The sequence below is a fragment of the Anaerostipes faecalis genome (assembly GCF_018982945.1).
Classification (GTDB): domain Bacteria; phylum Bacillota; class Clostridia; order Lachnospirales; family Lachnospiraceae; genus Anaerostipes; species Anaerostipes faecalis.
Genome location: NZ_JABRXE010000002.1, coordinates 1 through 57,671 on the forward strand (window position 1 = coordinate 1; position 57,671 = coordinate 57,671).

At 36.6% G+C, this 57,671-nt stretch carries 46 protein-coding genes, 1 rRNA gene, 1 pseudogene and 1 other annotated feature (1 of these 49 running past the window's edge); of the genes and pseudogenes, 11 read left to right on the top strand and 37 right to left on the bottom strand.

The annotated features are described in order from the left end of the window. Positions 1-215: ribosomal RNA gene (locus KTB61_RS03010) — 16S ribosomal RNA — on the bottom strand; the annotation flags it as partial. Between the two features lie 608 nt (positions 216-823). Here KTB61_RS03010 and KTB61_RS03015 point away from each other — a divergent pair. The 5 genes and pseudogenes from KTB61_RS03015 (at position 824) to KTB61_RS03035 (ending at position 5,075) form a co-directional block, all read left to right on the top strand. Further along, a complete protein-coding gene (locus tag KTB61_RS03015; RefSeq protein WP_075758352.1) occupies positions 824-1,303 on the top strand; it encodes an S-ribosylhomocysteine lyase in 480 nt (159 codons plus the stop codon). A 48-nt stretch (positions 1,304-1,351) separates the two neighbouring features. Then, the gene (locus tag KTB61_RS03020) at positions 1,352-1,552 is read left to right on the top strand and encodes a hypothetical protein (RefSeq protein WP_216696768.1); all 201 of its coding nucleotides are present in this window, start codon (positions 1,352-1,354) and stop codon (positions 1,550-1,552) included. 121 nt (positions 1,553-1,673) lie between these two features. After that, positions 1,674-2,942, top strand: a complete 1,269-nt coding sequence (locus KTB61_RS03025) for an ArsB/NhaD family transporter (RefSeq protein WP_075758350.1) — start codon at positions 1,674-1,676, stop codon at positions 2,940-2,942. Positions 2,943-2,974: 32 nt separating this feature from the next. Continuing rightward, a complete protein-coding gene (locus KTB61_RS03030; protein WP_075758349.1) occupies positions 2,975-3,442 on the top strand; it encodes a hypothetical protein in 468 nt (155 codons plus the stop codon). Between the two features lie 273 nt (positions 3,443-3,715). Continuing rightward, positions 3,716-5,075: pseudogene (locus KTB61_RS03035) on the top strand (MATE family efflux transporter). Between the two features lie 30 nt (positions 5,076-5,105). Here the strand turns inward: KTB61_RS03035 and KTB61_RS03040 are convergent. The 4 genes from KTB61_RS03040 to ylxM form a co-directional block, all read right to left on the bottom strand. Next, entirely contained in the window at positions 5,106-5,333 is a 228-nt protein-coding gene (locus KTB61_RS03040; RefSeq protein WP_075758347.1) for a KH domain-containing protein, read from the bottom strand. 15 nt (positions 5,334-5,348) lie between these two features. After that, positions 5,349-5,594, bottom strand: a complete 246-nt coding sequence (gene rpsP / locus KTB61_RS03045) for a 30S ribosomal protein S16 (RefSeq protein WP_075758346.1) — start codon at positions 5,592-5,594, stop codon at positions 5,349-5,351. 71 nt (positions 5,595-5,665) lie between these two features. Next, positions 5,666-7,006: a signal recognition particle protein gene (gene ffh / locus KTB61_RS03050; RefSeq protein WP_075758345.1), complete on the bottom strand. Its 1,341-nt coding sequence runs from the start codon at positions 7,004-7,006 to the stop codon at positions 5,666-5,668. A 13-nt stretch (positions 7,007-7,019) separates the two neighbouring features. Continuing rightward, positions 7,020-7,373, bottom strand: a complete 354-nt coding sequence (gene ylxM, locus KTB61_RS03055) for a YlxM family DNA-binding protein (protein ID WP_075758344.1) — start codon at positions 7,371-7,373, stop codon at positions 7,020-7,022. A gap of 173 nt (positions 7,374-7,546) precedes the next feature. On the opposite strand from ylxM, the gene KTB61_RS03060 reads away from it, so the two are divergent. The 3 genes from KTB61_RS03060 to KTB61_RS03070 all read left to right on the top strand — a co-directional run bounded on the left by KTB61_RS03060 (position 7,547) and on the right by KTB61_RS03070 (position 11,467). After that, a complete protein-coding gene (locus KTB61_RS03060; RefSeq protein ID WP_075758343.1) occupies positions 7,547-9,169 on the top strand; it encodes an ABC-F family ATP-binding cassette domain-containing protein in 1,623 nt (540 codons plus the stop codon). 150 nt (positions 9,170-9,319) lie between these two features. Continuing rightward, entirely contained in the window at positions 9,320-10,819 is a 1,500-nt protein-coding gene (locus tag KTB61_RS03065; protein ID WP_075758342.1) for an ABC transporter permease, read from the top strand. A gap of 9 nt (positions 10,820-10,828) precedes the next feature. Then, complete coding sequence (locus tag KTB61_RS03070) at positions 10,829-11,467, top strand: ABC transporter ATP-binding protein (RefSeq protein WP_075758341.1); 639 nt, start codon at positions 10,829-10,831, stop codon at positions 11,465-11,467. A gap of 218 nt (positions 11,468-11,685) precedes the next feature. On the opposite strand, the gene KTB61_RS03075 is transcribed toward KTB61_RS03070, so the two are convergent. The 18 genes from KTB61_RS03075 to queA form a co-directional block, all read right to left on the bottom strand. Next, positions 11,686-12,279, bottom strand: coding sequence for a zinc dependent phospholipase C family protein (locus tag KTB61_RS03075; RefSeq protein WP_216696769.1), 594 nt, complete (start codon positions 12,277-12,279; stop codon positions 11,686-11,688). A 101-nt stretch (positions 12,280-12,380) separates the two neighbouring features. After that, entirely contained in the window at positions 12,381-12,986 is a 606-nt protein-coding gene (locus KTB61_RS03080; protein ID WP_216696770.1) for a regulatory protein RecX, read from the bottom strand. Next, positions 12,986-14,023: a recombinase RecA gene (recA, locus tag KTB61_RS03085; RefSeq protein WP_075760462.1), complete on the bottom strand. Its 1,038-nt coding sequence runs from the start codon at positions 14,021-14,023 to the stop codon at positions 12,986-12,988. Before recA ends, KTB61_RS03080 begins: the two co-directional genes overlap by 1 nt. Before the next feature lie 120 nt (positions 14,024-14,143). Further along, on the bottom strand, positions 14,144-15,388 hold the full coding sequence (locus tag KTB61_RS03090) for a competence/damage-inducible protein A (protein ID WP_075760461.1): 1,245 nt from the start codon (positions 15,386-15,388) through the stop codon (positions 14,144-14,146). A 5-nt stretch (positions 15,389-15,393) separates the two neighbouring features. Beyond that, entirely contained in the window at positions 15,394-15,936 is a 543-nt protein-coding gene (pgsA, locus tag KTB61_RS03095; protein ID WP_075760460.1) for a CDP-diacylglycerol--glycerol-3-phosphate 3-phosphatidyltransferase, read from the bottom strand. Beyond that, positions 15,920-17,257, bottom strand: a complete 1,338-nt coding sequence (gene rimO / locus KTB61_RS03100; RefSeq protein ID WP_216696771.1) for a 30S ribosomal protein S12 methylthiotransferase RimO — start codon at positions 17,255-17,257, stop codon at positions 15,920-15,922. Before rimO ends, pgsA begins: the two co-directional genes overlap by 17 nt. Position 17,258: 1 nt before the next feature. Continuing rightward, the gene (gene folD / locus KTB61_RS03105) at positions 17,259-18,107 is read right to left on the bottom strand and encodes a bifunctional methylenetetrahydrofolate dehydrogenase/methenyltetrahydrofolate cyclohydrolase FolD (RefSeq protein ID WP_075760458.1); all 849 of its coding nucleotides are present in this window, start codon (positions 18,105-18,107) and stop codon (positions 17,259-17,261) included. A 13-nt stretch (positions 18,108-18,120) separates the two neighbouring features. Further along, positions 18,121-19,791, bottom strand: a complete 1,671-nt coding sequence (locus KTB61_RS03110) for a formate--tetrahydrofolate ligase (protein ID WP_075760457.1) — start codon at positions 19,789-19,791, stop codon at positions 18,121-18,123. Positions 19,792-19,803: 12 nt separating this feature from the next. Beyond that, positions 19,804-22,164, bottom strand: coding sequence for an FtsK/SpoIIIE family DNA translocase (locus tag KTB61_RS03115; protein ID WP_075760456.1), 2,361 nt, complete (start codon positions 22,162-22,164; stop codon positions 19,804-19,806). A 199-nt stretch (positions 22,165-22,363) separates the two neighbouring features. After that, entirely contained in the window at positions 22,364-23,251 is an 888-nt protein-coding gene (locus KTB61_RS03120) for a C40 family peptidase (protein WP_216696772.1), read from the bottom strand. 263 nt (positions 23,252-23,514) lie between these two features. Then, a complete protein-coding gene (locus KTB61_RS03125; protein WP_216696773.1) occupies positions 23,515-25,002 on the bottom strand; it encodes a 4Fe-4S dicluster domain-containing protein in 1,488 nt (495 codons plus the stop codon). Between the two features lie 136 nt (positions 25,003-25,138). Next, positions 25,139-25,786, bottom strand: coding sequence for a ClpP family protease (locus tag KTB61_RS03130; RefSeq protein ID WP_330638183.1), 648 nt, complete (start codon positions 25,784-25,786; stop codon positions 25,139-25,141). 99 nt (positions 25,787-25,885) lie between these two features. Continuing rightward, positions 25,886-29,344, bottom strand: coding sequence for a pyruvate carboxylase (locus KTB61_RS03135; protein WP_216696775.1), 3,459 nt, complete (start codon positions 29,342-29,344; stop codon positions 25,886-25,888). A 221-nt stretch (positions 29,345-29,565) separates the two neighbouring features. Continuing rightward, a complete protein-coding gene (locus KTB61_RS03140; protein ID WP_075760451.1) occupies positions 29,566-31,464 on the bottom strand; it encodes a bifunctional 4-hydroxy-3-methylbut-2-enyl diphosphate reductase/30S ribosomal protein S1 in 1,899 nt (632 codons plus the stop codon). A 10-nt stretch (positions 31,465-31,474) separates the two neighbouring features. Continuing rightward, positions 31,475-32,137, bottom strand: a complete 663-nt coding sequence (gene cmk, locus KTB61_RS03145) for a (d)CMP kinase (protein ID WP_216696776.1) — start codon at positions 32,135-32,137, stop codon at positions 31,475-31,477. Positions 32,138-32,149: 12 nt separating this feature from the next. After that, on the bottom strand, positions 32,150-33,370 hold the full coding sequence (locus tag KTB61_RS03150) for a BaiN/RdsA family NAD(P)/FAD-dependent oxidoreductase (protein ID WP_216696777.1): 1,221 nt from the start codon (positions 33,368-33,370) through the stop codon (positions 32,150-32,152). A 14-nt stretch (positions 33,371-33,384) separates the two neighbouring features. Further along, positions 33,385-34,371 (bottom strand): aldo/keto reductase, encoded by a 987-nt coding sequence (locus KTB61_RS03155; protein ID WP_075760448.1) that lies wholly within the window; start codon positions 34,369-34,371, stop codon positions 33,385-33,387. Between the two features lie 35 nt (positions 34,372-34,406). After that, a complete protein-coding gene (queA, locus tag KTB61_RS03160; RefSeq protein ID WP_075760447.1) occupies positions 34,407-35,432 on the bottom strand; it encodes a tRNA preQ1(34) S-adenosylmethionine ribosyltransferase-isomerase QueA in 1,026 nt (341 codons plus the stop codon). Between the two features lie 184 nt (positions 35,433-35,616). Here queA and KTB61_RS03165 point away from each other — a divergent pair, with 184 nt between their 5' ends. Further along, on the top strand, positions 35,617-36,795 hold the full coding sequence (locus KTB61_RS03165) for a M20 family metallopeptidase (RefSeq protein WP_216696778.1): 1,179 nt from the start codon (positions 35,617-35,619) through the stop codon (positions 36,793-36,795). A 61-nt stretch (positions 36,796-36,856) separates the two neighbouring features. Here KTB61_RS03165 and KTB61_RS03170 read toward each other — a convergent pair whose 3' ends face one another. The 12 genes from KTB61_RS03170 to licT all read right to left on the bottom strand — a co-directional run bounded on the left by KTB61_RS03170 (position 36,857) and on the right by licT (position 52,907). Then, positions 36,857-38,533 carry an aryl-sulfate sulfotransferase gene (locus KTB61_RS03170; protein WP_216696779.1) on the bottom strand — a complete coding sequence of 559 codons (1,677 nt, stop codon included), beginning with the start codon at positions 38,531-38,533 and terminating at the stop codon, positions 36,857-36,859. Positions 38,534-38,643: 110 nt separating this feature from the next. Further along, positions 38,644-40,326 (bottom strand): aryl-sulfate sulfotransferase, encoded by a 1,683-nt coding sequence (locus KTB61_RS03175; RefSeq protein WP_216696780.1) that lies wholly within the window; start codon positions 40,324-40,326, stop codon positions 38,644-38,646. Positions 40,327-40,518: 192 nt separating this feature from the next. Then, entirely contained in the window at positions 40,519-42,939 is a 2,421-nt protein-coding gene (gene pheT / locus KTB61_RS03180) for a phenylalanine--tRNA ligase subunit beta (protein ID WP_075760444.1), read from the bottom strand. An 18-nt stretch (positions 42,940-42,957) separates the two neighbouring features. Then, positions 42,958-43,977, bottom strand: a complete 1,020-nt coding sequence (gene pheS, locus KTB61_RS03185; protein WP_075760443.1) for a phenylalanine--tRNA ligase subunit alpha — start codon at positions 43,975-43,977, stop codon at positions 42,958-42,960. Positions 43,978-44,278: 301 nt separating this feature from the next. Beyond that, positions 44,279-44,478 (bottom strand) — a binding site (T-box leader). Positions 44,479-44,511: 33 nt separating this feature from the next. Next, entirely contained in the window at positions 44,512-45,444 is a 933-nt protein-coding gene (locus tag KTB61_RS03190; protein WP_216696781.1) for a DMT family transporter, read from the bottom strand. An 87-nt stretch (positions 45,445-45,531) separates the two neighbouring features. Beyond that, positions 45,532-47,640: a PTS transporter subunit IIABC gene (locus tag KTB61_RS03195; protein WP_216696782.1), complete on the bottom strand. Its 2,109-nt coding sequence runs from the start codon at positions 47,638-47,640 to the stop codon at positions 45,532-45,534. Positions 47,641-47,650: 10 nt separating this feature from the next. Beyond that, complete coding sequence (locus tag KTB61_RS03200; RefSeq protein ID WP_075760440.1) at positions 47,651-48,586, bottom strand: type I phosphomannose isomerase catalytic subunit; 936 nt, start codon at positions 48,584-48,586, stop codon at positions 47,651-47,653. 14 nt (positions 48,587-48,600) lie between these two features. After that, entirely contained in the window at positions 48,601-48,987 is a 387-nt protein-coding gene (locus KTB61_RS03205) for a DUF956 family protein (protein WP_075760611.1), read from the bottom strand. Positions 48,988-49,106: 119 nt separating this feature from the next. Continuing rightward, positions 49,107-50,018, bottom strand: coding sequence for a PTS system mannose/fructose/sorbose family transporter subunit IID (locus KTB61_RS03210; RefSeq protein WP_075760439.1), 912 nt, complete (start codon positions 50,016-50,018; stop codon positions 49,107-49,109). A 20-nt stretch (positions 50,019-50,038) separates the two neighbouring features. Beyond that, the gene (locus KTB61_RS03215) at positions 50,039-50,839 is read right to left on the bottom strand and encodes a PTS mannose/fructose/sorbose transporter subunit IIC (protein ID WP_216696783.1); all 801 of its coding nucleotides are present in this window, start codon (positions 50,837-50,839) and stop codon (positions 50,039-50,041) included. 30 nt (positions 50,840-50,869) lie between these two features. After that, complete coding sequence (locus KTB61_RS03220) at positions 50,870-51,853, bottom strand: PTS sugar transporter subunit IIB (RefSeq protein ID WP_216696784.1); 984 nt, start codon at positions 51,851-51,853, stop codon at positions 50,870-50,872. A gap of 223 nt (positions 51,854-52,076) precedes the next feature. Further along, positions 52,077-52,907: a BglG family transcription antiterminator LicT gene (gene licT / locus KTB61_RS03225; RefSeq protein WP_075760436.1), complete on the bottom strand. Its 831-nt coding sequence runs from the start codon at positions 52,905-52,907 to the stop codon at positions 52,077-52,079. Positions 52,908-53,232: 325 nt separating this feature from the next. Here licT and KTB61_RS03230 point away from each other — a divergent pair, with 325 nt between their 5' ends. Then, a complete protein-coding gene (locus KTB61_RS03230; protein WP_216696785.1) occupies positions 53,233-54,066 on the top strand; it encodes a YihY/virulence factor BrkB family protein in 834 nt (277 codons plus the stop codon). Positions 54,067-54,094: 28 nt separating this feature from the next. Here KTB61_RS03230 and KTB61_RS03235 read toward each other — a convergent pair whose 3' ends face one another. Beyond that, on the bottom strand, positions 54,095-55,315 hold the full coding sequence (locus KTB61_RS03235; protein WP_216696786.1) for a 6-phosphofructokinase: 1,221 nt from the start codon (positions 55,313-55,315) through the stop codon (positions 54,095-54,097). A 210-nt stretch (positions 55,316-55,525) separates the two neighbouring features. On the opposite strand from KTB61_RS03235, the gene KTB61_RS03240 reads away from it, so the two are divergent. After that, positions 55,526-57,295: an aminopeptidase P family protein gene (locus tag KTB61_RS03240; protein WP_216696787.1), complete on the top strand. Its 1,770-nt coding sequence runs from the start codon at positions 55,526-55,528 to the stop codon at positions 57,293-57,295. On the opposite strand, the gene KTB61_RS03245 is transcribed toward KTB61_RS03240, so the two are convergent. Then, on the bottom strand, positions 57,275-57,671 hold the end of the coding sequence (locus KTB61_RS03245; RefSeq protein ID WP_216696788.1) for an AEC family transporter. Its footprint extends 527 nt past the window's final position; only the last 397 of its 924 coding nucleotides appear in the window; its start codon lies beyond the right edge, outside the window; the stop codon is at positions 57,275-57,277. The genes KTB61_RS03240 and KTB61_RS03245 overlap by 21 nt on opposite strands.

Consider the following 57,671-nt stretch of genomic DNA (forward strand, 5'->3'; position numbering starts at 1 on the left):
ACCATGCGGTACCGTGGTCTTATGCGGTATTAGCAGTCATTTCTAACTGTTATCCCCCTGTATAAGGCAGGTTACCCACGCGTTACTCACCCGTCCGCCACTCAGTCACAAGAAACGTCATCCCGAAGGAATCTGTCTCAAGTGCTTCGTTCGACTTGCATGTGTTAAGCACGCCGCCAGCGTTCATCCTGAGCCAGGATCAAACTCTCATGTTATAGTTTGTATCCAAGTCCAAGAAGCACTAGCTTCTTTATCCTTGTCATTACTGTTCTGTTTAAGAACGTTCGTCTGGTTTTTTCAAAAACCATCCCAGAAAAAATTCATTAGAATTTTCAAGGTTGTCTTATTGTTCAGTTGTCAATGTTCTTTTCTGTCGTTTTTTTGCGACAGCTTTTATATTTTATCATCTCTCATTTCTTTTGTCAAGAACTTTTTTTATTTTTTTAGATGATTTTTTGTAACGTTCTGATTAATCACTGTCAGCAACTTTTACATCATATCAGTTTTATTTCATTCTGTCAAGAACTTTTTAAACTTTTTGATGTTGTTCTGATCAATCTCTGTCAGCAACTTTTACATCATACCAGTTTTATTCTTATTTGTCAATACTTTTTTATATTTAAATACAGAATATAAAATCCAATATTCATAATCGTTGGTGCTGTTTCATCAGCAACATTGAATATATTATCACTTCTTTTATATTATGTCAATATCTTTTTTTCATTTTTTTATTTCTTCTAAGGTTTTTTTTATTCTATTTAATTTTATCTATTTTCAATGTATAATATATGGAAAACATTTATGAAAGGAACTCTTTTATATGGAAAAGATAGCAAGTTTTACAATCAATCATTTATCATTATTACCAGGAGTGTATGTTTCTAGACAGGACTTCATTGGTTCTGAAGTTTTAACAACTTTTGATTTAAGAATGACTGCACCAAATCGAGAACCTGTAATGAATACAGCTGAAATGCATGCCATTGAGCATCTTGCTGCAACATTTCTTCGTAACCATTCTGACTGGAAAGAAAAAGTCGTTTATTTTGGTCCAATGGGTTGCCGAACAGGTTTTTATCTTATTATAGCCGATAATCTTACATCAAATGAAATTCTTCCTCTTATAATAAGTACATTTGAATTTATCCGCGACTTTGAAGGAGATATTCCTGGAGCTTCTGCCAGAGATTGCGGCAACTATCTTGATATGAATCTTCCAATGGCAAAATATCTGGCAAACAGATATCTGGAACAAGCACTCTACACTGCCGATGAAAATAATCTGAATTATCCCGCTTAAATATGTTCATAATATAAAAGTACCAATTATATAAGGAGGCTTTTATTTATGAAAACTCAAAATCAAGTTTATCAGAAAGTAGCTGAAGAATGTAGTGAATATTGTCCTTGTGGATGTGATCATTCTGTCAAAAACGTCAGCACTGGAGACGATACAAAATCAGCAAGCTGTTTAAACTGTAAGCATTTTTCAACTTCTGAAGAGCACTGTCGGTTAGATTTATACGACAAGATTGTTACAAATTTATAAGTTTTTTATTTTTTAAAGGAGCTTTTTAGGCTCCTTTTTTTATTTCTTAACGAAAAAATAACTTGCTTTTCAAAATAAAAGGACTATGATATTATATGAAATTTTAAAGGAGGATAACAACATGTCACTACAACAAATTTTAGCAATTGTGATTTTTCTTTTCACGATGGCCGCAATCATCACAGGTAAAATACATAACACTGTGGCTGCAATCACAGGTGCCGCTTTACTAGTTCTAACTCATGTTCTTTCTATTGAAGACTGTGTAGCAGCAGTAGATATTGAAACTATCTGCATTTTAGTCGGAATGATGTTGCTGGTAGCAGTAATTAAAAATTCCGGCATTTTTGAATACATAGCCATCAAGGCCGCAAAATTATCAAAAGGAAGGCCATGGCCTATTATGGTAACTTTCATTCTTATCACCGCTTTATTGTCTGGAATGCTGGATAACGTTACTACAGTATTGCTTGTCGGTCCAATGACCCTTGCTATTACAAACATCTTAAAAGTGGATCCGGTCCCGTATATCATCACTCAAATAATGGCATCAAATATCGGTGGAACTGCAACATTAATTGGTGACCCGCCAAATATTATGATTGGTAGTGCTGCCCATCTGAGTTTTCTTGACTTTATTTTGAACACCGGATTTGCTGTAATCTTTGTACTAATTATTTCTTTTTTATGTTTCTACTTTATATATGGAAAGAATCTTCTTGTTACAGACGAAGCAATAAAAAAAGTTATGTTATTGGATGAAACAAAAGCTATCAAAGACAAGAAATTAATGCATGAAAGTGTTATTATAATATTAATTGTAGCTTTATGCTTTATTTTCCATGACCAGCTGGGAATGCAGTCATGTACGATTGCTATCGCTGCAGCCTGTATCATGCTTTTGATTGGAAAACAGGAACCAGAAGAAATAATTGCCAGCGTAGAATGGCCAACAATTCTTTTCTTTATCGGACTTTTCATTGTTGTCGGAGGTCTTAAAAAAGTTGGCGTCATTACAATTCTTGCGAACGGCTTGATTTCCATCACCGGAGGAAATGTTATCATAACGATGCTGGTTGTCCTTTGGGTATCTGCTATCGTTTCTTCTTTCTTAGATAACATACCTTTTGTTGCAACACTGATACCGATGATTATCACAATGCAATCAAAAGGTATTGATGTAACTCCAATTTGGTGGGCATTATCCCTTGGTGCATGTTTAGGCGGAAACGGTACCTTAATCGGAGCATCTGCCAATGTAGTTTTATCTGGAATCAGCAAAAATCACGGATATCCAATTACTTTTGGACAATATTTTAAAATCGGATTTCCAATGATGCTTTTATCTGTTGCCATTTGCTCTGTTTTTCTGCTGATTCGTTTTGCATAAAGCCAAATTTATTTTGAAAGGGGATTATTTAAATGAATAAAAACACAATTACCGGTGATTATATCAACATCAATCTTCGTCAGCTTGGTGCCACATCCATTAAAGAATTCAACAGTATTATGCATATAGCGGAATTTGATCTGGGTGACGGACTGATTGTTTCTTATGTATTTAATATTACACGTCACAACAAATATTTTCTTCAACGAGTGCAGCCATATGCAATGATTCATGGAAAATTCGCCAGTGATCAGGAAATCATTGACTTTATAACAGAAGATTTAAAAAGATTTGAAAACGCTAAAAAGAGTCATAATTTCGATACTTTCCTTATTATCTCTCACTTAGGACATCATGTAACAGAAAATATTGAAAAGCTATTCCTGAATTATAATGTTGACCCTGATAAAATGGATAAAATCCAGGAAGAGATGGAAGATTCCCTGCGTCATATTATTTCTTTATATGATGAATCCACAAAACTGGATCTTCCTGATTAACTTGGATGAGTAACCTGTAGTATCTTTTGATCTTACAGATTTCATTATGATTACAGCTTGACAAAAAAATCAAATCGCTATATCATGAAACAATAAAACCGTCTCTTTAGTAGACGATTGTGGATTTTTAGTAATGTTTACTTTTCGCCACGCAGTTATCTATTGGATAATTGCGTGGTTTTTTTATTACATAGGAAATTCCTCATGATTGAGGGATACAGGGAGTTGATAGTGGACTTGTCCGCTTTATTTCATTAGAAAAGGTGTAGCAAAATGGAACAAACTTTTATGAAAACAAAACCAATTTTACCATTGATTTTATCAATGTCTCTACCAATGGTGCTGTCAATGATGGTAACTTCACTTTATAATATCGTTGACAGTTTCTTCGTAGCTCAGATCAATGAAAATGCTATGACTGCATTATCATTAATATTTCCAATTCAGAACTTTATAAACGCAATTACAATAGGTTTTTCTATTGGTATCAATTCCACTATTTCATACTTTTTGGGCGCTCAAAAAAATACAGCAGCTAATATTGCCGCAACACAAGGGTTGGTGCTTAATGCAATACACGGGACCATATTGACTATTGGGTGTATTACAATAACCCCTGTCTTTTTAAGAATGTTTACTACCGAAACACAAGTAATAGATTTAGGATTAAAATACTCTCAAATTGCATTTAGTTTTTCTATCATTATTGCATTATCAATGTCTTTCGAGAAAATTTTTCAATCTGTTGGAAAAATGCTCATTACAATGCTCAGTATGCTATGTGGATGTATAACAAATATTATTTTAGATCCAATTTTGATTTTTGGATTAGGACCATTTCCAGAAATGGGAATAGAGGGTGCGGCATATGCCACCGGAATTGGGCAAACACTTAGTCTTTTGATGTATATTTTGATTTATGCTATAAATCCAATTCATGTACATATAGCCCCAAAATATATTGTATTTTCAAAAACAATGTGTACAAAATTATATTCCATAGGTATTCCTGCAGTATTAAATTTAGCTTTGCCATCACTATTGATTTCTGCATTAAATATAATCCTTTCTGCCTATTCTCAAATGTATGTGGTCGTTTTAGGTGTTTACTATAAATTGCAGACATTCCTATATCTGCCTTCCAATGGAATAGTGCAAGGAATACGACCTTTAATCGGATTTAACTTTGGTGCCCGGGAACATAATCGTGTTAAGAACATTTATAAAATCAGCCTTATATTAACAGCTATAATTATGGTTTTTGGAACAGTTTTATGCTGGTCTGTCCCAACACAACTAATCAGTCTATTTTCTTCAAACGAAGAAACTATTTATGCCGGAAGTGTTGCCTTGCGTATTATCAGCATCGGATTCGTAGTTTCTTCAATATCAGTTATATCCTCAGGTGCATTAGAGGGATTAAGTATGGGGGGGTGCCTCGTTAATTATATCTTTGCTTCGATATACTGTTTTAACAATACCAACAGCATTTGTTTTAAGTAATATTTTTGGTGCTGTTGGAGTATGGCATGCTTTCTGGATCTCCGAATTGATTACAGCCATTATTGCATATTACATATATTTTAACAAAACTGCAGTATATAAAAACGCAAAAAAGAAAGCCCATAAGTGACGTATTTCCGCCATTTATGAGCTTTTTCTTTTATTTGATATCAACGACAATTTTCTTGTCACCTTTGTCAACCGAAGCCTTTACAACAGTGCGAATTGCTTTTGCAATTCTTCCCTGCTTACCAATAACCTTCCCCATGTCACCTTCGGCAACATGAAGTTCCAGAACAACAGAATCTGCTGTTTCTTTCTCTGTTACAACTACTTTGTCCGGCTGATCAACGAGGGCTTTTGCAATCACTTCTAATAAATGTTTCATGCGTTTGCCTCCTAACTATTTTTCGATCCCTGCAGCTTTCAGTAATTTAGCTACTGTTTCTGTTGGCTGAGCACCATTAGATAACCATTTTTTTGCTGCATCTTCATCAAATTTAATTACGCTAGGATCCTGATTTGGATCGTAAGTACCGATTTCTTCGATGAATTTTCCATCTCTAGGAGATCTTGAATCTGCAACAACAACTCTATAAAAAGGAGCCTTTTTCTGTCCCATTCTCTTTAATCTCATTTTTACTGCCATTTCTCTTTCACCTCCGTTAAAAATTTTATCATTTATAATTTATCTATAACGCCAAGCGTTATTATCAAGGTTTAAAAAGGTAATCGGAAACCACCTTTTCTACCACCTTTACCACCTAACAATCCAGACATCTGTTTCATCATCTGCTTCTGGTTCTGAACCTGTTTACATAAACGGTTAACTTCAGCAATAGGAACTCCAGCACCTGCTGCAATTCTTTTCTTTCTTGAAGCATTGATCAGCTTTGGATTTGCTCTTTCTTCCTTTGTCATAGAATAGATGATTGCGGCTGTTTTATCCATCATACCATCATCGATATCCAATCCCTGCAGTTTTCCACTCATACCAGGAATCATAGATAACATACTGGATAATCCACCCATTTTTTTCATCTGATCCATCTGATCAAGAAAATCATTAAAATCAAAAGAAGCTTTGCGCATCTTTTCCTGCATTTTCATTGCCTGTTCCTGATCAATTGCAGACTCTGCCTTCTCGATTAATGACAGAACATCTCCCATTCCGAGGATTCTGCTTGTCATACGGTCCGGATAGAATTTCTGAAGATCTTCCAGCTTTTCTCCCATACCAACATACAATATCGGTTTTCCTGTCACAGCACGAATGGATAACGCTGCTCCACCTCTGGTATCACCATCCAGTTTCGTAACAATAATACCATCGATTTCAACTTTATCGTTAAATTCTTTAGCAACATTTACTGCATCCTGTCCGGTCATAGCATCTACAACCAGGATACTCTGATGCACATCTACATTTTGTTTGATAGCAACCAGTTCAGACATCATATCCTCATCGATATGAAGACGACCTGCTGTATCCAGAATCACAATATTATTGCCATTCTTCTGAGCATGTTCAACAGATGCTTTTGCAATGTCTACAGGACTTTGTTTATCACCCATAGTAAACACAGGAACTCCAACTTTCTCACCATTTATCTGCAGCTGTTTAATAGCAGCAGGACGATATACGTCACAGGCAACCAGTAAAGGCCTTTTACCTTTCTTTTTATACTGTCCTGCAAGCTTTGCACAGGTTGTTGTTTTACCTGCTCCCTGCAGACCTGCCATAAGAATAATCGTAATTTCATTTCCCGGCTTAAGAGAAATCTCTGTCATGGTAGAACCCATTAGAGTTTCCATCTCTTCTTTTACAATTTTAATAACCATCTGTCCTGGATTCAATCCGTTCAGCACATCCTGCCCAACAGCTCTCTCCTGTACAGATTTGATAAAGGTCTTTACAACTTTGAAGTTAACATCGGCTTCCAGTAAAGCTCTTTTTACTTCCTTCATAGCCATCTTAACATCATCTTCTGTCAAACGGCCTTTGCTTCTTAAATTTTTAAATACACTCTGAAGTTTCTCAGATAAACTTTCAAATGCCATAGATACACCTCATCTATAAATCTTCCAAAATCTTATTGGAAACAAACTCAATCTGCCTGATATCTTCCTTCATCTGCTCCTTATCTTCGTCAAGAAGCCTTTTAGATAAAGAATGAATCTCCTTTACTTTGTCCTTAGTAGTTAAAAACTTCTGTACCAGATGCAGTCTTTCTTCATAATCTTCCAAAATCCTGTTACATCTGCGAATCATATCATAAGCCGCCTGTCTGGTAATCCCATAATCGGCTGCAATCTCACTAGGAGTCATATCATTTTCAACATGTTCTCCATAGACCTCTTTCTGATGTTCCGTCAGTAATTCACCATAAAAATCATATAATAAATTCTGTTCAACAATTCGCTCCATCTAATACTCCTGTAAAGCATTTTTCCTTTACCATGTGTTAGTTTACCCAATCATGCCGGCTTTGTCAAGTATTTTTACTTGCACAATCAATTTTTTACTTGAAAAACATTCAATTTTCTGTAAAATGAAGAAGAGTGACTCGATTATTATAGAAGAAACAGAAAGGTGATACTATGATACAGGCAAATAATGTAACACTGCGTTTAGGTAAGCGTGCTTTGTTTGAAGATGTAAATATTAAGTTTACCGAAGGAAACTGTTATGGACTGATTGGGGCCAATGGAGCTGGGAAGTCTACATTTTTAAAAATTCTCTCCGGAGAAATTGAACCTTCCAAAGGTGACGTATCCATTACTTCTGGACAACGTCTTTCCGTTTTAAAACAGGACCATTATCAATATGATGACCATCTGGTACTGGATACTGTTATGATGGGTAACCAGCGTCTATATGAAATTATGAAAGAAAAAGAAGCCCTCTATGCAAAAGAAGATTTCACTGACGAAGACGGAATCCGTGCCAGTGAATTAGAGGGTGAATTTGCAGACATGAACGGATGGGAAGCAGAATCAGATGCTGCAACCTTGTTAAACGGACTAGGAATTCCAAACGAACTCCATTATATGAAAATGGCCGACTTAAATGGTTCTCAAAAAGTCAAGGTTTTACTTGCCCAGGCTCTTTTTGGAAATCCTGATATTCTGCTTTTAGACGAACCTACCAACCATTTGGATCTAGATGCGATTTACTGGCTTGAGGAATTCCTGATCAACTTTGATAACACCGTTATCGTTGTTTCCCATGACCGTTATTTCTTAAATAAGGTATGTACACATATTGCAGATATTGATTATGCAAAAATTCAGTTATTCTCCGGAAACTACGATTTCTGGTATGAATCCAGCCAGCTTCTGACAAAACAAATGAAAGAAGCTAATAAGAAGAAAGAAGAAAAAATCAAAGAACTCCAGGACTTTATTGCAAGATTTAGTGCTAATGCATCCAAATCAAAGCAGGCAACTTCACGTAAAAAAGCTTTAGACAAAATTCAGCTTGATGAATTAAAACCTTCCAGCAGAAAATATCCATATATTAACTTTAAGCCAAATCGTGAAATCGGAAATGATGCATTACTGGTTGAAAATCTTTCCAAGACCATTGACGGAGTAAAAGTTCTTGATAATATTTCCTTCCTTATGAAACCAACAGATAAAATTGCTTTTGTTGGGCCAAATACACAGGCCACAACAACTTTATTTAAAATTCTTGCCGGGGAAATGGAACCAGACGAAGGAACATATAAGTGGGGAGTTACAACAACCCAGTCCTATTTCCCAAAAGACAATACCAAAGACTTCAGTGATGATTTATCTATTGTAGAATGGCTGACACAATATTCTGAAGACAAAGATGCAACTTTTGTCCGTGGCTTCTTAGGTCGTATGCTGTTTTCCGGCGAAGATGCACTGAAAAATGTAAAAGTTTTATCCGGTGGTGAAAAAGTTCGCTGCATGCTGTCTAAATTAATGATCAGTGGTGCCAATATTCTTCTTTTAGATGAACCAACCAATCATCTGGATATGGAATCAATTACCGCATTAAATGAAGCTTTGAAAGACTTCAGTGGAGCTTTATTATTCACATCTCAGGATCATCAGTTTGTTCAGACCACAGCAAACCGTATTATGGAAATTACCAGCAATGGTTTAATCGACAGAGAAGGTACTTATGATGAATATCTGGAAAATGATGCTGATGCAAGAAAACGTCAAATCGTAGAAATCAATGAAGAATAATCTCAAAATTAATTCTCATGGTATATCGCAAGATATATCATGAGTTTTTTTTTATCACAATTTACTCATTTTTTCTTCACAAAATATACACAGACTCTCATGTATTCTATATGAGAAACCAATAATATCATAATTCAATAAGGAGGACCTATGTATTTACTTAAAAACGCTTGGAAAAATGTCATACGCTCCAAGGGCAGAAATTTATTAATCGGTCTGATTGTTCTTATCATTTCAGTATCTGCCTGTATATCACTTTCTATCCGAGAAGCTGCAGAAAATGCAAAAAAAGATGGTTTGAAAAATACAGAAATTACCGGCCAAATTGCAGTAGACCGTCAATCATTAATGGAAGATATGAACCAATCTGGTGCTGATAGGTCAGAAATGAAAGAAAAAATGTCACAAATGCAAAGCTTATCTGTGAGTCAGTTGAAAAAATATGCTGAATCAGATGCTGTTAAGAACTTCTATTATACTATGACAACATCACTAAATGGCAACAATATCGATGAAGTTAGTACAGAAGAGACTTCTACAGATTCATCCACTGCTTCTTCCCAGTCTGGCCCTGGTGGAAATGATCGTAAAATGGAAAATCAGGGAGCCTTTTCTCTCATCGGATACAGCAGTGAAGATGCCATGACCAACTTTGTCAACGGCACCTGTAAAATCACAGATGGTTCTATTTTCACCGAAAATACCTCTGAAAATGTCTGCATTATCAGCGATGAGCTTGCCACTTATAATTCTCTGAAGGTCGGCAGTTCTATAAAATTAGAAAGCCCAACAGATGATTCTGCAACTATTACTTTAAAGATAGTTGGAATCTACCACAACAGCAGTTCCACTTCAGGAGAAAATGGTGTCATGAATCGCTTCAATGCCGGAGCCGATCCTGCCAACCAGATTTACACCAGTTATAAAGCTCTCAACTTTATGGTAAAAAATATTGATTCCATTATGACTCAGACAAGTGGAACTTATGTTTTTGCTGATCTTGATAGTTATGAAACTTTCCAGAAAGATGTAAAAAAAATGGGGCTTGATGACACTTATACTGTAACATCACAAGATGTAAACAACTATGAACAAAGTCTTATTCCGTTGGAAAACTTAAGTAAATTTGCATCCTACTTTTTCATAATTGTATTAATTATCGGTGCTGTAATTCTGGCAGTCATTAATATATTTAATATTCGTGAACGTAAATATGAAATTGGCGTACTGACCGCCATCGGCATGAAAAAGTGGAAAGTATGTACACAATTTGTTTCAGAATTATTCTTTGTTACTATCTTTTCTATGGTCATTGGACTGGGCATAGGAAGTGCTGCTTCTGTACCAATTTCCAACCAGTTACTGGCTTCCCAAATTGAAAATCAGCAGGAGCAGATAGAAAATCAGGAAAATAATTTTGGGCGAGGCAATACACAGCAATCATCTGACAAAACGTCAAACACTCAGGGAAAAGGCGGATTTATGAACCAAACGGTAAACTATGTTTCTGATATTTCTGCCACAGTTAATATGACTGTAATGATGCAACTGTTGGCTGTGGGAATCATACTTACAATCTTATCCAGTTTAACTGCTGTGATTTTTATTGTACGATATGAACCATTAAAGATTTTAACCAACCGAAGTTAGGAGGCTTGCATGAAAATTTTAACATTAAACGATATTTCCTATTCTTATGAAGGAAATACAAAAAAAGTTTTTGAACATTTATCTTACGAATTCAATGAAGGTAACATATATGCAATTGTCGGTCGTTCCGGAGCAGGTAAAACAACTCTGCTTTCTCTCTTATCCGGTTTGGAAACACCTACAGAAGGAACTATTCTTTTTAAGGAAAAAGACATTCGACAGATTGACCGATATCTCTACCGAAGTAAATATGTAGGAATTATCTTTCAAAGTTTTAATCTGCTTTCTCATTTAACTGCTTTGGAAAATGTTATTCTTTCTATGGATGTTTCTGGAATAAAATACCCTGATAAAAAAGCAAAAGCAATGGAACTTCTTGCCAAAGTAGGGTTAAATGAAGATGAAGCCAAGAGACGTGTCTTAAAATTATCCGGTGGACAGCAGCAAAGAGTCGCTATTGCCAGAGCACTTTCCTATGAACCAGAAGTAATCCTTGCCGATGAACCTACCGGTAATCTAGACCAGGAAACTGAAAACGAGATTATGAAAATTTTTAAAAACCTGGCATCTGAAGGAAAATGTATTATTATAGTAACCCATTCTCAGGAAGTAGCCCAACAGGCAGATGAAATAAAAGAATTAATATAAAATATAATAAAAAGCGGACAAGTCCGCTATCAACTCCCTGTATCCTTCAATCATGAGGGATTTGCTCCGCTTTGCATGCCGATGTGCAGCAGTTTTGACTGCTTTCCTTTGCACATCGTGCATATCTGCGCGGAGCGTTTTTTATTACATAGGAAATTTAAAAGAATTTCCTATGTAATAAAAAAAGCATTTGGTTCTTAAGCCAAATGCTTTACTTTTTATATATATTGAATATTTACTGTAACAGGAGAAAATACTCGGCTTACCATATTCAGAACACTTTTTACTACCGTTGTACAAGCATGTACAATATAGCGGATATCCTCCTGTACTGTATGCGCCAGCTTCATATAACAATTATGAATACTGGAAATATATGAAGACAACTCTTCAACTGAGTCATATGCTACTACATGATTTTTCACATCCTGTGCTTCTTCTGTAGCAAGAAATGCTTTTAATTCATGTTTTAAATCTCTTTCATAATAACAATGATCTTTTACATTTCCTTTATAGTGATCATTGTGAGGAAAAGTAAAATAATCGGCAATATAGTGAATAATCACACCAAGTTTTGCACAGTGACGCATATCCATACCGTTCTCCGGATTATAGTTGGAAACAAACTTTGATAACTGCTTCTCAATATCGCCATATGTGATACTAAATTTATGGGGTGTGGTTATAAAAGAAGGTCTGCAGTCCGGCCAGATACTTCCCACATAAAATGGAAATTTATAATCAAATACATCTCCCAGCTCCAATGAATCCATAATCTGTCCTGCTAACGAAATATGTGATTTCTTTCTCATATAAAAATATACTCCTTATAAAATATAAGCTGATTAATTATTGGTTCACACCCTACAAAACCGATTATATATAGTTTTCTGATTATATGCAAGAAAAAAATTTATTGTTTATATTTTTTTAATAATTGGAGAATGGAATTGGAAGAATATCCTTTTCTTGCAAAATATGTATAATTTTTCTGAAAATTCTCCATTGTTATAGGACCTTTCTGTCGAATTCTCTTTTGTATCTGCTCTTCTAACACACTTTCCTCATCATATTCATATTCATACTCATCCCACACCCGATCAATTAAATCTGAAGCTACTCCCTTTTTTACCAGTTCCTGTCGAATCTGTATACGACTTTTAGTCTGGGATCTATACTCCATAAACCGACGAACATACTCTTTATCATTGACATATCCATAGGATTCTGCATAAATAATTGCTTCTTCAGCTATAAATTCAGGAAATTCCAATCGAAGCAGTCGCTCCTTCAACTCTTTTCTGGTTCTGTCTTTATATTTTAGCAAAGATAAAACCTTTAATTTTGCACGATGCAGTAACATTCCATTCAATTCCTGAAAATCTTCCTGAAGAATCTCCTGCTGTTCTGTTACGCCCAATTTTCTAATTTCACTAAGATAAAGCAGGCAGTACCTTTCTTCATCAAAAAAGATTCTGACCTGCTTTTTTCCTACTTGTTCAAGTTTGGTTATAACCATTACTGTTCAGCCTTTTCTTCTGTTTCTGTTTGTGGTTCTTCTTCGATCAATCCATAATGCACCCGGATTCCATGTTCCACAACATCCGCAATCTCTGGATGCTCTTCCAGATACTTTTTAGCATTCTCACGTCCCTGACCAATTTTTTCACCATTATAGGCATACCATGCACCGCTTTTATGGATAATATCCGCACCGGCAGCAAGATCAAGTAAATCTCCGTATTTACTGATTCCCTTTCCAAACATAATATCAAACTCCGCCTGCTTAAATGGAGGTGCCACTTTATTCTTTACAACTTTAATTCTTGTGCGGTTTCCAATCATCTCTCCTGCCTGTTTCAATGTTTCTATTCTTCGAACATCCAGGCGAATGGAAGAATAGAATTTTAACGCACGTCCACCAGTTGTAGTCTCCGGATTACCAAACATAACTCCTACTTTCTCACGAAGCTGATTAATAAAAATAACCGTACAATTGGACTTACTTATAACACCGGTCAGCTTACGAAGCGCCTGAGACATCAGTCTTGCCTGCAGTCCCACATGGGAATCTCCCATATCTCCATCAATCTCGGCTTTTGGTACCAAAGCGGCAACAGAATCCACAATAATAATATCCACTGCACCGGAACGAACCATAGTTTCAGTAATCTCCAATCCCTGCTCACCTGTATCCGGCTGAGAAATATAAAGATTATCTATATCTACACCAATATTCTTTGCATATACAGGATCCAGAGCATGCTCAGCATCAATAAATCCTGCAATTCCGCCTCTCTTCTGTACCTCTGCCACCATATGAAGAGCAACTGTAGTCTTACCACTGGATTCAGGACCATATACTTCAATAATACGTCCCTTAGGAATTCCTCCAACACCAAGTGCAATATCTAGACTAATGGATCCGGTAGGTGTTACCTCAATGGTACGATCTGCCTGATATTCTCCAAGCTTCATAATAGATCCTTTGCCATAGTCTTTCTCAATTTTCACTAATGCGGCATCCAGGGCCTTCAATTTCTCGTCCTGTTTCATAATATGTTCTCCTTTATTTCAATATGATACTTATCTTCTATCTTCCCAATTTCTTATGGCATTTAGTATATCATAAAGGGGTAAAGAAAACAAGTGTTCGTGCGAATATTTGTTCGCTCTCTATTTTTCTTCTAACATTCCCAGACGCACCATTGTCATAGCACGGCTTACAGATACTTCTCTCACTTTTTGACGATTTCCTTTTAGCTGATATTTATTGACTTTCGTTTTCCCATTAATGCAAACACCTATATACACCAGTCCCGGTTTTTTCTCTGGTGTCTCTCCTCCAGGACCTGCCAGACCTGTAATTCCTACACCTACATTGGCACTGGCCTTTCGTGCCACTCCTTCCGCCATTTCCCTTGCTGTCTCTTCTGATACTGCTCCATAGTTCATTAATGTCTCTTCTTTAACACCAAGATATTTCATTTTCGCTTCGTTGGAATAAGTGATAAAACTTTCATTTACTACATTAGAAGCACCAGGAACATTGACCAAACGTGACATAAACATACCCGCTGTACAGGATTCTGCTGCCGAAATGGTATATCCTTTCTGATCCAGCATTTCCACCAGAACATCTTCCAAAGTCCTGTCCCCTTCTATTGTATAAATTTTATTTCCAAATCTGTTTCTAAGTTCCGCTACCATAGGTTTTACAAGTTCTTTTCCTTCTTCCATAGTATCTGCTTTCGCAGTTACTCTAAGATGAACTTCTCCCAGCTTTGCATATGGAGCAACAGTAGGATTACTCTGTTGTTCAATCAAATCCAGAATCTCTGTTTCTACAGCGCTTTCTCCCATACAGTCGATTTTAATTACTTTAGAATATAAAATCCCAGGCTGCATTTCCTGCAAAACAGGTTCTACCTGACGATGAAACATTGGAAGCAGTTCACTTGGAGGTCCCGGCAATAAAATCACTTTTTTACCGTCTGACGCATGAATTACCATTCCTGGTGCAGTTCCATTATCATTATATAAAACTGTACAATTTTCTGGTACCATAGCCTGCTTTAAATTATTTTCTGTCATTTTTCTCTTAGTAGATGTAAAATACTCCTTTAATCGCTTTAATGCTTCCTGATCTTCTATTAATTTCTGACCACAGACTTTTGCTGCAATTTCTTTGGTTAAATCATCCTTTGTCGGTCCTAATCCTCCTGATAAGATCAGTATATCTGATCTTTCCAGCCCCTGTTTTATAACAGATTCTAACCTTTCCGGGTTATCGCCTACTGTTGTTTCAAAAAAAACGCTTATGCCTAAAGCGGCTAAGCGTTCTGATAAGTAGGCAGCATTTGTATTTACGATGTTTCCCAGTAGGATTTCAGTTCCTACGCAAATAATTTCTGCTGTCATTTGATTTATTTCCCTTCTGCTAATACTTCTTTATTTTTTGCTAAATAGTCAATGAGAGAAATGATTGTTAATGCTACTGCAATAACAATTAAAATATTCTCAATCATAACTGCTGTTTTAGTTCCCAGATCAATAATAAGCATAATAATCATGAACATCTGGAAATTGGTCTTAAATTTCCCCCAATAGCTTGCTGCAATTACAACACCATTATCAGATGCCACCAGACGAAAACCACTGATGATAAATTCTCTTGCAATAATGATAATTGCCACCAATGAAGATAAACGATCCATACCAACCAGTGCGATCATTGCAGAGCAGACAAGAAGTTTATCTGCCAGAGGATCCATAAACTTCCCAAAATTTGATACAAGATTATATTTTCTTGCAATATAGCCATCAAGAAAATCTGTAAGACTTGCAATGATAAATATTGCTACAGCAATCCATTTTCCATTTTCCCCAGCCACATCTGTCATAAGAAAGACTAAAAAGACTGGTATCATAAGTACTCTTAATATTGTTAGCTTATTTGGTAAATTCATACTCTACTTCTCCTATTACATCATATTCTTTTCCCTGAGTAATTCTAACATATACAAAATCTCCTGTCATCAGTTCTTCTGGAGAATTTATAAAAACACATCCATCTACCTTTGGTGCATCCATGTAAGAACGTCCAACATATATATCATCATCATACAGATAACCCTCTACCATTACCCGGATGACTTTTCCAACCAGTTTTTGGGCATTTTCAAATGAGATCTCCTGCTGTAGCATCATAATCTCATCTCGTCTCTGTTCTTTTACTTCTTCGTCAATCTGATCTTCAAATTCAGCTGCCAGCGTATCTTCTTCAGGTGAGTAAGTAAAAACACCAAGGCGCTCAAATCTGCATTCTTCCACAAATTTCATCAGTCCATGATGATCTTCCTGGGTTTCTCCAGGAAAACCGGTAATCAATGTGGTTCTGATCGCAATATCCGGAATCTCTTTCCGAAGTTTTCCAATAACCTCTATCAGATCTTCTCTGGAAGTTCTTCTTCCCATTCGCTGCAAAATTCTATTCTCGCTATGCTGGATTGGCATGTCAATATAATGGCAAATCTTTTCTTCTGTTTTCATCACTTCTATCAGCTCATCTGTAATTTCTTCCGGATAGCAATACAATAATCGAATCCATTCAATGCCTTCAATTTCACATAATTTGCGAAGCAGGAGCGGAAGCTGCTTCTCTCCTGTCAGATCTTTACCATAAAGCGTTGTTTCCTGGGCAACCAGAACCAGTTCCTTCACACCATCTTCTGCAAGTCTACCCGCTTCTTCCAAAAGTTCTTTCATTGGAACACTTCGAAAATGACCTCTGATTTTGGGAATAATACAATAGCTGCATCTTTTGTCACAACCTTCAGCAATTTTTAAATATGCCATATGATTTCCTGTTGTGACAACTCTATCGGTATCTGAGTTATCTGGAAGATAGTCAATACTCTCATAATGCTCATATACTTTTCCTGCCAATGCATTATTGACTGCTTCTACAATGGAATCATAGCTTGTGGTACCAAGAACCGCATCAATCTCTGGAATTTCTTTCAGGATTTCATCTTTATAACGTTCAGCAAGACACCCAGCCACTACCAGAGCCTTTAAGTTCTGCTCTTTATATTGTGCCATTTCCAAAATGGTATTAATACTTTCTTCTTTCGCATCATGAATAAAACAGCACGTATTGATGACAATAACATCCGCCTGAGTCTCATCATCCGTAAGAGTATATCCGTTTTTGGTCAAAAGCCCCAGCATAACTTCACTATCAACCAGATTTTTGTCACATCCCAGTGAAATAAATAATATTTTCATCTTATTCTCCAAACAGTTTTTTAGACTCTACACAGTTTTTCATCAACATAGCAATAGTCATTGGACCAACTCCACCTGGTACTGGTGTAATTGCTGATGTTTTTGGCGCTACTTTTTCATAATCCACATCACCGCATAATTTATTATTTTCATTGCGATGAATTCCAACATCAATAACTACTGCGCCTTCCTTAACATAGGAATCATCAATAAACTTTGGCTTTCCGATTGCAACCACAAGAATATCTGCTCTCTTACATACCTCTTTTAAATCCTTTGTTCTGGAATGACAGACAGTTACTGTTCCATTTTCACGTAAAAGAAGCATTGCCATAGGTTTTCCAACAATATTACTTCTTCCAACAACAACACATTCTTTTCCTTCTATTTCCACTCCAGAACGTTTCAGTAACTGAATTACTCCTGCCGGCGTACATGGCAGAAATCCATCTTCTCCAATTACCATGTTTCCTACACTAACCGGATGGAATCCATCCACATCTTTCTTTGGATCAATAGCTAAAAGAATTTCATCTTCATCCATATGTGCTGGTAAAGGCAGCTGCACGAGAATCCCATTTATCTTAGGATCTTTATTGCATTTATCAACAATTGCAAGCAGTTCTTCCTGAGTTGTTTCCTCAGGAAGTTCGTAACTTACAGATTCAATCCCTGTATAAGCGCAGGCACGTTTTTTATTTCTTACATAAACACTGGAAGCAGGATCTGCCCCAACCTGTATAACAGCAAGAGCAATATCCTTTCCTTCTTTTTTTAATTCTGCTACTTCAGCTTTTACTTCATCTTTAATCTCAGCTGAAATCTTTTTTCCGTCAATTATCTGTGTCATCTTATTCCACCTTCTAAAATAATCCTGTAATTACACCATCTTCATTTACGTCAATTCCTTCTGCTGCTGGTTTCTTTGGAAGACCTGGCATTGTCATGATATCCCCTGTTAATGCAACCAGGAATCCTGCTCCTGCATTTACATAGATTTCACGAATTGTAATATCAAATCCTTCAGGACGACCCAGTTTCTTTGGATCATCAGACAGAGAATACTGATTCTTTGCCATACAGATTGGAAGATTTCCATATCCAAGTTCTGTTAAAGTTTTCTTCTGTCTTGCTGCTGCAGGTGCGTAAACAACACCATCTGCACCATATATTTTAGTCGCAATAGTTTCAATTTTTTCTTCAATTGTTGAATCATAATCATATAACTGATGATAATTGCTTTCTTTTGTATCCAATGTACGAAGAACCGCCTTTGCAAGATTAATTCCACCTTTTCCACCATCAGCCCATACCTGTGATAATGCAAAATCACAATCTCTTTCTTCACAGAAATTCTTAATAAAGTTTAATTCAGCTTCTGTATCTGTAACAAACTGATTCAGTGTTACAACAACCGGCACACCAAACTGCTTGAGATTTTCAATATGCTTTTCAAGATTTACAATACCTTTGCTCAAAGCATCAATGTTTTCTGTTGCCAGTTCATCCTTCGCAACTCCTCCGTTATATTTTAATGCACGTACTGTAGCTACCAGAACAACCGCATCCGGATGAAGTCCTGCCATTGGACATTTAATATCCAGGAATTTTTCTGCACCAAGATCTGCACCAAATCCAGCTTCTGTAATGGTAATATCTGATAATTTTAATGCAAGTTTTGTAGCCTGAACACTATTACATCCATGAGCAATATTAGCAAACGGTCCACCATGAACAAATGCAGGTGTATGTTCCAGTGTCTGAATCATATTTGGCTTTAAAGCATCTTTTAATAATGCTGCCATAGCACCTACTGCATTTAATTCTTTTGCTGTTACCGGTTTATTATCTCTAGTATAGGCAACAATGATTTTCCCTAAACGTTCTTTTAAATCTTCCATATCATTTGCAAGACAAAGAATTGCCATGATTTCAGAGGCAACTGTAATGATAAAATGGTCTTCTCGCACAACACCATCTACCTTACGTCCCAATCCTACAACTATATTTCGAAGAGCTCTGTCATTCATATCCAGGCATCTTTTCCATACAACATTACGTGTATCAATATCCAGCTGATTACCCTGCTGAATATGGTTATCGATCATTGCTGCCAGAAGATTATTGGCAGATGTAATTGCATGAAAATCTCCTGTAAAATGAAGATTCAGATCTTCCATTGGAACAACCTGTGCATATCCACCTCCGGCTGCTCCACCTTTAATTCCAAAACATGGTCCTAAAGATGGTTCACGCAATGCACAAATAGTTTTCTTTCCCAACTGGTTTAATGCCTGTGCAAGACCAACACTTGTTGTTGTTTTCCCTTCTCCTGCAGGAGTTGGATTAATAGCTGTTACAAGAACCAGTTTACCATCCTCGTTATTTTTTACTTCATCCATAAAACCTGAAGAGAATTTTGCTTTATATTTACCATACAATTCCAAATCATCCTCTTTGATTCCAATTGATGCTGCAACCTCTTTGATTGGTTTTAATTCTGCTTCCTGCGCAATTTGAATATCTGTTTTCATAATGTATCCTTTCTATAAATATTCTTCTTTGTATTGTTCAAATTCTTCTGCACTCATTAATACTTTTCGTGGTTTGGTACCCTCTTCCTCCCCTACAATTCCGGCCTCACACAGCTGATCCATCAATCTCGCCGCACGATTAAAACCGATTTTAAACACCCTTTGCAGACTGGCAATAGATGCTTTGTCTTTATCTATAATGAACATGGCTGCATCTTCAAAATACTCATCCCTTTCCTGGGATGAAGCTGCCTTAACAGTAGCTGTCTGTATCTTTTCCTGAACATCCGAACCATAATCATCATCAATATTTTGTTCCTTTAGGAATGAAACGACTCTTCCCACCTCTTCATCACTGATAAAAGCACCTTGTACTCGAATCGGTTTCTGATACCCAGATGGATAAAATAACATATCCCCTTTTCCAAGCAGTTTTTCTGCCCCGTTCATATCGATAATCGTTCTGGAATCTACTCCCGATGAAACGGAAAAAGCAATTCTTGAAGGAACATTTGCCTTGATCAATCCTGTAATAACATTTACTGATGGTCTCTGAGTTGCAATAATCAGATGAATTCCTGCCGCTCTGGCAAGCTGAGACAGACGAACAATTGCATCTTCTACTTCTCCAGGTGCTACCATCATCAAATCTGCAAGTTCATCTACGATAATAACAATCTGCGGAAGTTTCTTGAAATCTTCTCCTTCCATACCCTGCTTTGCCATCTCTTCTACTTTGTCATTATATCCTTTGAGATTCCTTACATTCACTTCTGCAAATTTTTTGTATCGGTCTCCCATCTCCATAACAGCCCAGTTCAATGCACTGGAAGCCTGTTTTGGATCTGTAACCACCGGAATAAGTAAGTGAGGAATTCCCTGATAAGCACTTAACTCTACAACCTTAGGATCAATCATAATTAATTTTACATCATCTGGACTGGATTTGTACAGTATACTCATAATCAAAGTATTAATACATACTGACTTTCCAGAACCTGTTGCTCCTGCGATTAGTAAATGCGGCATCTTTGCAATATCTGAAACAATGACCTGTCCGGCCAGATTTTTTCCTACTGCAAAGGAAATATTAGAACGTGCTCTTTTAAACTCATTATTTTCAATCAGCTCCCTAAACATAACAGTCTGATTGGTTTTATTAGGAACCTCGATTCCAATAGCCGCTTTCCCGGGAATCGGAGCTTCAATACGAATATCAGGAGCTGCAAGATTTAATTTTATATCATCTGCAAGACTTACGATTCTGCTTACTTTAACCCCCTGTTCCGGATGTAATTCAAAACGGGTTACAGATGGACCACAGCTAATATCTGTAATGGTTACATCAACACCAAAATCTGCCAATGTCTGCTGCAGCTTCATGGCTGTCTGTTTTAATTCCATCTGGTTATTTCCTTTAGAAATCTTCCCTTTATTCAGTAATGAAACCGGTGGAAACACATAGTTTCCCTGAACCTCTGGACGGGAAAGAACCTCAACTTCTTTCGGTTCTTCCTTTTTCATGTTTACAAAAGATTTTTTTGAGGATCTGATTTTGGGTTCTTCTACTGCAGAAATCTCTTCAGATAATAAATCATCTTCTGCTTGATCCCCTATTAAATCGAAATCAAAATCTGGGACTTCATTTTCCTTAGGTATCTCAGGTACTGGACTTGCATCTTCCGGCTTTGGTTTTCCAATCCGGAAATCCGGTAACTTTTTGTGTAAGATTTTTTGTGGCATATCGGATTTCTGTTTTTCCTCCGACCTATCCTTCTTCCTTTGATTTCTATTTTCTTTCCTTTTTTTATTTTTGGCAAAAGTCTTTCCACTGATTTTTTTTATAAAAGATAACAAAGATTTCTCTGTTATAAGAATTAATGAAATAGCAGAAACAAACAGGATGACAACAACTGCTCCGGCAATTCCAATCTCTTTATATAGTATTGAACAGATGAAACCTCCTACAGCTCCTCCACCGGTATGATGTCTGCTGCTATAAAAAAATGCTGCACTAACATTTTGCACCCGAACATCTAGAATCATCTGTAGTGCTGTAGCTATCATACATATTAATAAAATAGAAAAAAAAGTCTTTTTTATTGCAAGGCTGCTATAATCATTTGAAATCAGGAGCAATGACAAAAACAACCCGGCTACCGGAACAATATAATGTACTGTTCCAAAAAAGCCAAATAAAAATGTACTGATACTGTCTCCTATATATCCGCAAATACCAAAATTACTCAAAAATAAAAAAAGAAAAAGAGCAAAAACAATCAAAACAGCAATTTCTTTATAAAAGGGCTCGAAATCTTTCTGCTTCTTCCGACTTCTTCCAGATGTCTTTTTCTTTCTTCTTTTTGCTGCCATAGAAACTTTTACCTCTCTTATTTTCAATCCTCACAGAGCATATATTATGCTTTATGTTAATCCATTTTACAATTATTTATCAAAATACGCAAGTCATTACACCAGAAAACCATTTTCAAAAAGAAAGAAAGTATGTTAATTTCCGATTTTTCATCTTCAACTTACATACTTTCTTTTTTATCCTTCACTATTATACAAATTATTTTATAATTCGTCTTACACAGTTTACTGACCGATAATCAGCTGCGGATACATGAATACCTGTAGATTTACTTCCCGCATGAACCACCTGATTATTTCCTATGTAAATTCCCACATGTCCAACTCCGTTGATTGCATTATAACAGATCAAATCTCCTGCCTGCTTATTTGCCCAGCTAACGGGTGTCCCACAAGATCTCTGACTGATAGAACTATGTGGAAGACTATATCCATAATGTGCATACACTGCCATGGTAAATCCAGAACAGTCCGCTCCTTTCGTCAAGCTGGAAACTCCCCATACATATGGGTTTCCAACAAACTGCAACGCATATCTTGCTACAGAACTTCCGGTAATCGAAGCTGTGGAACTCACAGTACTTGGCACTTTACTGGAAAGATAACTTGTAGATATGTATCTATAAGATCCACTATATTTTATCTTTGTCCAACTGCCACTGGTTCCATAACAAGTTATTTTGCTTCCTCTTTTGTAAGAACCTACAATCGCTCCACTGTTTGATGCTTTCTTTCGAATATTCAACGAACTGGCCGTTACGTATCTTGTGTACGTTGAGGTTATACTTGTCGTAACTTTCGGTGCACTGCTGGACAGATAACGTGTAGATACATATCGATAAGATCCACTATATTTTACCTTTGTCCAACTGCCACTGGTTCCATAACAGGTTATTTTTGTTCCCTTTTTATAAGAACCTACAACTGCTCCACCGTTTGATGCTTTCTTTCGAATGTTCAATGAACTAGCTGTTACATATCTGCTGTAAGTTGTTGCAGCATCAACATGTTTAATTTCAAAACATGTTGCCAGCATAAGTCCACAGATTATACTCAGTAAAACAATTCTTAAAGATTTCTTATTCATAATATTTTTTTCGCGGCTTTCCTCCTTCCTGCAAATATTCAGTAAAATAATCTTTTACCTATATATATTATACCATATTGATTTTGTTTTTCAAATGTTTTTGTAATACTTCCGTAATATTTAATCCATGATGATCCATATTTGCAATATTCAATCATAGAAGAAAGATCTCCGAATAATTATTTTAAAAATCTCTTCCATACAAAAAGAAACTCCTGGAATTCCAGGAGTTTCAAGTAATCTCTAATTAAAGTTTAATCAATTTAGTATTTTGCTGTTTCTGGTGGAACAAAGGATTCTGCTTCATTGACAAATTTCTTAACCTGTACTCCAGCTTTAATAACTGGTATATTGGTTCCTGCTCCGGCAACACATCCTCCAGGACATCCCATACCTTCGATCAGATATCCGTTTTTCTTTCCGGCTTTTGCCTGAAGAAGCATCTTCTTACATTCAGCAAGTCCTTCAACATGATCGATCTTCACTTCTGTACCTGGATAATATTCGTTGATACAAGCTTCGATTGCTGTGGATACACCACTGGCAACTGCATATCCTCTACCTGCACCAAAAGCATCATTCATTTCTACTTCTTTATCGTAAGTATTGAAATCGATTTCTTTTGCTTCAAACATAGCTGCTAACTCTTCAAATGTAATAACAAAATCCACTTCACTGCGAACAGTTTTTCTAGATGCTTCCAGTTTCTTTGCTACACATGGACCTACAAATACGATTTTTGCATTCTGATTTGTCTGTCTTGCTGCTCTCGCTGTAGCAACCATTGGTGTCAAGGCATTGGAAATCTGATCAATTACTTCTGGGAAATATTTCTTTCCGAGCATAGACCATGATGGACAACAGGATGTCAGTAAAAACGGAACCTCTCCAGTTGCAACACTATGTGCATAATGTTCTGCTTCTTCAAGAGCTCCTGCATCCGCACCAACTGCAACTTCCCATACATCCGAAAATCCGATATCCAGCAATGCGGCTTTAATCTTATTTGGAGAAGCTTTCGGTCCAAACTGACCAACAAAAGCAGGTGCAAGAATAGCAATAACTTCACTTCCTTCATTCATCGCTTTAATCAGCTGATAAATCTGGGATTTATCTGCAATAGCTCCAAATGGACAGTTAACCATGCACATACCACAGGATACACATTTATCAGGATTGATTACCGCACGTCCTGCATAATCAGTTTCAATGGCACCAACACCACAGGCAACTTCACAAGGTCTTTTTCTTTCATGAATTGCACCATAAGGACAGACTTTTCTACACTGTCCACATTTGATACATTTATCCTGATCAATATAAGAATATCCATCTACAAAGCTGATTGCATTTTTAGGACAGACTTCCATACATGGATGTGCCATACATCCCTGACACTCACCACCGACAATAAATGCCTTATCTTTACATGCATTACATGCAGATGGAATTACCTGTAAAAGAGGTGGTTCATAATATTTTTCTGAAATATTACTTTCATCAATTCCTTTTGTAATTCTTGCCGGTTTATCTGCAGGTCTTAAAGACATCCCCATGGCAAGACGAATTCTTTCACCAACGATTGCTCTTTCACGATAAATACTATCACGATATGTGGCAACCTCTCCAGGGACAATTTCATATGGTAAATCTTCAATTAAGCTTAAATCTTTTTTTTCATAAGCAAATTTTGCAATTTCCTTAAATACTCGTTTACGAATGTCGCGAACAGGGGTTTCAATTCCTCTCATCTTATCCTCCTTCAAAATGTTTGTTAAATAAAAAACAATCCTCTTTTATTTTACACGATGAGAGAGAAAAATTAAAGTACTTTTTTGTATTTTATCTCCAAAAAATTGCACAATATTTCATACATTTCTTTCATTTTCAACAATATTTATTTTCACAAAGCTCACTTAACTTTTTAAATGCCTCTTTCATTCCTCCAATCTGATTAATCAGTCCATATCTTACTGCTTCCTCTCCTTCAAGAATCGTTCCTGCATCCTTTACCTGTTCCCCAACAGCAAGCATCAGTTCCTCAACCTGCTTCTGATTCATACCAGAATGATCACTGATAAATCTGGTAATTCTGTCCTGGATTTTCTCAATATTACGATAGCTTTGAATTACTCCAATAAAAGTTCCACCTGTTCTTACCGGATGTATCATCATTGTAGCACTTTTTACTATGAAAGAGTAATCAGCTGAAACAGCCAGTGGAACACCAATAGAATGACTTCCACCCAATACCAGTGAAACTGTAGGCTTGCTTAAGGAAGCAATAAGTTCTGCCAGTGCCAGACCGCATTCCACATCTCCTCCTATGGTATTGATCAAAATCAAAACTCCCTTAATCTTATCGTCATTTTCTACTTTTGCAAGCATGGGAATCATATGCTCATATTTTGTTGTTTTTGCACCTTGAGAAGCTGCCTGATGTCCTTCGATTTCTCCAATAATGGTCATAATATGAATTCCATTTATATCTGTTGAACCAGAATCTTTTATCTCATTTCTTCGTTCTTCATCCATTGCCATACCTCACTTTTAAAAAATTTTTCTGATAGAAAAAACAAAAAGAAGGAAGTTTCATCTACTTCCTTCTTCTTATTTTTTCGTTATTTTTCTTTTCTATTCATCAATTTCAAAAGAAATCAACAGATCTTCCTGATTTACCTGTTCTCCTTCTTTGACATAAATCTTATCAACAGTACCATCTACTTTAGATACAACCGTTGTTTCCATCTTCATGGCTTCCACTGTCATCAATGGCATATTTACTGTTACTTCATCTCCTTCTTTAACAAGGATTTTTCCAACAGTTCCAGGGATTGTAGATCCAAGATGTCCCGGATTAGATTTATCAGCTTTTACTCTTCTGTCTGCTTTAACTTCAAGATTTTTATCCAGAACTTTAATCTCTCGAATAGATCCATTTACTTCAAAGTCAAGGCAACGGTAGCCATCTTCATCTGGTTCAGACATATCAATAAATTTGATAATCAGAAATTTACCTTCGTCAAGTTTCAGGACTGTTTCTTCTCCCTTACGAAGTCCATAGAAGTACACATGACTTTCCAGCCCTGTAACATCATTATAAGCTTCGAAATGTCGGCAGTAATCTTCATAAACCTTCGGATACAGAGCATAACTTAATGCCTTCTGATGAAGAACCTCAGGGTCTTCCATGCTATCCATATAGAAGTTTTCTTTTAATCCGTTTTTAATATAATCAAAGTCTTCATCTGGAAGCAGACTTCCCGGACGTACGGAAATAGGTTTCTTTCCTTTTAAAACAATTTCCTGAAGTTCTTTCGGGAATCCACCTTCCGGCTGTCCGATCATTCCTTCAAAATACTCTACAACAGAATCAGGATATGATAAATTCTTTCCTTCTGTAAGAATATTATCTTTTGTCAATCCATTTTTAAACATAAAGATGGCAAAATCACCAACAACTTTAGAAGATGGAGTAACCTTTACAATATTTCCCAGAAGATGGTTTGCATCTTTATAAAGACCTTTTATAGCTTCGAAATCTTCTGCAGCACCCATTTCCTTAACCTGTGCAAGCAGATTAGAATACTGTCCTCCAGGAATCTCGTATTTATAAATTTCTGTATTCGGTGCATCCATGCCGCTTTCAAACTGCTTGTAGACTGGACGAATTCTTGCATAATACTGACTTAACTCTGTCAATTCATCCGGATTCAGTTTTGTATCTCTCTTAGTTCCTTTTAAAGCTTCAACAAGTGAATTCATACATGGGTTACTTGTCATGGAACTCATAGATCCAATAGCACAGTCAGCAATATCAAGTCCGGCTTCTGCAGCTTTCAGTAATGTACTGACACCATTTCCTGTAGAATCATGTGTATGAAGATTTACCGGAATCTTTAATTCAGATTTTAATGTTGAAATCAGTTTTTCAGCTGCATATGGTTTTACAAGACCTGCCATATCCTTAATAGTAAAGATATGAACACCAAGGCTTTCCAGTTCTTTGGCTTTCTTTACATAATAATCTAATGTATATTTTGTTTCATTTGGATCAAGAATATCTCCTGTATAACAAATAGCACCTTCTACGATCTTTCCAGTTTTTAAAGCAGTCTCAATTGGCATTTTCATATTTTCCACCCAGTTTAAACTGTCAAAAATACGGAAAACATCCACACCATGTCCGGCAGCTTCCATAATAAACTGCTGAACCACATTATCTGGATAATTACTATATCCTACTGCATTGGATGCACGAAGAAGCATCTGGATCAAAGTATTTGGCATACGTTCTCTTAATGCAGATAGTCTCTTCCATGGTGATTCCTTAAGGAAACGATATGCTGTATCATATGTTGCCCCACCCCATGCTTCAACAGAAAAAGCTTCCTGCATAAATGCATTAGTTGCTTCAGATGCCATAACCAGATCTCTCGTTCTCATACGTGTCGCCATCAATGACTGCTGAGCATCACGCATGGTTGTATCTGTTATATATAATTTATCCTGTGTCAGGATTTTCTGGGTAAATCCTTTGGCACCAAGCTTCAGAAATTCATCTCTGGAACCATATACAGAACGTTCTTTATCATATTTAGGAGCTGTTGTATTTTCAAAATATGGCTTATCCTCTGCATGCTGAACATTAACCATCTTGTTTCCAAGAAATTCCAGAATTTTTGTAGCTCTGTCCTGGCTTTCCGGAAGCATAAACAGTTCCGGTGTATCTTCGATAAATGTTGTATAACATTTTCCGCTGCGGAATGTATCATGATTCAGTACATTGATCAGGAAAGGAATATTTGTCTTCACTCCACGAATTCTTGTTTCCTTTAATACACGAATAGATTTATCAACTGCACGCTCAAAAGTACGATCATGAGAAATTGCTTTTACAAGAAGGCTGTCATAATATGGAGTAATTTCCGCTCCTGCATAAGCATTTCCACCATCCAGACGAATACCATTACCTGCTCCGGAACGATATACTGTAATCTTTCCTGTATCTGGAAGGAAGTTATTTAAAGGATCTTCTGTGGTAATACGTGTCTGAACAGAATAGCCATTACATACAATATCTTTCTGTGATTTAATTCCAATTTCGCTGGAATCCAACGGATAACCTTCAGCCACAAGAATCTGAGTCTGAACGATGTCAATACCTGTAACAGCTTCTGTAATTGTATGTTCTACCTGGACACGAGGATTCATTTCAATAAAATATGCATTATTATCTGCATCTACGAGAAATTCCAATGTTCCGGCATTCTTATAATCTACATGTTTTGCAAGACGGATAGAACAATCAAAAATCTGCTGACGTACTTCTTCCGGTACACTGAATGCAGGTGCATATTCTACAACTTTCTGATGTCTTCTCTGTACAGAACAATCACGATCATACAGATGGACAACTTCTCCATACTGATCTCCAATGATCTGCACTTCTATATGTTTTGGACTCTTTAAGTATTTTTCAACAAAGATCTGATCATCTCCAAATGCTTTTTTGGATTCATCTCTTGCTTCGGCATATTCTTTAGGCATTTCCTCTGCAGAGTTTACGATACGCATTCCACGTCCGCCTCCTCCGTTGGAAGCCTTTAACATAACCGGATATCCAACCTGATCTGCAATCTTCAAGACCTCATTCAGTTCATGAACTGCATGGTCTACACCAGGAATAATCGGCACATCTGCTTCGATTGCCATCTGTTTGGATGAAATTTTATCTCCCATTTTGCGCATCAGGTCAGAAGAAGGCCCGATAAATGTAATTCCATTCTTTTCACAGGCATCTACAAATTCTGGATTTTCTGAAAGAAATCCATAACCAGGATGAATAGCATCAACATTTTTTTCTTTTGCAATACGAATAATCGTATTAATATCAAGATATGCATCAATTGGTCCCTTATCAGGATTCAGCTGATATGATTCATCTGCCTTGGAACGGAACAGTGCATAACGATCTTCTTTGGAAAATACACCAACTGTGGTAATTCCAAGCTCACTTAAAGCACGAAAGACACGAATTGCAATTTCGCCACGGTTAGCAACCAATACTTTTTTGAACTTTTTTATCTCCATGGTTCTAGCTCCTTTTTCTAGTTTTTCTTTTCAAAATGATTTTAAAAACATTAAAATTTCTTAATACCATTATTTCGAAACATTGCAAAGTAATGTTCTATGAAATAAAAAATGATATTTTTAAGGTCAATTATATCTCATAAAATCCTATTTTACAATAGTCGTATCTAAAAAAAGTTCCTTCTCACTAAATTAGAGAAGGAACTTTTGATAACTAATTCTTATTCTTCAGTTTTTTCTTCTGCTGGAAGTAAAGCTTTCATACTTAAGCTGATTTTCTTTTCATCTTTCTTAAAGTCAACAACTTTAGCTGTAATTTCCTGTCCAACACTTAAAACATCTGAAGGTTTTTCAATATGTTCTTTTGCAATCTGAGATACGTGAAGTAATGCATCAATTCCAGATTCAAGTTCAATAAATGCTCCAAAGTCTGTCATACGAGCAACTTTTCCAGTTACTTCATTACCAACTTTGTATTTTTCTTCTGCTTTTAACCAAGGATTTTCTTCTGGGAATTTCAGACTTAAAGCAATCTTTTCACCCTGAATATCTTTGATCAATACAGTAACTTTGTCTCCGATATTGAAAACTTTCTTAGGATTTTCAACACGTCCCCAGGACATTTCAGAAATGTGAAGTAATCCATCTGCTCCACCTAAATCGATAAATGCTCCAAAGTCTGTTACATTCTTAACAACACCATCGATCTTCATTCCAACTTCGATCTTTTCAAATAATTCTTTCTGTTTTTCTTTCTTAGCAGCTACTAATAACTGTTTACGGTCACCAATAACTCTTCTCTTGCGAGGATTGAACTCACTGATAACAAATTCAATTTCCTGTCCTTCATATTTCTTAAGATCTCTTTCATAAGAATCAGAAACAAGGCTTGCAGGAATAAATACACGTGCTTCTTCAATAAGTACACTTAATCCACCATCTAATACCTGCGCTACAGGTGCTTTTAAAACTTCTTTGTTTTCATAAGCTTCTTCAAGACGCTTATTACCCTTCTCAGCTGCCAGCCTCTTATAAGTAAGGAGTACCTGTCCTTCTCCATCATTAACTTTCAGGACTTTTGTCTCCATAGTATCACCAACTTTGGCTACTGTTGTTAAATCCACGTTGGCAGAATCATTAGAGTATTCATTTCTTGTTAAAATACCATCTGCTTTATATCCGATGTTCAAGATAATCTCATCTGGTTTTACATCAATGACTGTACCTTCTACTACCTCTCCATTATGAATCGTAACTAAACTTTCCTCTAATAATTGTTCAAAACTCTTTTCTGTCATGCTAGCATGAACCTCCTTGATAATTTTCTGTGGGGTTGAGGCCCCCGCTGTAATACCCACCTTACCAGTCGATTCAAAAAGTTTCAAATCCAGGTCTCTAAGTGTCTGTACAAAAAAAGTGTTTTCACACTCATTCTTGCTAATCTCAAATAACTTCTGGCTGTTGGAGCTGTGTTTATCTCCAATAACAACCATTGCATCTACATCCTTAGCGATAGACTTTGCTTCCAGTTGACGTTCTTCTGTGGCATTACATATTGTATTACATACTTCTATATCATAACCCTTTTTGTTGATAATTTCAACTATATCTTTAAATTTCTTGTAATTAAATGTCGTTTGGGAAACCAGACAAGTTGGCTTTTTGAAATCAATCTGATCTAACTGGGATGCCTCTGTTATTACATGAACTTCACCGGTACACCATCCGCGAATTCCTTCTACTTCAGGATGTTCTGCACTGCCGATAATAATAATCTGCTTTCCATTTTCTCCTGCAGCATGTACTATTTTATGGATTTTTCTTACAAATGGGCAAGTTGCATCCACCAGAGTCAGACCTTTATTTTCAATCAGCTCATATATCTCCTTGGGAACTCCATGGGAACGGATAATAACAATGCCTTCAGAAAGATTGGAAAGTTCTTCTCTTGAATGAAGCACCCGAACTCCCTTTTTTTCCAAATCCTTCACAACATGTTCGTTGTGTATGATAGGACCATATGTATATACATGATCCTTTTTTGCTTCCTGATACACTGTATCCACAGCCCGTTTTACACCAAAACAAAATCCCGCTGTTTTCGCCAATATTACTTCCATTGTCCCTCCATTATTTTACTTTATTAAATTCATTGACAACTGTGTCAACAACCTGCTGGATCGTCATATCAGAAGAATCTACCAAAACTGCATCTTCAGCCCTTTTTAATGGTGCAATCTCTCTCTCCATATCCTGTTTATCTCGAGTAATGATATCCTGTTCGATTTGCTTAAGATCTGCATCCACACCTTTTTCGATCAGCTCCTTATATCTTCGTTCTGCACGAACTTTTGATGAAGCGGTCAGATAAATTTTCAAATCCGCATCCGGGAGAACATTTGTTCCTATATCTCTTCCATCCATTAAAATATTAGCTGTTTTAGCCATATCCCTCTGCAAGTCCAAAAGTGTTGCTCTGACTTTTTTATACGCAGATGTCTTGGATGCCATATTTCCTACTTCTTCTGTACGAATTAATCCTGTAACATTTTCTTCATTAAGAAGCACCTGCTGCATACCATCTTCATAAGCAAGACTTACATGAATATCATCACAGGCTGCATTAATAGCTTCTTCATTTTTTTCATCCACATGGTGACGGATAAAATATAATGCCATAGCACGATACATAGCTCCTGTATCCACATATACAAACTCAAGTTCCTTGGCAATTGTTTTGGCAATTGTACTTTTTCCTGCACCTGCTGGTCCGTCGATTGCAATACTATACATAATATAATCCTCCTAATTTGATCCTGCAAGATATCCTGTTGACCAGGCAATCTGAAGGTTAAATCCCCCTGTAACCGCATCCAGATCAAGGACCTCTCCTGCAAAAAATAATCCTTTTATTTTCTTTGATTCCATCGTTCCAGGATTGATTTCTTTTACATCAATTCCTCCCTGGGTAATGATTGCTTCTTTAAATCCTCTTACTCCGATAATGGTTAATTCCAAATCCTTTAATAAAGAAACCAGCTGTATTCTTTCCTTTTTTGTAATTTCATTAACCTTTTTATGTTCCGGAATTCCTGACAGTTCTATCATAACAGGAATCAGCTTTTTGGGCAAAAGAGAATCCAGAGAATTTCTAAAATCTTTATTCATAACCTCTTTAAAATCTCTTAACACCCTCTGGTCCAGCTGCTCCCGTGATAAAGCAGGCTTTAAATCAATATGGAATTTAAGTTCCGTTCCCCGATATCCTGCTACATAACTGCTGGCACTTAATACAACAGGTCCACTGACTCCAAAATGGGTAAATAGCATTTCCCCAAAGTCTTCATGTACCTTTTTCCCATTAGATGTCATGCTTACCTTTACATTTCTCAAAGAAAGACCTTGAAGTTTTTTGCAAATATCCTCTTTTATCTCAAATGGCACCAAAGCCGGTACTACCTGAGTTACATGATGACCTGCCTTTCTTGCAAAAGTATACCCATCTCCTGTTGAGCCTGTGGAAGGATATGACATACCGCCAGTGGCCACAATAACCTTATCGCCTGTTATAGTATCTCCTGATAACAAACCAACTCCATAGGCAATTCCATCCGCAGAGATTAAAATCTTTTTTACTTCCATATTGAGACATACTTTTACTTTTTGCCGCTTCAGTTCTCGCTCCAGAGCAGCAATTATATCTGAAGAATGATCAGATACCGGAAAAACCCGGTTTCCCCGTTCTATCTTTAAAGGACATCCAAGACTTTCAAACAGTTCCATTACTGCATCATTGGAAAAAGTATAAAAACCACTATATAAAAATTCCCTGTTAGTTACAACATTATCAAAAAGTTCTTCAATTTCACAGGCGTTGGTAACATTACAACGGCCTTTTCCTGTAATAAATATTTTCTTTCCAAGTTTTTCATTTTTTTCAAGAAGGATGACCTGATTTCCTTCTTTCGCCGCCTGATATGCAGCGATCATGCCGGCAGCTCCTCCACCGATTATGATTACCTTCATATATTACATCCTTTTTATATAATTCTCTTATCAAGACATTCTTTCATCTGCTCAATATCTTTTTCTTCTAATTCCACCTGCATTGCTTTAGCATTATCTTCAATCTGAGCCGGCTTTCTTGCCCCTCCAAGAACATGAAGACTATCAATCATATTAGCTGTCAGGGCGATAATAAGGCTACTGTATGAACATTTATATTTCTCCAGATATCGCTCCCATTCCTTTAAAATTTCAAGAATGATTTTTCTGCGTTCCGGTTGAAATGATGGATTATTATTTCGAACATCTCCTTTGGGAAATACTGTATCTGTTGTGAACTTTCCTGTCAGCAGTCCCTGTTCCAAAGGAGAATATGCCTGAATCGATACACCCAGTTCCTGACATACAGGAACCAGTTCCTTTTCAATTCTTCTGGTTGCGATGCTGTATTTTTCCTGAATTACATCCAGCTGTCCATATTTACAGTATTCTCTTATATCTTCAGCAGTTACATTGGATGCTCCAATTGCACGAATTTTTCCCTGCTTCTTCAAAGTCATCAGCGCATCCATAGTTTCTTCTATGGGATACAGATTATAATCTGTTGTCTGCCAATGTGTATACAATACATCTATATAATCGGTGCCAAGATTTATCAGACTATGATCTAAATCATCCATGATACTTTTTTTGGATAAGTCCCTGTAAACATCTGTCCCGTCTACATTTTTATGGAAAACAGGTGTTTCATGACGCCATTCTAAAGCACATTTAGTAGATAATACAATTTTATTTCTTTTTCCTCTGATGGCTTTTCCTACAACATTTTCACTATGATATAATCCGTAAATAGGTGCCGTGTCAATCCATGCAATACCAAGGTCTATGGCTTTTTCGATAGTCTTAATGGACAGTTGGTCATCGTTTTCTCCCCACCAGCTTCCTCCTCCAATGGCCCAGGTACCCATACCTAAAAAAGGAACTTTTATACCACTTTTCCCAATCTCAATCATTTTTTCCATAACAGTCTACCTCCAGGCATCTTAATATCTATATTTTAATGAATAAACATTGCATCTCCAAAGGAGAAAAATCTGTATCTTTCTTTTACCGCCACTTCATAAGCATTCATAATATGTTCTCTTCCTGCCAATGCTGAAACCAGCATTAATAATGTAGATTCCGGTAAATGAAAATTCGTAATCAATCCATCAATGACTTTGAATTTATATCCAGGATAAATAAAGATATCTGTCCATCCGCTCCTGGCACAAATAGTTCCGTCATCATCTGCCACCGATTCCAGTGTACGGGTACTTGTTGTTCCCACTGATATGACCCTTCCGCCTGCTGCTTTTGTCTCATTTATCATTTTGGCATCTTCTTCTTCTATTCGATAAAATTCAGAATGCATATGATGATCCAGCACATTATCTACCTTCACAGGCCGGAAAGTTCCCAAACCTACATGCAAAGTTACATAGGCAATCTTTACTCCCATCTCTCTAATTTGTTTCAGAAGCTCTTTTGTAAAATGCAGTCCTGCTGTAGGTGCCGCAGCAGATCCTTCATATTTTGCATAAACAGTCTGATAACGATTTTTATCTTTCAGCTGATGAGTAATATATGGTGGCAGAGGCATCTGACCAAGCTGATCCAGCACTTCTTCGAAAATTCCTTCATACTCAAAACGGATCAAACGATTTCCTTCTTCCACTACCTCAAGAACCTCTCCAACAAGCATTCCATCACCAAATGAAATCCTTGCACCCGGTCTTGCTTTCTTTCCAGGTTTCACCAGTGTTTCCCAGATGTTGTCCTGTTTTCTTTTCAAGAGAAGAACTTCCACTTTTCCTCCGGTATCTTCTTTTGCACCAATGAGTCTGGCAGGAATCACTTTGGTGTTATTCAACACCAGACAATCTCCTGGTTTTAAGTAATTGGTGATATTTCGAAAAATATCATGTCCTATTTCACCTGTATGTTTATCCAGAGTGAGCAGTCTTGAACTTGAACGATCAAGAAGGGGATCTTGGGCGATCAACTCCTCCGGTAAATCAAATTTAAAATCTGATACTTTCATTAACATTTCCTTCCTTTGCTCTAATACGTAAATTAAAGTATAACATGAATAAGAAGGACCTGCAATTATACAAATAAGCTGCTATAAGAAAACATCCTTGACGGCATTACAATTATTATGTATAATTCCCTTTACCTTTTTAACAGAAACAATTTTATATTGTAGCAATACAGGAGGGATTCAAATGGATTATTTCAAACGTGCACAAGAACTAAAAAATGAGACGATTTCCAATCGCCGTTATCTCCACACCAATGCAGAGGTTGGACTGGATATGCCAGTTGCACAATCCTTTATCATGAAAAAACTAGAAGAATATGGCCTTAACCCTAAGCCGTGCGGTCATGGTGTTACAGCAACTCTTGGGCAAGGAGGGAAATGTATTCTTCTCCGTGCGGATATGGATGCTCTTCCAATGCCGGAAGAAAGTGGTCTGGATTTTGCATGCCCAACCGGAGACAAAGCCCATGCCTGCGGTCATGATTTCCATGCTGCTATGCTTCTTACCGCTGCAAAAATGCTGAAAGAAAATGAAGATGCACTGGAAGGTACTGTTAAATTTATGTTCCAGCCTGCAGAAGAAACCTTTGAAGGAAGCAGGGATATGATGGAACATGGAATTCTTGAAAATCCAAAACCTGATGCTGCCCTGGCTTATCATGTCACTGCCGGACAAATGCCTATCGGCATGTATATGTACAACAACACAGGAACTATGATGTTCTCTGTAGATGGATTTAAAATTACAATTCATGGAAGGGGGTCTCATGGTGCTTATCCACAAAATTCCATTGATCCAATTAATATCGGGGTCCATATTCATTTAGGACTTCAGGAACTGATTGCCAGAGAATGTGACCCAACAAAATCCAGTTTATTAACTATAGGAAACTTTTCTGCAGGTTCTGCCGCAAATATTATCCCGGATACCGCCGTACTTCAGGGAACCATTCGTACCAATGATAAGGAGCAACGAAAACTCCTTGTAGGAAGAATGCAGGAAGTCGTAAAACAAACTGCAAAATTATATAGAGGAACTGCTGAAATTGAATTTTTATCAAATGTTCCACCTTTAATCTGTGATCCGGAATTTACAACAGAAATTGCCGGTTATATGAAGGATTTAAATATTCCGGAAATGGTTCCAGTACCAAATGCCTCATCCAGCGCCTCTGAGGATTTTGCATTAATTGCCAATGAAATCCCTTCTTCCTTTATGTATCTCTCCGCAGGATATATGGATGAACGAGGCACTTATAATGCACATAACCCTAAAGTTCAATTTAATGAGGATGTCTGCCCATATGGAGCCTGCTGCCTAGCACACTGTGCGACTGAGTGGTTAAATCATCATTCCAAATAAATAAGCTAGTTAAAAAAGGAAGAAAGCAACAAATGAACTTTCTTCCTTTTTTCTTACCTGATTATTTGTAATAGAATCCTTTATAATTATATTTCAGAACCCGATAAGAATATTTATCTGCTTCATATGTAAATGATCTGATTAATTTTCCATTTTTATCATATTCACCAAATGACTTACTCATACCACTGCTGAATGTAATATTCCCGCTTAAATGCTGAACACTGCTGACAATAGAAGAATACGGTAATGATATTTTCTGAACCAGCTGATAAGTTCCCTTTTTCTCATCTACCAGATATCTATAATAGTAAGAGGAATTACCTTTTGCATATTCCCCAACTCCTGGATATTTGCTCCAGTCAAAGTCCGGAATGGTTGCAGCATTTCCAAAATTATTGTTAAACATATATAAATAATACTGTCCTTCCGGCAATGAATTATCATATTCTACTGTAATAGTATGCTGTCCTGCCTGTCCTACAAAATTCCCTTTCTGTTTCAACAGATACTTCTCATAAGCAGTCCCGTCATATAATGTTCCGCTATGAATGATATAACTGATTTTTGGATTTTCGTAAATATCCGAAACTTTAATCAAAGCACTTTGTTCTCGACTGCTGACAATGATTTGTCCATTATCCAGGATATCCATAGAATTCAGATGAAGCCAATCCAGCTCTGTTCCCCCGTAGGTATTCTTTCCACCTTCTCTTTGTACTGCATTTTCCCGCATTTCTTTTAAAAGGTCTTCAAAATCAATCAGTTTTTTCACTTGATTGGTTTTTAAATCTACAGAAATCAAAACATCTTCGATGGTATCCTTCTTTGTATCATTTACCAAACATAAAATTCGTCCGGAATTTTCATCATAACAAAAATCATGATGTAATTCATACTGTCCGAGATTAATAGTTTTTACAATTTTTCCGATACGATTCATCATGGCGATTTTATTTACATCATAGGAGTAAATCATTTTTCCATTCACAGTAAGAATTCGATCAGTACGATAACTATTCAATGGCATTTTCCCACGATTGATTCCATTATTATCATAAAAATAAATATTGGCCGCTTCCGTCTTATCATGTCCAAGAATAGCAAACAGACCATTGCTCATCTTTGTACTGGAACTTCCCTCTTTAACGTTGGTAATTGCTGGAATTTCAGAATCAGCTGCTGTTGTCACATAAAAATAAGTCTTTGCAATGGCACGATTCTCTCGATCATAAAAGTTCATGGTTATTTTGTTTTTGGCTCCTGCCACAAGACCTGTAATCTGATATTCATGCTGAAGAGTCAGATTATTTTTACTATCATTTTTTAAGGTTTGTGTGATTGTCTCTGCTCCATCAGCTTCAATGGTACATTTTACATAGGAATAACGATCTGATACTCCATAATAGTAAATTGATGTACTGTTGGTTCCATATGGATTACTGATAAGCAGAGGAGAAGATATCGTATAATCTTTCTTTTCTTTCTTCTCATCAATTTTCTTTTGTGCTTCTTTCTGATAAGCTTCTGTAAAAATATCCTTTTCCTGATGAGTTATTTTTTCAACTGCTGTCTTAACTTTCTGAAGCTTCACATTGTTATAAAAATTTTCCTGAGCATACACTCTATACGCAAAATAACTGCAGATTCCTAAAACAATGATCAATATCGTAAGATAATACTTTTCCCGACCCCTCTTGCCTGTCTTGTTATTATCTGATATCGCTTCTTGCCTCATGGTTTCCTCCATTTTATAATTTTTTGTTTCGCAGATATTATAGCATGGAATCCGCATAAAATAAGGCTTTTCACAATGTCTCCACAAATGTTTCACAGTTTGGAAACATTTTACCAGAAAAACATTCCTTTAAAATTATATTTTAATACACGATAGGAATATTTATTTGCTTCGTAAGAAAAAGATTTAATTAATTTTCCATCTTTGTCATATTCTCCATACATCTTGCTCATACCACTGCTAAATGGAATGTTTCCATCTAAATGCTGTACACTGCTGACAATGGAAGAATATGGCAGGGCAAATTGCTGTTCAAGTTTATAGGTTCTATTCTTCTCATCCACCAAAAACTTGCTATAATAAGATGTCCCTTTTGTAAATTTCCCGACATTTGGATACAGACTCCAGTCAAAGGATGGTATTGATGTTGCCCTTCCAAAATAATTGTTGAACATATAAAGATAATATTGTCCTTCCGGCAATGAATCATCATGCTCTACCGTAATAGTATGCTGTCCTGCATTTGGAATTAGTGTTCCTTCTCTCTTCAGCTGATATTTTGCAATATCTGTTCCGTTATAAATGGTCCCTCTGTGAATAATATAGTCCAGTTCCGGCTTATCATAAATATTCTTGATTTTAATTAATGAACTGTGTTCACGACTGCTTAAAATCAGACTGTCATCATCAATCAGATCAAAAGAATTCAGATGAATCCAATCTAATTCTGTTCCCCCATAGGTATTTAACCCACCTTTTCTTTGTACGGCAAGACTCCGCATCAAAGGAAGTATTTCTTCACAATCAAATAATTTTGAGGTTTTTCCACTTTTTACATCTACAGATACAATTACATCTTCTATAGTATCTTTAGACTTGTCATTTACCAGGCAAAGAATTTTATTATGTTTCTTATCATACATGAAATCATGATGGAATTCATAATTGCCAATTTCAATAGTTTTTGTTACTCTTCCAAGGCGGTTGGTAAATGCGATCTTATTAAAATCATAGGAATAAACCATCTCTTTTCCTATAAACAGAAAACGATCGGTGCGATATTTATTTAACGGCATTCTTCCTCTGCTAACCCCGTTATTATCATATAAATAAATATTGGATACATTCGCCTTATCATGTCCAAGAAGTGCAAATAATCCATCACTCATCTCCACCTTGCTCTCTCCTGTATTTTTACTTAAAACAGCAGGAATCACATCATCTTCAGGCATATTCACATAAAAATAGGTTTTTCCCACTGCACGTTTGTCCTCATTATAAAATTCCATGGTAATTTTATTTTTCTGACCTAGCACCAGACCAATAATCTCATATTCATGAGTTGTAACATATTTCTTTCCTGATGCCGTTTTCAGCTTATGACGATAAATACTTGCTCCTTCAGCTTCCACAGTACAGACTGCATAAGATGCTCGATTGGTTTTTGCATAATAATATAACGAAGTGGTATAAGTTCCATAGGCATTCTGTACCACCAGTGGTTTTGAAAAATTGTAATTCTTATCCTTCTTCCATTTTTCCAGCTGATTATCTGATTCCTTTTGATACTCTTCCGTAAAAATATCAGAAACTTCATGTTTTACAGTTTTAGGTGTTACCTTAATCTCCTTCTGCTTGACACTTTTAAAAAACTGTTCTTCTTTATAGTTATGATAGATATTTTTTACTACAAATCCCAAAATCAAACCTGCAATCAAAATAATAGAAACCATAATCTGTTTCTTCTTTTTCTTATGATTCTCCCGTTCTACTATATCTTTTATGTGTGTCATAATTCCCTCCAAAAAATATTTTTGTAATATTATGTCATATTTTCTTAACATTCGCAACCTATATTTAACATTGTGTACATTCGCACGGAGCGTTTTTTATTACATAGAAAATTCAAAAGTATTTCCTATGTAATAAAAAAGGCCAATACCTTTATTAAAGTATTGACCCTTTTATCATTTTTAATTAGCAGATTATGCTCTCAATTCAATTCCTAAATTTTTCAGTTCCCCAAGAATCTTATCTACAATCTTGCTGACTTCTGCCTCTTCCAATGTTCTGTCTTTAGCACGGAATGTCAGAGAATATGCAACAGATTTATATCCTTCTTCAATCTGATTTCCTTCATATACATCGAATAATTCAAAGGATTCCAGAAGTTTTCCGCCTTTTTCTTTGAAGATTTTTTCAATCTGTCCTACAAAGATGTCTTTTCTCATTACCATACTTAAGTCACGTTTCATTGCAGGGAATTTTGCAACACCTTCATACTTACGATCAAATGTTGCTTTTTCTACAAGCACAGGCATATCGATCACTGCTACATAAACTTCGCCTTTCATACTGTAATTGTCCATAACTTCCGGATGAATCTGTCCAATATAGGCAAGTTTTTCCCCTCCCAGCATTACATCTGCCTGTCTTCCAGGATGGAGAAATGGATGTTCTGTTGTTGGGAGATATTCTGTTGCTCCTTTCAATCCAAGAGCTTCCATCATATCTTCTAAAACACCTTTTAATGTAAAGAAATCACAGTCGCCATACATTCCGAGAGTCATTTGCATTCTTTCATCTGGAAGTTCTGTCAGCGGAAGTTCTTTTGGAATATAAATATTTCCAAATTCATATAATCTTACATTAGTATTTCTATGTGCAAGGTTTGTTGCAAGAGATGTCAGCATTCCATTTAAAGAAATGGTCCTCATAATACTGAAATCTTCACCAAGCGGATTGGAGATTTCAATTGCCTGACGTTCTTTTGCGTCTTCTGCCAATAACAGTTTGTCAAATACTTTCGGACTTTCAAATGAATATGTCATTCCTCCACTGAAACCATTACGCTCTGCCACATCTCGACATACATCTTCCACACGGATTTTAAATGGTTTCTTACCTGCAGTTGCCTCACCTCTTGGAAGAGTTACCGGAATATTATCATACCCAAAGAATCTTGCAACTTCTTCTGCAAGATCAGCCATACATCCAAGATCCTGACGGAATGATGGAATCAGAAGTTCATTGGCAGCTTCATCATATTTTAGTTCCAGACGGTTAAAATATTCTAAAACTTCTTCTTTTGAAACATTCGTTCCAAGAAGTGCATTCATCTTATCAACTTCAAGAGGCAGACGAACCTGTTCTTTTGGGTTTGGATATACGTCCACTGCTCCACCTACAACTTCTCCAGCTCCAAGTTCTTCAATCAGCTGACATGCACGATCCATGGCTGCCATTGCATTTTCCGGATCCAATCCCTTTTCAAATTTACCAGAAGCATCTGTTCTTAATCCAATCTTCTTGGAAGAAAGACGGATATTTGTTCCATCAAAACATGCCGCTTCAAATAATAAAGTCTGGATGTTATCTGTTACCATAGAATTTTCTCCACCCATGATACCTGCAATACCGATTTCCTTTTCCCCATCACAGATCATCAGAACAGAATCATCCATTGTACGTTCTTCCCCATCTAATGTAACAAACTTATCACCTTTTTTTGCACGCCGAACAATGATTTCCTTATTAGCGATGGTTTCCAGATCGTACGCATGCATTGGCTGTCCATATTCTTCCATAACATAATTTGTAATATCCACCAGATTATTAATTGGTCGAATTCCCATTGCTGATAAACGTCTCTGCATCCATTCTGGTGAAGGAGCCAGCTTAATGTTTTTCACAACCCTTGCTGTATATCTTGGACAAAGATCCTGATCTTCTACAGTTACTTTAATATAATCATTTACATCTTCATCATTTCCGGTTTTGGTTACTACAGGAGGATAAAAATCCTTACGGAATGTTGCAGCTGCTTCTCTTGCCATTCCAATCATACTAAAGCAGTCTACACGATTGGAAGTAATCTCAAATTCTACTACCGCGTCACGAAGTCCCAGTGCTTCTACCGCATCATCTCCTGGTTTCACATCTTTCTGGAAAATATAAATTCCATATTCAGGAGCTTCCGGATACATATCTCTATTGCTTCCAAGTTCTTCGATGGAACACATCATACCACAGGATTCAATTCCACGAAGTTTTCCCTTTTTAATCTTAATCCCATTTTCAGGATTTTTCCCACCGTCATGACCACCGGCAACTCTTCCTCCGTCTAAGACAACAGGAACCAGGTCACCTTCTGATACATTTGGGGCTCCTGTAACGATCTGAACTGTTTCTGTTCCAACATCCACCTGACAGATAATCAGTTTATCCGCATCCGGATGCTTTTCAATTTTCAATATTTTACCAACAACAATTTTCTCTAAATTTTTATCTAAATATGTGATGCTCTCCATATTAGAACCAGATAATGTCATTTTATCTGCATATTCCTGTGGAGTACATTCCAAATCAGGCACATATGCCTTAATCCATGAAATAGGTGTATCCATTTTTCTTAATCTCCTTTTCTAGAACTGACTTAAAAATCTCTTATCATTTTCATATAATAAACGCATATCATCGATTTCGTATTTTAACAGTGCAACTCGTTCTAATCCGATTCCAAATGCAAATCCTGAGTATACTTCCGGATCGATTCCACACATTTTTAATACATTTGGATGTACCATTCCACATCCAAGGATTTCAATCCATCCGCTTCCCTTACACATACGGCATCCTTTTCCGCCACATTTAAAGCATGTTACATCTACCTCAGCACTTGGCTCTGTAAATGGAAAATGATGCGGTCTGAATTTAACTTTTGTATCCGGACCAAAGAACTCTTTTGCAAACTGCTCTAAGGTTCCTTTTAAATCAGCAAATGTAATGCCTTTATCTACGACCAATCCTTCTACCTGATGGAATGATGGAGAATGAGTTGCATCAACTTCATCAGAACGGAATACTCTTCCAGGTGCAATCATACGAATTGGCATCTGCCCAGTTTCCATAATACGAGCCTGAACAGGTGATGTCTGTGTTCTCAAAAGAATATCTTTATTAATATAGAAGGTATCCTGTTCATCTTTCGCAGGATGATTTTCAGGAATATTCAGCATCTCAAAATTGTATTTATCATATTCTACTTCAGGTCCTTCTACTACTTCATAACCCATACCAATAAATACACGTTCAAGATCTTCCAATGCAATCTGGTTTGGATGACGATGTCCTTTTTCATGTGTCTTTCCTGGAAGTGTTACATCAATGACCTCTTTTTTCATCTTTTCTTCACGAATTTTTTTCTTCAATAAAGTCATTTCTTTTTCCAGTGCTTCTTCGATGACAGTTCTGGTATCATTGACCATCTGTCCAATAATTGGACGCTCTTCTTTGGCAACATCTTTCATTCCTTTTAATACCTGAGTCAGTTCACCTTTTTTACCAAGCACAGAAACACGGATATCGTTTAATGCATCCATAGCATCTGCCTGTTCGATTTTTTCCAAGGCTGCTTTCTTAATTGCCTCTAATCTCTCTTTCATTGCTTTTCTCCTTTATATTATTGTATTTATATTCGGACGAATTCCTTTTTTGAGTAAAAACAAAGCGGCTAAATCCGCTTTAGCATAACAAGGTCTCTCCTATTGAAAAAAGAACAACGCGGACAAGTCCGCTATCAACTCCCTGTATCCCTCAATCATGAGGGACTTGCTCCGCTTTGCGTGCCGATGTGCAGCAGTTTTAACTGCTTTCCTTTGCACATCGTGCACATCCACGCGGAGCGTTTTTTATTACATAGGAAATTCAAAGGAATTTCCTATGTAATGAAAAAGAACCCGTCCACAAAGGGACGAGTCCTTGTATTTACTCGCGGTACCACCCTAATTCCTATGATAAACCATTTTTACCATAAGCACTTAGTTTCTGCATAACGGGCAGCTTCCGTTATCTCCTACTGATGAAACTTATCACGTTCAAAGATACAGCTACGGTGTGAAATTCGGAAGATTTCTCTTCTTACTGTGCACCATCAATGCCTTTAACATTCCTTATTCTATACACAAGCTAATAAAAAGTCAACATAAAATATCATTTTTAATAGCTATATTATCCTTTTTTCTTACACTTCCTGACGGTATCTGTGCCAGAATAATAGCAACAAACATCAGCAAACACCCAAACATTTCCCTGCCGCTCAGCTTCTGATGAAGAATGAGAAATCCTGCAATAACCGATGTTACAGATTCCAGGCTCAAAATTAAAGATGCCACCGTCGGATTCATTCCTTTTTGTCCAACAATCTGCAAAGTATATCCTACCCCACAGGATAAAACTCCTGCATATAAAAGAGGCTTCCATGCCGCCACCAACGCCCCTATGGAAGGATGTTCAAATATCATCATCGGAACTGCACAAACAATTCCGCAGACAATAAACTGGATACAGGACATTTTTACTCCATCGACAAACTGGATAAAATAATCAATAACCAGAATGTGCAAAGAAAACATTATGGCACAAATAAACACATAAATATCTCCCTGTCCAATGGAAAACGATTCTGTTATACATAAAAAGTAAAGTCCCGCCAGTGCTATAACAACACCCAGCCATACAAATGGACCGCATTTTTTCTTTAGAAACAGCCCCAGGATTGGCACAATGATAATATAAAATGCCGTGATAAACCCTGCTTTCCCAACGGTTGTATGTAAAATTCCAAACTGCTGAAAAGAACTTCCTGCTGCCAGAGCAATTCCACAGGAAACACCTCCCAAAATCAGCATTTTTCTGTTTTCCGGTTTTGATATACCTGCCGTATCTCTTTCCTGCTTTTCCAGAAATCCGATACACGGTATCAGCACAAGGCCTCCAATAAAGCATCGTATACTGTTAAATGTAAATGGACCTACATAATTCATTCCAACACTTTGTGCCACAAAGGCATTCCCCCATATAACAGCTGTCAGTAATAGCAAAAAAGAATTTCTAATCTGTTGTTTTTTCATATAAAATAACCTGCCTCTTTTTTATATTTTCTAATTTTACTATAGTATATATAAGACTGCAAGCTTTCTATATCAACATTTTAACTGTTATTTATTCAAGGTCAGAATCTGTTGTCCTGACTTCTGCAAGCCTGTATTATTAATCGTTACACTTGTATAATCATTACTATTGCTTACTACCACCGGTGTTGTTAATAAATAACCAGCTTCATGAATAGCATTCAAATCAAATTCAGAAACCAAGTCTCCCACTTTTACTTTCATTCCAGGCTCAACCATAACATGAAAATATTTTCCACCAAGTTTTACAGTATCAAGTCCTATGTGAACTAGGACTTCCGCTCCGCCTTCTGAAACAAATCCAATGGCATGCTTTGTGTTAAAAACTGCACTCACAGTACCGTTTACCGGTGAAAAAACTTTCCCATCGTGAGGAATAACAGCAAATCCTTCTCCCAGCATCCTACCTGAAAACACCATGTCTTCTACCTGCTCAAGTTCAATAACCTGACCATTTACCGGCATATATACCTGTTCCGTCTCGACTTTCGGTTCCGCTATGTGTAAGGAATCATCTTCTGGAACACAAACTTCCTCTGTATGTGAAAAATCACAGGAAAGATAGGCTTCCAGATTTGATTTTATAACCGTAACAAGAGGTCCATATATTATCTGAACTCCATCGCCTTTTTTAAGAACTCCCCGGGAACCACTCTGCTTTAAAAGACTATCCTGTACAAGACTGGCATCTTTTACCGTACATCGTAGCCTTGTAACACAACAGTCGATATCTTTAATATTATTCTTTCCGCCAAGTCCTTCTGCAATCAGTGCAGAAATTTCACTTCCATCTGTATCACTAATTCCAGCATTTCGCTCTTTTAGATCAGATCTGGTAAATAATTTGATTTCTTTTTTCTCCACATCACGTCCCGGAGTCTTCCAATCAAATTTTTTAATTAAAAATCCAAATACAAAATAATACACAATAAAATATACAATACCTACAGGAACAAACATAAACCAGTTGGTTTTTTCCTGTCCCTGGAGAATTCCGAACAAAAACATGTCAATGATTCCACCGGAAAATGTCATTCCTACACAGACTTTTAAAATATGCATAAGCATATACGCAGCACCTGCAAAAATACAATGAATAACATAAAGCCCCGGAGCCACAAATAAAAAGGTAAACTCCAGTGGTTCTGTAATCCCTGTCAGCATAGAAGTTAATGCTGCAGAAACCATCAAACCGCCAACTTTTTTTTTCTTTTCAGGTCTTGCACATCGGTACATTGCAAAAGCCGCTCCAGGAAGACCAAAAATCATCAACGGAAACTTACCTGTCATAAACCTTGTTGCCTCAACTGCAAAATGTTTTGTTGATGAATCTGCAAGCTGGGCAAAGAAAATATTCTGAGCACCTTCTACAGTCCTTCCTGCAATTTCCATAGTTCCACCCAGAGAAGTCTGCCAGAAGGGCAGATAAAACACATGATGTAATCCAAAAGGAATTAATGCCCGTTCCATAATTCCATATATAAATGTCCCAAAATATCCCGACGCTTTAACCACATTTCCCATTGTATACATAGAATTTTGTATAGGCGGCCATATATAAAACATGATAATTCCAATAAATACATATACCACCGTGCATATGATAGGAACAAATCTGGTCCCTCCAAAAAAAGACAAAACATCCGGCAATTTAATCTTATAAAACCTGTTATGTAATGCCGCAACTCCAAGTCCAACAATAATTCCTCCAAATACTCCCATTTGAAGAGATGTAATTCCCAGCACAGAATCTGTTGCACCTTGAGGCAAGGCTTCCGCACCTCCATGAATTGCTATCATAGTAGAAACAGCTGTATGCATGGTAAAAAAAGCAATAGCTCCAGATAATGCTGCCACCTCTTTTTCTGCTCTTGCCATTCCTATTGCAACACCGATAGCAAAAATAAGCGGTAAATTATTAAATACTACATTTCCACAGTCACCACAGACTCTCAAAACAGCATAAAGAGCTGTCCCTGGTCCCATAATCTTCATCAGACCATAAGTCCGGAGCATTGTTTCATTTGTAAACGATTGACCAATCCCAAGCAAAATACCTGCCACCGGCAAAATAGCTATGGGTAGCATAAAAGAACGTCCTACCCTTTGAAAAATACCAAAAACCTTATCTTTCATAAGCACTTCCTTAAAGTGTTGCAATCATAATATCCATTGTACCATCAAAAACTGTTTCTTTCTGATCAGAACAAATCACAAAATGATCTCCTTTCTTGACTTTCACTTCGTTCAGTGTTCCCTCTCCATTAATGATGCTCACCATCTGAAAAGGTACATCATTGACAATTACATTTTTCCCATTCATTTTATAAGAATCAACTTTAAAAAATTCGCTTTCTACATATCTGGTTTTTGTTCCATGTTCCAGCTGGGTTTCTGCAAAATTTTTGTTCTGATTAATATCTGCCGGCACATTTGTTACATCAATAGACTGTTTGACATGCAACTGTCTTTCATTTCCTTCTGCATCTTTCCTATGATAATCATATACACGATATGTAATATCAGAGGATTGCTGTGCTTCATAAATCAAAGAACCACTACAGATTGCATGTAATGTTCCTGAAGGAATGTAAAAGAAATCTCCCTCTTTAATTGCAAAAGAATTCAAAAGATTTTCATAATCATCTTTTTCGATTGCTTTTACAAATTCATCCTTTGTTTTTGCATGATGTCCCATAACCATTTTGGTACCTTCATCTGCCTGCAATACATACCAGCATTCTGTTTTTCCAAGAGAATCTTCATGCTCTTTGGCATAGACATCATCTGGATGCACCTGAACAGATAAATCATTTTTTGCATCAATAATCTTTACCAGAAGCGGAAATTGATCCCCTTCAATATTTCCAAATAACTCTCTGTGATTTTCAAATAACCAGGATAATGTCTTTCCTTCAAATTCGCCATCTCCAATTACACAGTCTCCGTTCTTATGTGCTGAAATTGCCCAACATTCTCCTGTATGATCACTTGGAATATCATATCCATAAACATCTTTTAGCTTATGTCCTCCCCAGATCATTTCTTTAAATACCGGTTTCATTTTTAATACATGTCCCATAATGATTTACTCTCCTATCCTCTTTTCAGCAAACGATCTGTTTTCATTTTAATATTTCTCCTTAATACCTGAAAGAAACTTAAAGAACGAAGCATACGTTCTGATGGAATATACTGATTTACAGCTCTTAATACCTTTTTTGGCTCTTTTGCTGAGAACGAAAACGTTCCATTACGTTTTGTCTGAATTCCAAACCTCGGAATTTTCTTTCCTTTGAACATGACAGATGCAACAACGATGTCCACTTCTTCCCATGGAATCTGTATATAATCATTTACATTCCTGTCATTATAGAATTCAAATCCTTTATCTCCTACCATGATTTTTCCATATGTGGTAAGACCGTGATATGATGTCGCTTTTGCAACTAGATCAACTTTTGAATTTAATGATTGCGGCATAATATTCCCCTTTCCAATTCTTTTTTTACCTGTCGGGCTTCTTGTATCATAGAAGATTATATCAGATTTTCTATGATACAAAAAGCCCGGAATACTCCGGGCTTTGATTTTCAATATGATTACATTAATCCAATCAAATGTGCAACAATACCTACAATAAATAAGGCAACAATGATAACGATTGGAGAAACATTTTTCTTCAATAGCCAGCAGCATAATAATGTTAATAACAGTCCTGCAAATCCTGGAATCAGAGAATTCAGGTTATCCTGCAAAGTTGTAACTTTTTCAGGTGTTAAAGATAAACCTGATGCATACTGTGAAAGTGCCTGCTGAATACCTGCTGCTCCATCTGGGAGAGCTTTCCAGTCAATATATGCACCTTCGCTTAATGTTACTTTTGATACAACCGGAGTAAATGAAATACTTACCCATCGATCAACCAGTCCACCTAATACAAACATACCAAGGATAGATGCACCTTTTGTAATCTTCTGTAACAATCCTCCAGAAAGGTCTTCTGTAATCTTTGTTCCAACTTTGTAACCAAATTCCTGTGTATACCACATAAATGCCCAACGAATGACATTCCATAATACGAAGAACAGGATTGGTCCAAGAATACTTCCACCCATTGCAAGAGATGCACCAAGAGCACCTAAAATAGGTCTTACAGTAAACCAGAATACTGGATCACCAACACCAGCTAAAGGTCCCATCATACCAACCTTAACACCCTGAATAGCTGCATCATCAACCGGAGCACCATTTGCACGATCTTCTTCCAAAGCTAATGTTACACCAATAACTGGAGAAGCCACATATGGATGTGTATTAAAGAATTCCAGATGACGCTTTAATGCTGCGGATTGTTCTTCTTTTGTATTATATAATTTCTTAATAGCCGGAATCATTGCGAAACACCAGCCACCATTCTGCATACGTTCATAGTTCCATGAACCCTGAAGGAAAGTAGAACGTATTGCTACGGATAAACGATCTTTTTTACTTAATGTAACTTTTTCTGCCATTTTTCTTACCTCCTTCAATTTTAATAATCATTCAGAATATCGCCTAATGGATCGCCTGTATTGCTTCCTCCGCCATTTGAAGATCCACCCTTTTCAGAAAGTGTCAGGTAAATCAGGGCAAAAGATACACCGATAACTCCAAGAGCAATCAGAGTTAAATCTGAAATTGCTGCTATACAGAAACCAATTGCGAAGAATGGCCATACTTCTTTTGTAGCCATCATGTTAATAACCATTGCATAACCAACAGCTACAACCATTCCACCACCAATAGCCATACCTTCTGTCAGCCATGCAGGCATGGAATTTAAGAATCCTGCTACTGCATCAGATGGGATAACCAATAAGCATGCTGCAGGAATTGCAATACGAAGTCCCTGCATGCAGATAGCTGCGATCTGCCATAACTCAACTGCTTTAAAATCACCTTTTTCTGCAGCAGCGTCCATGAAATGAACCATAGGTACTGCAAGAGTACGACAAATCATTGTTAAGAATAAACCTGCTACTGCCAAAGGAATTGCTACAGCAATAGCTGTACCTACACCTTTTACTCCCTGTCCACCAAGAACAAGAATAATTGCTGATGCAACTGAAGCTAATGCAGCATCAGGTGCAACGGCTGCACCGATATTTGCCCATCCTAATGCCATCATCTGAAGTGTGCCACCCAGAATAATACCAGCTTCTAACTGACCAGTTACTAATCCAATTAATGTACATGCTACCAGTGGCTGATGGAACTGGAATTCATCCAGGATACCTTCCATACCAGCCAGAAAAGCAACAATAATTACTAATATCATTGAAACAACTGACATTGTGAATACCTCCTATTTATATTTTCATTATTAACCTAATTCAGCTTTTGCTTTTTTCAAAAGTTCATCCATATTCTCTTTAGAATCAGCTGGAACTTTACGAACATCAAATGTAACACCAAGTTTTTTCAGTTTTTCAAAAGTTTCCACATCTTCTTTTCCAAGGGACAATACCTTATTAACTGCAACTTTTCCAGTTGTATGAGCCATAGATCCAACGTTGATCTCTTTAATATCAACTCCACCTTCAATTGCTCTAAGAGCATCCTGAGGTGTTTCAAAAAGCAACAATGCTTTTGTTGCACCAAAACGTGGGTCTTTTGCAACTTCACACATTTTCTTAACCGGAACTACATGAGCCTTAACACCCGGAGGCGCTGCCTCTATAATCAGACTCTTACGAAGATCATCATGTGCAACTGAATCAGAAACTGCAATGATACGATCTGGCTGTGTTGTTTTTGTCCAGTTTGTGGCTACCTGTCCATGTAACAGACGAGAATCGATACGAGCAAGAACATATTTAATATGTCCATCTCCTAATACTGTTCCTTCTGGAATAGCACCTGTTGGCTGTGCTGATGCTGCTGTTGCAGCTTCTGGTGCAGCAGGTTCCAATTCCTTAGGATAGATTCTAACACCTTCTCTTCCGCTTCCAGCAATCTGTGTAGCGATTTCATGAGCTGACTCCATAGTCATTCGTGATGCATATGCGTCAACCAGCATCGGCAAGTTCAAGCCGGCAACAATTGCCCACTTATCTTCATGCCCTGCAATCAATCCATTTGACTGGTTGAATGGAGTTCCTCCCCAAAGATCAACCATAATCAAGATTTCATCTTGACTATCAAAAGAAGCGATTGCATCTTCCATTTTCTTACGAAGATCGTCTGGGCCTTCACTTGGCTGTAATGTAACAGCTGCAACATTTGGCTGATCTCCGAAAAGCATGGATCCTGACTGCATAATTCCAGCAGCGAAATCACCATGGGTAGCAAGAACAATTCCTACCATTTTTACATTCCTCCCTTTCTTTTATTTGAATTTATATTCTTTATAAGAAAAAATATCTTATAACAGCAAAAAAACCTGCTTCAAATAAACCAGTCCTCCTCAAAGTTTCCAGAATCTGCAATAATTCCGCAAAAATCCAGAATCCCTTTAAGCGACCTCTTATTTGAACCAAGTTTAGCCTGCATTACCAGTAACAATCTTGATCATTACTTTATATGAACTTTTATTTTGTAGTAACCCTTTTTATATGAACAGTAAGATACATCATTTCTTCATCTGTTATATCATGATTACATGTTTCCTTTATATATACTCTGATTTTTTCTACACAATCCAGACATTCCCGGTATTTGTTCCGGATAATCTCCTGAAATTCCGTATCATTGCTTTCCACTTCTTTTCCAGCAAAAACACGCTGTGCGAAAAACTTCAAATGAGTAATGAATCTTTCATAAAAGACAGATTCTTTATCAAGCTGATCAGGGAAACAATCTTCTACGATTTTCAATATATGATTTACAAGTTTGGTCATGGAAACCATCCTTGTCATATCCAGATCAAGCTCTGCATTTACAATATGAAGAGCAATAAATGCTGCTTCATCTTGTGGAAGAGTAACTTTAAGCTTTCTTTCAATCATAGCAATTGCAACTTTTCCTATCAGATACTCCTGATAATAAAACTTCTTAATTTCCCACATAAACGGATTCTGAAACGGAACCCCCATCTCAACTCTCTCAATAGCAAAATTAATATGATCTGTCAGAGAAATATATATATTATCATTGATATTCTTCTGCAAAGTATCTTTTGCATATTGAATAATCTCATTACATATTTCCAATCTCTCAATAGGAATATCTGCAACCATCTGCTGAAAACGATGGGTCATTTCATGATCCTTCATGATATAAGTTTTTTCAATCTTCTTTGAATCAATTATATCACCTTTATGGGCATTGAATCCCAAACCTCTTCCCATCAATACAACTTCTCGATGACTGTTATCTTTGGAAATTACAATATTATTGTTTATAATTTTTGTAATTTGCACAGCTCTACCTCTTATCATTATTCCAAAGGATTGTTCTAATACAGGGCAAAAAAATAAACCACCCCTATAGAATTCTTCCTTTGTGAAATCTAATAAGTTGGTTTAGCCTGCATCACCAGTAACAATCCATCTCGTTTACTCTTTTAACTTGTTTTTATTTTAACAAGTTTATCCCTGTGTGTCAACTCTTTTTTTTAGAAACAATTTATAATTTTTTAATATTTTAGAATACTTTTTTCTACATTTCACACAACTTGTATATTTCTCATAACTATGATACTATAAGTTGATAATTAATAAAATCTCCATTTATGAGGTATATATCATGTTAAAATTGATTTCAATGATTGGATCTATTATTGAAAAAGCCCAGAAAGATCATATTACAGCTTTCTCTGCACAGGCGGCCTTTTTCACAGTCCTTTCATTTTTTCCATTTATTATTGTTCTTTTGAGTTTGATGCGATTTTTTCCAATTACCCCGCAGGATATGATTCAACTGGCAAAAACGTATCTGCCTGCACAATATAGCGGAGCTTTAATTCCGATCATCAGATCACTTAACGGGAAACTGACAACCACATATATGTCTTTTACTATCCTGACATTACTGTGGTCCGCATCCAAAGGAATCTTATCTATGATGACAGGATTAAATACCATCCATGAAATCGAAGAAAAAAGAAACTATTTTGTGCTTCGATTTATATCCAGTATCTACATTGGTTTAGTAGCTATTGCTGTGGTCATTGGCATGGTTTTTCTTTTATTTGGAAATTCACTGCTGATTCAGTTATATAAATTTCAGCCGATTTTGGAAAACCAGCATGTAATATTTGCTCTGATTCGATTTTTCTTGGCATTTTTTACCTTTTTAATCGTATTTATCGTTATGTTTAAATTTCTGCCAAGTGATACTTTTAGGATAAAACACATATTTCCAGGAGCTTTCCTTACTTCCCTTGGCTGGATCATATTATCATTCTTTTTTTCAATTTATTTTGATAATTTTACAATGTTTAACATTATGTATGGAGGACTAACCAGTATCTTAATGACATTAATGTGGTTATACTTGTGTATGATGATTCTTTTTATCGGTGCAGAAATAAACTTCTATTTCATGCAGCAACGTGCAAAAAAAGGTCTGAAGGATTAATTCTTCAGACCTTTTAAATTATCACAGATTATAAAATAAAATGTTTCGGTACACCGTTTTCATATGGAATATTTACTTCTCCACGAATCAATGGTTTCAGATACTCTATCAGCTCCTCTTTAATATCTTTTCCATCTTCTGTAATCCATTCCTCTGGAACAGTCTTTTCAAAATTGGCTATTTTAGACAGATCAGCTAATTTTATTTTTACCTGATATGGATCATTGGATACTCTTTCAATAGCTGACATTTTTCCGCTTTCACCACGAATTGCACTGATTGCTGCATAAGCTCCCAGATTTCTTGATTCAATAATATCTGTTTCACTTAACATATATCCTGCACATCTCTGAAGAATATTCAGTTCCACTGAACGAACCTTACATCCGATTTTTTCTCCCACCAGACCTTCCAGGTACTTTCCGATTCCTGAAAGATATTTATGACCAAATGCATCCTCTTTTCCTGATTTGGTTTCTTCTCCTACATAATTTCCAGAAGCATCTTTTACTCCTTCACTGACTGCAACAATAACATTTTTATCCACTTCCAAGGCTTTATTTACATCATCAATAAATCTTTCTTCATCAAAAACCTTTTCACAAAGGTATATCAGCTGAGGAACCCGTCTTTTTCCATTTCTTGCCAATGCAGCACTGGCTGTAAGCCATCCTGCATTTCTTCCCATGACCTCCACAATGGTAACTGAAGGAACATCATATACAAAACAATCACAGGCAATCTCTGTAAATGCAGTTGCAATAAATTTAGCAGCGGATCCAAATCCCGGAGAATGATCTGTTTCCCCAAGATCGTTATCTATGGTTTTTGGTGCTCCCATAATTTTAATATCTTCAATCCCGTGCTCTTTACAATAAACTGAAAGTTTATAAACTGTATCCATGGAATCATTGCCACCGGTATAAACAAAATACCCGATATTATTTTTTCTTAAAATTCGTATAATCTCTTCAAATTCTTTTACATTTTTCTTTGGATCTTCTAATTTCCAGCGGCAGGAACCAAGTGCAGCAGCTGGTGTGATAGCAAGAAGATCCCTCTTTTCCTTACTGGCACACACTTTATCCAGCATTACAAAGTTTTCATTTAATACTCCCTTTATTCCATTCAGTGCTCCATAAACATGTTCAATTTGATTACTTTCAATACCTGCATCAATAACCCCGGTAATCGTAGCATTAATTGCCGCAGAAGGGCCTCCGGACTGTGCAACCAAAATATTTTTCATGTATTTCCTCCTTCAAAAATTACTTTTCAATATTGTTTGTGTTTTATTATACACTATTTTATTCTTTTTTTTAAATAATTTAGTCTAATATTGCTCAATGACTTTTACCATAAAAGGACTCGTTTTTTTTTCATATACAAGTTATAATGAATTATATCAAATAATGAATGATGGGATATCCCATCGAATTTTTAAAACGGAGGGTTCCCTATGAAAACAAATTTGAAAAAATTGCAATCTTTAATGCGCGAAAGAAAAATTACCTACTATCTGATTCCCAGTGAAGACCCTCATCAATCCGAATACGTTGACGACTATTTCAAATGCAGAGAATTTATTTCCGGCTTTACCGGATCAGCGGGAACGCTTCTTGTTGGACAAAGAGAATGCTGGCTTTGGACTGACGGAAGATACTTTACACAGGCAGAAGAACAGATTGCTCCCTTAAAAATTCATCTAATGAAACAAGGTGTTTCAGGTACACCAACAATCCTCGAGTTTTTAGACCAGCACCTGACCGATAAAGACACTCTTGGTCTGAATGGCCTGATGATTTCCGCTACTTACGGAAAAAAGCTCAGTCAGCTTACAAAAAAGCACAAAACCAAACTCCACACAGATTTAAATTATGTAGAAGAAATCTGGGAAGACCGTCCTTCCCTTACTAAAAACCCGATTTATGAACACGAACTTATTTATTCCGGAGAAGATACATCTTCCAAACTGAAAACTATTCGAGAAATTCTTATAAAAGAGGGTGCTCAGGCTTTGTTTTTATCTTCTCTTCCAGACATCGCATGGCTTTTTAATCTGCGCGGAGATGATATCAAATGCACCCCTCTCTTTTATAGCTATGCATGGATTACGTTAGATGAATGTTATCTGTTTATACGAAAAGGTTATCTTTCTGCTACAGTATTTCAGAATCTGCAAAAACAGCATATTAAACTGATGGAATATTCTGAAATTGTCTCTTTTTTAAGACTTCAGCATCTTCCGGTTATGCTGAACCCTGACTATGTTAATTACTTTCATTATCAGCTGCTTTTTAAATGTAAAATCATTTGCAGAGATAATCCGACAGAATTATTAAAAGCAGTGAAGAACACTGTACAAATTGAACATTTAAAAAAATGTCACCTCCACGATGGAGTTGCCATGACAAAATTTATGTACTGGCTAAAAACAAATATTGGACAGATCCCAATGACTGAAAGATCTGTAAGTGATTATCTGGAATCTGAAAGAAAAAAACTGCCAGATTACAACGGACCAAGCTTTGAGACTATATGTGCCTATAAGGAACATGCAGCAATGATGCATTATCAGTCCACAGAAGAGTCAGATGTGACTCTCCATCCTGAAGGTATGCTTCTGATTGATTCCGGTGGACAATATTCTGGTGGTACAACTGATGTTACCAGAACATTCATCCTGGGACCGATTTCTGATGAAGAGCGTCAGAATTTTACTCTTGTATGTAAATCCATGCTTCTTTTGGCAGATGCAAAATTTCTTTCTGGATGCCGTGGAAGTAACCTTGATGTCATTGCCCGGGAGCCTCTTTGGGAATGCGGTCTGGATTATCGCTGCGGAACCGGCCACGGAGTAGGATATTTTCTAGGTGTACATGAAGGTCCAAACGCTTTTCGATGGAGAACCAGTCCAGATCGCTTGGATGCGGTTTTGCAGCCTGGCATGGTAACAACAGATGAACCTGGAGTTTATATTCCTGGAAAATACGGTATTCGAACAGAAAATATGCTCTTGTGCAAAAAGAAACTTCAAAATGAATATGGGGCATTTCTTGAGTTTGAGCATTTGACTCTGGTTCCTATTGATTTGGATGGAATAGATTTCTCTTTATTTAATGAAAAAGAAAAGAGATTGTTATCTCAATACCAGCAATTGGTATTCGACACAATCTCTCCTTACCTTAACGAAGATGAATCTGCCTGGTTAAAAAAGCAGCTTTGCTAAAGATATCATCAAGGGCATTGTTATAATCGCACAAAGTGTTGAAATCGCAAACAGTTCTGCCGCATAACCTACATCTTTCTGATATTTTACCGCAAACATCGTTGAAATTGCAGCTGTTGGAGCAGAAATTCCTAAAACTGTAATCAGACGTATTGTTTCAGATACGGATACAATCGAAAGAAAATATACAGTAATTACAGGCACTGCCATAAGCCGCAGAAATAACATCCAATATATTCTCGGTTTGGCAAGTGCCTTTATTATATTTGTCTGAGCAATGGCTGTTCCTGAGACGATCATGGCCAGTGGTGTATTCATATTTCCCACCGCTTTTAATGAATCTACAACAACAGGCGGCAAAGTTATCCCAAAAACA

Bases quoted from the DNA above. Each gene is read 5' to 3' on its own strand.
- KTB61_RS03115 (WP_075760456.1), bottom strand. From the start codon at position 22,164: ATGGCAGCAAAAAGAAGAAAGAAAAAGACATCTGGAAGAAGTCGGAAG.
- KTB61_RS03060 (WP_075758343.1), top strand. From the start codon at position 7,547: ATGATACAGGCAAATAATGTAACACTGCGTTTAGGTAAGCGTGCTTTG.
- KTB61_RS03075 (WP_216696769.1), bottom strand. From the start codon at position 12,279: ATGAGAAAGAAATCACATATTTCGTTAGCAGGACAGATTATGGATTCA.
- KTB61_RS03215 (WP_216696783.1), bottom strand. From the start codon at position 50,839: ATGTCAGTTGTTTCAATGATATTAGTAATTATTGTTGCTTTTCTGGCT.
- KTB61_RS03150 (WP_216696777.1), bottom strand. From the start codon at position 33,370: ATGAAGGTAATCATAATCGGTGGAGGAGCTGCCGGCATGATCGCTGCA.
- KTB61_RS03200 (WP_075760440.1), bottom strand. From the start codon at position 48,586: ATGGGACATGTATTAAAAATGAAACCGGTATTTAAAGAAATGATCTGG.
- KTB61_RS03195 (WP_216696782.1), bottom strand. From the start codon at position 47,640: ATGAAAGATAAGGTTTTTGGTATTTTTCAAAGGGTAGGACGTTCTTTT.
- pheT (WP_075760444.1), bottom strand. From the start codon at position 42,939: ATGGATACACCTATTTCATGGATTAAGGCATATGTGCCTGATTTGGAA.
- pheS (WP_075760443.1), bottom strand. From the start codon at position 43,977: ATGAAAGAGAGATTAGAGGCAATTAAGAAAGCAGCCTTGGAAAAAATC.
- KTB61_RS03220 (WP_216696784.1), bottom strand. From the start codon at position 51,853: ATGGTAGGAATTGTTCTTGCTACCCATGGTGATTTCGCTGCTGGAATT.
- KTB61_RS03190 (WP_216696781.1), bottom strand. From the start codon at position 45,444: ATGAAAAAACAACAGATTAGAAATTCTTTTTTGCTATTACTGACAGCT.
- queA (WP_075760447.1), bottom strand. From the start codon at position 35,432: ATGAAAGTATCAGATTTTAAATTTGATTTACCGGAGGAGTTGATCGCC.
- KTB61_RS03235 (WP_216696786.1), bottom strand. From the start codon at position 55,315: ATGAAAAATATTTTGGTTGCACAGTCCGGAGGCCCTTCTGCGGCAATT.
- KTB61_RS03110 (WP_075760457.1), bottom strand. From the start codon at position 19,791: ATGAAAACAGATATTCAAATTGCGCAGGAAGCAGAATTAAAACCAATC.
- KTB61_RS03140 (WP_075760451.1), bottom strand. From the start codon at position 31,464: ATGGAAGTAATATTGGCGAAAACAGCGGGATTTTGTTTTGGTGTAAAA.
- KTB61_RS03030 (WP_075758349.1), top strand. From the start codon at position 2,975: ATGAATAAAAACACAATTACCGGTGATTATATCAACATCAATCTTCGT.
- KTB61_RS03230 (WP_216696785.1), top strand. From the start codon at position 53,233: ATGTTAAAATTGATTTCAATGATTGGATCTATTATTGAAAAAGCCCAG.
- KTB61_RS03135 (WP_216696775.1), bottom strand. From the start codon at position 29,344: ATGGAGATAAAAAAGTTCAAAAAAGTATTGGTTGCTAACCGTGGCGAA.
- KTB61_RS03240 (WP_216696787.1), top strand. From the start codon at position 55,526: ATGAAAACAAATTTGAAAAAATTGCAATCTTTAATGCGCGAAAGAAAA.
- KTB61_RS03015 (WP_075758352.1), top strand. From the start codon at position 824: ATGGAAAAGATAGCAAGTTTTACAATCAATCATTTATCATTATTACCA.
- cmk (WP_216696776.1), bottom strand. From the start codon at position 32,137: ATGTATAGTATTGCAATCGACGGACCAGCAGGTGCAGGAAAAAGTACA.
- pgsA (WP_075760460.1), bottom strand. From the start codon at position 15,936: ATGAATTTACCAAATAAGCTAACAATATTAAGAGTACTTATGATACCA.
- recA (WP_075760462.1), bottom strand. From the start codon at position 14,023: ATGAAACAGGACGAGAAATTGAAGGCCCTGGATGCCGCATTAGTGAAA.
- KTB61_RS03080 (WP_216696770.1), bottom strand. From the start codon at position 12,986: ATGGTTATAACCAAACTTGAACAAGTAGGAAAAAAGCAGGTCAGAATC.
- KTB61_RS03210 (WP_075760439.1), bottom strand. From the start codon at position 50,018: ATGGCAGAAAAAGTTACATTAAGTAAAAAAGATCGTTTATCCGTAGCA.
- KTB61_RS03120 (WP_216696772.1), bottom strand. From the start codon at position 23,251: ATGAATAAGAAATCTTTAAGAATTGTTTTACTGAGTATAATCTGTGGA.
- KTB61_RS03065 (WP_075758342.1), top strand. From the start codon at position 9,320: ATGTATTTACTTAAAAACGCTTGGAAAAATGTCATACGCTCCAAGGGC.
- KTB61_RS03170 (WP_216696779.1), bottom strand. From the start codon at position 38,533: ATGAGGCAAGAAGCGATATCAGATAATAACAAGACAGGCAAGAGGGGT.
- ffh (WP_075758345.1), bottom strand. From the start codon at position 7,006: ATGGCATTTGAAAGTTTATCTGAGAAACTTCAGAGTGTATTTAAAAAT.
- KTB61_RS03020 (WP_216696768.1), top strand. From the start codon at position 1,352: ATGAAAACTCAAAATCAAGTTTATCAGAAAGTAGCTGAAGAATGTAGT.
- KTB61_RS03205 (WP_075760611.1), bottom strand. From the start codon at position 48,987: ATGCCGCAATCATTAAATTCAAAAGTTGATCTAGTTGCAAAAGCGACA.
- KTB61_RS03155 (WP_075760448.1), bottom strand. From the start codon at position 34,371: ATGGAAAAAATGATTGAGATTGGGAAAAGTGGTATAAAAGTTCCTTTT.
- ylxM (WP_075758344.1), bottom strand. From the start codon at position 7,373: ATGGAGCGAATTGTTGAACAGAATTTATTATATGATTTTTATGGTGAA.
- KTB61_RS03025 (WP_075758350.1), top strand. From the start codon at position 1,674: ATGTCACTACAACAAATTTTAGCAATTGTGATTTTTCTTTTCACGATG.
- KTB61_RS03175 (WP_216696780.1), bottom strand. From the start codon at position 40,326: ATGACACACATAAAAGATATAGTAGAACGGGAGAATCATAAGAAAAAG.
- rpsP (WP_075758346.1), bottom strand. From the start codon at position 5,594: ATGGCAGTAAAAATGAGATTAAAGAGAATGGGACAGAAAAAGGCTCCT.
- KTB61_RS03165 (WP_216696778.1), top strand. From the start codon at position 35,617: ATGGATTATTTCAAACGTGCACAAGAACTAAAAAATGAGACGATTTCC.
- rimO (WP_216696771.1), bottom strand. From the start codon at position 17,257: ATGAAAATATTATTTATTTCACTGGGATGTGACAAAAATCTGGTTGAT.
- KTB61_RS03090 (WP_075760461.1), bottom strand. From the start codon at position 15,388: ATGACAGCAGAAATTATTTGCGTAGGAACTGAAATCCTACTGGGAAAC.
- folD (WP_075760458.1), bottom strand. From the start codon at position 18,107: ATGACACAGATAATTGACGGAAAAAAGATTTCAGCTGAGATTAAAGAT.
- KTB61_RS03040 (WP_075758347.1), bottom strand. From the start codon at position 5,333: ATGAAACATTTATTAGAAGTGATTGCAAAAGCCCTCGTTGATCAGCCG.
- KTB61_RS03070 (WP_075758341.1), top strand. From the start codon at position 10,829: ATGAAAATTTTAACATTAAACGATATTTCCTATTCTTATGAAGGAAAT.
- KTB61_RS03130 (WP_330638183.1), bottom strand. From the start codon at position 25,786: ATGGATGAAGAACGAAGAAATGAGATAAAAGATTCTGGTTCAACAGAT.
- KTB61_RS03125 (WP_216696773.1), bottom strand. From the start codon at position 25,002: ATGAGAGGAATTGAAACCCCTGTTCGCGACATTCGTAAACGAGTATTT.